The organism is Entomohabitans teleogrylli, from assembly GCF_001484765.1.
Lineage (GTDB): Bacteria > Pseudomonadota > Gammaproteobacteria > Enterobacterales > Enterobacteriaceae > Entomohabitans > Entomohabitans teleogrylli.
Window position 1 is genome coordinate 55262 of the sequence record NZ_LLXO01000017.1, and the last position, 57671, is coordinate 112932.

At 54.2% G+C, this 57671-nt stretch carries 53 protein-coding genes, 1 pseudogene and 1 CRISPR repeat array (2 of these 55 running past the window's edge); of the genes and pseudogenes, 23 read left to right on the top strand and 31 right to left on the bottom strand.

Translation table 11 applies throughout. The features are described 5' to 3' along the window. Window positions 1-136, top strand: partial view of an asparaginase gene (locus AQ981_RS19215; protein WP_420809777.1) — the final stretch only. It extends 917 nt beyond the left edge of the window; 136 of the gene's 1053 nt are visible here — the last part of the coding sequence; the start codon falls outside the window, past its left edge; the stop codon is at window positions 134-136. Between the two features lie 107 nt (window positions 137-243). Here AQ981_RS19215 and cas3 read toward each other — a convergent pair whose 3' ends face one another. From cas3 to AQ981_RS27380, 3 genes and pseudogenes are all read right to left on the bottom strand, one after another. Next, window positions 244-2046 carry a CRISPR-associated helicase Cas3' gene (cas3, locus tag AQ981_RS26950; protein ID WP_082683228.1) on the bottom strand — a complete coding sequence of 601 codons (1803 nt, stop codon included), beginning with the start codon at window positions 2044-2046 and terminating at the stop codon, window positions 244-246. A gap of 26 nt (window positions 2047-2072) precedes the next feature. Next, window positions 2073-3200: direct repeats of the CRISPR family, unit length 29 nt; unit sequence GAGTTCCCCGCGCCAGCGGGGATAAACCG. A 416-nt stretch (window positions 3201-3616) separates the two neighbouring features. Beyond that, complete coding sequence (locus AQ981_RS27725) at window positions 3617-4087, bottom strand: hypothetical protein (protein ID WP_154675955.1); 471 nt, start codon at window positions 4085-4087, stop codon at window positions 3617-3619. Between the two features lie 235 nt (window positions 4088-4322). Continuing rightward, a pseudogene (locus tag AQ981_RS27380) lies at window positions 4323-4442 on the bottom strand (IS3 family transposase); the annotation flags it as partial. Window positions 4443-4868: 426 nt separating this feature from the next. On the opposite strand from AQ981_RS27380, the gene AQ981_RS19225 reads away from it, so the two are divergent. Then, window positions 4869-5435 carry a type IV secretion protein Rhs gene (locus AQ981_RS19225; protein ID WP_249226346.1) on the top strand — a complete coding sequence of 189 codons (567 nt, stop codon included), beginning with the start codon at window positions 4869-4871 and terminating at the stop codon, window positions 5433-5435. Window positions 5436-5440: 5 nt separating this feature from the next. Beyond that, the gene (locus tag AQ981_RS19230) at window positions 5441-5851 is read left to right on the top strand and encodes a putative T6SS immunity periplasmic lipoprotein (protein ID WP_058913373.1); all 411 of its coding nucleotides are present in this window, start codon (window positions 5441-5443) and stop codon (window positions 5849-5851) included. Window positions 5852-5995: 144 nt separating this feature from the next. On the opposite strand, the gene AQ981_RS28460 is transcribed toward AQ981_RS19230, so the two are convergent. The 10 genes from AQ981_RS28460 to AQ981_RS27735 form a co-directional block, all read right to left on the bottom strand. Then, window positions 5996-6661, bottom strand: a complete 666-nt coding sequence (locus AQ981_RS28460; RefSeq protein WP_082683223.1) for a molybdopterin dinucleotide binding domain-containing protein — start codon at window positions 6659-6661, stop codon at window positions 5996-5998. A 152-nt stretch (window positions 6662-6813) separates the two neighbouring features. After that, complete coding sequence (locus AQ981_RS19240) at window positions 6814-7971, bottom strand: fimbrial protein (RefSeq protein ID WP_058913375.1); 1158 nt, start codon at window positions 7969-7971, stop codon at window positions 6814-6816. Window positions 7972-8021: 50 nt separating this feature from the next. Further along, window positions 8022-8726, bottom strand: a complete 705-nt coding sequence (locus tag AQ981_RS19245; protein WP_058913376.1) for a fimbrial biogenesis chaperone — start codon at window positions 8724-8726, stop codon at window positions 8022-8024. A 46-nt stretch (window positions 8727-8772) separates the two neighbouring features. Next, window positions 8773-9051: a hypothetical protein gene (locus tag AQ981_RS27730; protein ID WP_154675956.1), complete on the bottom strand. Its 279-nt coding sequence runs from the start codon at window positions 9049-9051 to the stop codon at window positions 8773-8775. Between the two features lie 244 nt (window positions 9052-9295). Then, complete coding sequence (locus tag AQ981_RS19250; RefSeq protein ID WP_058913377.1) at window positions 9296-10051, bottom strand: phosphate ABC transporter ATP-binding protein; 756 nt, start codon at window positions 10049-10051, stop codon at window positions 9296-9298. Beyond that, window positions 10048-10938: a PstA family ABC transporter permease gene (locus AQ981_RS19255; protein ID WP_058913378.1), complete on the bottom strand. Its 891-nt coding sequence runs from the start codon at window positions 10936-10938 to the stop codon at window positions 10048-10050. The genes AQ981_RS19250 and AQ981_RS19255 overlap by 4 nt, the downstream gene beginning before the upstream one ends. Continuing rightward, complete coding sequence (locus tag AQ981_RS19260; protein ID WP_058913379.1) at window positions 10935-11813, bottom strand: PstC family ABC transporter permease; 879 nt, start codon at window positions 11811-11813, stop codon at window positions 10935-10937. Before AQ981_RS19260 ends, AQ981_RS19255 begins: the two co-directional genes overlap by 4 nt. Continuing rightward, window positions 11810-12637: a phosphate ABC transporter substrate-binding protein gene (locus AQ981_RS19265; protein ID WP_058913380.1), complete on the bottom strand. Its 828-nt coding sequence runs from the start codon at window positions 12635-12637 to the stop codon at window positions 11810-11812. Before AQ981_RS19265 ends, AQ981_RS19260 begins: the two co-directional genes overlap by 4 nt. Before the next feature lie 209 nt (window positions 12638-12846). After that, the gene (locus tag AQ981_RS19270) at window positions 12847-14076 is read right to left on the bottom strand and encodes an amino acid permease (RefSeq protein ID WP_058913381.1); all 1230 of its coding nucleotides are present in this window, start codon (window positions 14074-14076) and stop codon (window positions 12847-12849) included. A 163-nt stretch (window positions 14077-14239) separates the two neighbouring features. Next, complete coding sequence (locus AQ981_RS27735) at window positions 14240-14389, bottom strand: hypothetical protein (RefSeq protein WP_154675957.1); 150 nt, start codon at window positions 14387-14389, stop codon at window positions 14240-14242. A gap of 440 nt (window positions 14390-14829) precedes the next feature. Here AQ981_RS27735 and AQ981_RS19275 point away from each other — a divergent pair, with 440 nt between their 5' ends. The 4 genes from AQ981_RS19275 to AQ981_RS19290 are packed head-to-tail and all read left to right on the top strand — an operon-like array spanning window position 14830 to window position 19803. Continuing rightward, window positions 14830-15393, top strand: a complete 564-nt coding sequence (locus AQ981_RS19275; protein ID WP_249226347.1) for a fimbrial protein — start codon at window positions 14830-14832, stop codon at window positions 15391-15393. 53 nt (window positions 15394-15446) lie between these two features. Next, entirely contained in the window at window positions 15447-16172 is a 726-nt protein-coding gene (locus AQ981_RS19280) for a fimbrial biogenesis chaperone (RefSeq protein WP_249226348.1), read from the top strand. A 27-nt stretch (window positions 16173-16199) separates the two neighbouring features. After that, window positions 16200-18662, top strand: a complete 2463-nt coding sequence (locus tag AQ981_RS19285) for a fimbria/pilus outer membrane usher protein (RefSeq protein WP_058913383.1) — start codon at window positions 16200-16202, stop codon at window positions 18660-18662. After that, window positions 18655-19803 carry a fimbrial protein gene (locus AQ981_RS19290; RefSeq protein ID WP_058913384.1) on the top strand — a complete coding sequence of 383 codons (1149 nt, stop codon included), beginning with the start codon at window positions 18655-18657 and terminating at the stop codon, window positions 19801-19803. Before AQ981_RS19285 ends, AQ981_RS19290 begins: the two co-directional genes overlap by 8 nt. A 72-nt stretch (window positions 19804-19875) precedes the next feature. On the opposite strand, the gene AQ981_RS19295 is transcribed toward AQ981_RS19290, so the two are convergent. Further along, window positions 19876-20529 carry an EAL domain-containing protein gene (locus AQ981_RS19295; RefSeq protein WP_058913385.1) on the bottom strand — a complete coding sequence of 218 codons (654 nt, stop codon included), beginning with the start codon at window positions 20527-20529 and terminating at the stop codon, window positions 19876-19878. Between the two features lie 360 nt (window positions 20530-20889). Here AQ981_RS19295 and AQ981_RS19300 point away from each other — a divergent pair, with 360 nt between their 5' ends. The 6 genes from AQ981_RS19300 (at window position 20890) to AQ981_RS19325 (ending at window position 28661) form a co-directional block, all read left to right on the top strand. Then, on the top strand, window positions 20890-21561 hold the full coding sequence (locus tag AQ981_RS19300) for a winged helix-turn-helix domain-containing protein (RefSeq protein WP_161969181.1): 672 nt from the start codon (window positions 20890-20892) through the stop codon (window positions 21559-21561). Beyond that, a complete protein-coding gene (locus AQ981_RS19305) occupies window positions 21558-22040 on the top strand; it encodes a hypothetical protein (RefSeq protein ID WP_058913387.1) in 483 nt (160 codons plus the stop codon). Before AQ981_RS19300 ends, AQ981_RS19305 begins: the two co-directional genes overlap by 4 nt. A 612-nt stretch (window positions 22041-22652) precedes the next feature. Then, on the top strand, window positions 22653-23216 hold the full coding sequence (locus tag AQ981_RS19310) for a fimbrial protein (RefSeq protein WP_071608949.1): 564 nt from the start codon (window positions 22653-22655) through the stop codon (window positions 23214-23216). A gap of 67 nt (window positions 23217-23283) precedes the next feature. Beyond that, window positions 23284-23988 (top strand): fimbrial biogenesis chaperone, encoded by a 705-nt coding sequence (locus AQ981_RS19315; protein WP_071608950.1) that lies wholly within the window; start codon window positions 23284-23286, stop codon window positions 23986-23988. A 74-nt stretch (window positions 23989-24062) separates the two neighbouring features. Further along, complete coding sequence (locus AQ981_RS19320) at window positions 24063-26573, top strand: fimbria/pilus outer membrane usher protein (RefSeq protein WP_071608951.1); 2511 nt, start codon at window positions 24063-24065, stop codon at window positions 26571-26573. Between the two features lie 1443 nt (window positions 26574-28016). Then, window positions 28017-28661: a LuxR family transcriptional regulator gene (locus AQ981_RS19325; protein ID WP_082683225.1), complete on the top strand. Its 645-nt coding sequence runs from the start codon at window positions 28017-28019 to the stop codon at window positions 28659-28661. Between the two features lie 464 nt (window positions 28662-29125). Here the strand turns inward: AQ981_RS19325 and AQ981_RS19335 are convergent, their stop codons facing one another. Continuing rightward, complete coding sequence (locus AQ981_RS19335) at window positions 29126-29698, bottom strand: sugar O-acetyltransferase (protein ID WP_058913391.1); 573 nt, start codon at window positions 29696-29698, stop codon at window positions 29126-29128. Window positions 29699-29742: 44 nt separating this feature from the next. Continuing rightward, entirely contained in the window at window positions 29743-30366 is a 624-nt protein-coding gene (locus AQ981_RS19340) for a TetR/AcrR family transcriptional regulator (protein WP_249226349.1), read from the bottom strand. 227 nt (window positions 30367-30593) lie between these two features. Here AQ981_RS19340 and AQ981_RS19345 point away from each other — a divergent pair, with 227 nt between their 5' ends. The 3 genes from AQ981_RS19345 to AQ981_RS19355 all read left to right on the top strand — a co-directional run bounded on the left by AQ981_RS19345 (window position 30594) and on the right by AQ981_RS19355 (window position 33480). Then, window positions 30594-31808, top strand: coding sequence for a Tm-1-like ATP-binding domain-containing protein (locus AQ981_RS19345; RefSeq protein WP_058913393.1), 1215 nt, complete (start codon window positions 30594-30596; stop codon window positions 31806-31808). A gap of 15 nt (window positions 31809-31823) precedes the next feature. Beyond that, complete coding sequence (locus AQ981_RS19350; protein WP_058913394.1) at window positions 31824-32654, top strand: phosphoenolpyruvate hydrolase family protein; 831 nt, start codon at window positions 31824-31826, stop codon at window positions 32652-32654. A 385-nt stretch (window positions 32655-33039) separates the two neighbouring features. Then, complete coding sequence (locus AQ981_RS19355) at window positions 33040-33480, top strand: hypothetical protein (protein WP_154675958.1); 441 nt, start codon at window positions 33040-33042, stop codon at window positions 33478-33480. 91 nt (window positions 33481-33571) lie between these two features. Here AQ981_RS19355 and yjiA read toward each other — a convergent pair whose 3' ends face one another. The 3 genes from yjiA to AQ981_RS19370 all read right to left on the bottom strand — a co-directional run bounded on the left by yjiA (window position 33572) and on the right by AQ981_RS19370 (window position 37794). After that, window positions 33572-34543, bottom strand: coding sequence for a GTPase (gene yjiA / locus AQ981_RS19360; protein WP_058913396.1), 972 nt, complete (start codon window positions 34541-34543; stop codon window positions 33572-33574). Between the two features lie 312 nt (window positions 34544-34855). Next, complete coding sequence (locus AQ981_RS19365) at window positions 34856-37006, bottom strand: carbon starvation CstA family protein (protein WP_058913397.1); 2151 nt, start codon at window positions 37004-37006, stop codon at window positions 34856-34858. Between the two features lie 551 nt (window positions 37007-37557). Continuing rightward, on the bottom strand, window positions 37558-37794 hold the full coding sequence (locus AQ981_RS19370; RefSeq protein WP_058913398.1) for a biofilm development regulator YmgB/AriR family protein: 237 nt from the start codon (window positions 37792-37794) through the stop codon (window positions 37558-37560). Between the two features lie 511 nt (window positions 37795-38305). Here AQ981_RS19370 and AQ981_RS19375 point away from each other — a divergent pair. After that, window positions 38306-38800 (top strand): GNAT family N-acetyltransferase, encoded by a 495-nt coding sequence (locus tag AQ981_RS19375; protein ID WP_058913399.1) that lies wholly within the window; start codon window positions 38306-38308, stop codon window positions 38798-38800. A 175-nt stretch (window positions 38801-38975) separates the two neighbouring features. Here the strand turns inward: AQ981_RS19375 and AQ981_RS19380 are convergent, their stop codons facing one another. After that, window positions 38976-41420, bottom strand: a complete 2445-nt coding sequence (locus AQ981_RS19380; protein WP_058913400.1) for a trimethylamine-N-oxide reductase 2 — start codon at window positions 41418-41420, stop codon at window positions 38976-38978. 24 nt (window positions 41421-41444) lie between these two features. Then, window positions 41445-42539: a NapC/NirT family cytochrome c gene (locus AQ981_RS19385; RefSeq protein WP_058913435.1), complete on the bottom strand. Its 1095-nt coding sequence runs from the start codon at window positions 42537-42539 to the stop codon at window positions 41445-41447. Window positions 42540-43351: 812 nt separating this feature from the next. On the opposite strand from AQ981_RS19385, the gene sgrT reads away from it, so the two are divergent. From sgrT to AQ981_RS19405, 4 genes are all read left to right on the top strand, one after another. Next, window positions 43352-43570: a glucose uptake inhibitor SgrT gene (gene sgrT / locus AQ981_RS28190; protein WP_249226350.1), complete on the top strand. Its 219-nt coding sequence runs from the start codon at window positions 43352-43354 to the stop codon at window positions 43568-43570. A gap of 257 nt (window positions 43571-43827) precedes the next feature. Continuing rightward, window positions 43828-44727: a glycyl-radical enzyme activating protein gene (locus AQ981_RS19395; RefSeq protein ID WP_058913402.1), complete on the top strand. Its 900-nt coding sequence runs from the start codon at window positions 43828-43830 to the stop codon at window positions 44725-44727. A gap of 6 nt (window positions 44728-44733) precedes the next feature. Beyond that, window positions 44734-47166: a formate C-acetyltransferase/glycerol dehydratase family glycyl radical enzyme gene (locus AQ981_RS19400; RefSeq protein ID WP_058913403.1), complete on the top strand. Its 2433-nt coding sequence runs from the start codon at window positions 44734-44736 to the stop codon at window positions 47164-47166. A 235-nt stretch (window positions 47167-47401) separates the two neighbouring features. Further along, window positions 47402-47965 carry a DJ-1 family glyoxalase III gene (locus tag AQ981_RS19405; protein ID WP_058913404.1) on the top strand — a complete coding sequence of 188 codons (564 nt, stop codon included), beginning with the start codon at window positions 47402-47404 and terminating at the stop codon, window positions 47963-47965. A gap of 35 nt (window positions 47966-48000) precedes the next feature. Here the strand turns inward: AQ981_RS19405 and AQ981_RS19410 are convergent, their stop codons facing one another. The 6 genes from AQ981_RS19410 to phnR all read right to left on the bottom strand — a co-directional run bounded on the left by AQ981_RS19410 (window position 48001) and on the right by phnR (window position 52998). After that, window positions 48001-48252 carry a DUF1158 domain-containing protein gene (locus AQ981_RS19410; protein ID WP_058913405.1) on the bottom strand — a complete coding sequence of 84 codons (252 nt, stop codon included), beginning with the start codon at window positions 48250-48252 and terminating at the stop codon, window positions 48001-48003. A gap of 80 nt (window positions 48253-48332) precedes the next feature. Next, entirely contained in the window at window positions 48333-49139 is an 807-nt protein-coding gene (phnV, locus tag AQ981_RS19415) for a 2-aminoethylphosphonate ABC transport system, membrane component PhnV (RefSeq protein WP_058913406.1), read from the bottom strand. Between the two features lie 2 nt (window positions 49140-49141). After that, a complete protein-coding gene (gene phnU / locus AQ981_RS19420; protein WP_058913407.1) occupies window positions 49142-50005 on the bottom strand; it encodes a 2-aminoethylphosphonate ABC transporter permease subunit in 864 nt (287 codons plus the stop codon). Between the two features lies 1 nt (window position 50006). Beyond that, window positions 50007-51125, bottom strand: a complete 1119-nt coding sequence (phnT, locus tag AQ981_RS19425; RefSeq protein WP_058913436.1) for a 2-aminoethylphosphonate ABC transport system ATP-binding subunit PhnT — start codon at window positions 51123-51125, stop codon at window positions 50007-50009. 8 nt (window positions 51126-51133) lie between these two features. Continuing rightward, on the bottom strand, window positions 51134-52147 hold the full coding sequence (locus AQ981_RS19430; protein WP_058913408.1) for a 2-aminoethylphosphonate ABC transporter substrate-binding protein: 1014 nt from the start codon (window positions 52145-52147) through the stop codon (window positions 51134-51136). A gap of 131 nt (window positions 52148-52278) precedes the next feature. Beyond that, window positions 52279-52998: a phosphonate utilization transcriptional regulator PhnR gene (phnR, locus tag AQ981_RS19435; protein ID WP_058913409.1), complete on the bottom strand. Its 720-nt coding sequence runs from the start codon at window positions 52996-52998 to the stop codon at window positions 52279-52281. Between the two features lie 218 nt (window positions 52999-53216). Between phnR and phnW the strand changes: the two genes are divergently transcribed. Continuing rightward, complete coding sequence (gene phnW / locus AQ981_RS19440; RefSeq protein WP_058913410.1) at window positions 53217-54320, top strand: 2-aminoethylphosphonate--pyruvate transaminase; 1104 nt, start codon at window positions 53217-53219, stop codon at window positions 54318-54320. A gap of 9 nt (window positions 54321-54329) precedes the next feature. Next, the gene (phnX, locus tag AQ981_RS19445; RefSeq protein ID WP_058913411.1) at window positions 54330-55139 is read left to right on the top strand and encodes a phosphonoacetaldehyde hydrolase; all 810 of its coding nucleotides are present in this window, start codon (window positions 54330-54332) and stop codon (window positions 55137-55139) included. A 133-nt stretch (window positions 55140-55272) separates the two neighbouring features. Here phnX and AQ981_RS19450 read toward each other — a convergent pair whose 3' ends face one another. From AQ981_RS19450 to fdnG, 4 genes are all read right to left on the bottom strand, one after another. After that, window positions 55273-55485 (bottom strand): YdgH/BhsA/McbA family protein, encoded by a 213-nt coding sequence (locus AQ981_RS19450; protein WP_058913412.1) that lies wholly within the window; start codon window positions 55483-55485, stop codon window positions 55273-55275. A 344-nt stretch (window positions 55486-55829) separates the two neighbouring features. Beyond that, window positions 55830-56483, bottom strand: coding sequence for a formate dehydrogenase-N subunit gamma (fdnI, locus tag AQ981_RS19455; RefSeq protein WP_058913413.1), 654 nt, complete (start codon window positions 56481-56483; stop codon window positions 55830-55832). Next, window positions 56476-57363 carry a formate dehydrogenase subunit beta gene (gene fdxH, locus AQ981_RS19460; protein ID WP_058913414.1) on the bottom strand — a complete coding sequence of 296 codons (888 nt, stop codon included), beginning with the start codon at window positions 57361-57363 and terminating at the stop codon, window positions 56476-56478. The genes fdnI and fdxH overlap by 8 nt, the downstream gene beginning before the upstream one ends. Before the next feature lie 11 nt (window positions 57364-57374). Next, window positions 57375-57671: the 3' portion of a formate dehydrogenase-N subunit alpha gene (fdnG, locus tag AQ981_RS19465; protein ID WP_121500698.1), read on the bottom strand. The gene runs 2751 nt beyond the window's last position; 297 of the gene's 3048 nt are visible here — the last part of the coding sequence; its start codon lies beyond the right edge, outside the window — the gene reads right to left on this strand; it ends in the stop codon at window positions 57375-57377.

Sequence of the window (57671 nt, forward strand, 5' to 3'; positions counted from 1 at the left end):
CTATGTGAGCACTAAGTCGTTCGCCATTGGCGCGGGTTTCCTTAATCCGCAGAAATCGCGCATTCTGCTCCAGCTTGCTCTGGCCAGCGGTGCAGATCTGAAGCAAACCGCGCAATATTTTGACAGCCAACGCTAGGGGAGTTGTACTGATACCCGGGTAGCGCAGTGTGCCACCCGGGTTTCAGTGACGCGGACGGGTTTCTTTTTGTACGATTTCCATCAACGCTGTCCCGCCTTTGCTTATTAAACAATGGGCTCGCCGATGAGCCCGGTTCGCCTGCTGTAATAAGGTGCTTCTCCCGTTTCCGACACCAGCACAATTTGCCCGGCGGGGCGGTGATAGCGGTTGCGGAACTGCTCCAGCGCTTCTTCATCGGGACATAAAAACCCGGCGGACCTTTTTTGCCACCATGACCGTCGCACTGATAGCCGACTCATCTCCCAGCGGAAATCGCCTTCAGGCTCAACGGGATGTAATTCCCCCATGTCATCCTGCCAGGCGAGATAAACATCCACGCTCTCTTCGCCCAGTCGGGTCGAAAACTCCCGGTCGCTGTCCCACAAAAAATCGCTCGCCTCCCGGCTATAGCCTTTATCGTGGCGTAACAGATTTTGCGCGGCGACCGATCGTTGGCTCAGTACTTTACCGAAGGCCATATCCGAGAGCGTCTCCAGACCCGGTGGGGCGGCAATTTTGTGTTCATAGACGCCATCGACCAACTGGCGGGCATTCTCCGGCATGCGAATTTCGCCGTACTGGCGTAGTAGCGCCTGGGTGCGCCATAAGCAGGCGTGATCAGGATAAACAAAACCGGTTCCCTGCAGCGACGGCCCCAGCCAGCCGGGTTCAGCCTCAGGCTGCCAGTCCGGCGCTAAAATATGTAAAACCGGCGGCTGGCGTTCGTCGGGGAGTGCCGCTTTGCTCTGGCCGCTGGCATCGCGGATATGGCGCTGTAGCCGCCCGGCGCGCTGGATTAACAGGTCGATGGGCGCCAGATCGGAGATCATCCAGTCAAAATCGAGATCGAGACTTTGCTCCACCACCTGGGTGGCGATCAGAACTTTACCCCGGCGTTCTGACACAGGAGCACGGTTGCCGAACCAGCTCAGGGTTTTATCCTCAATCGCGATCCTGTCGGTGAAAGCGAAACGGCTATGGAACAGCAGTAAATTCTGCTCTGGAATAATGCCTTCCTGTAACAGTTGCTGAAAAATCTCCAGGGCATCATCGACGGTATTACGAATCCAGCAAATACACTGACCGGCTGCGACAACGCGGTAAATAATATCCAGCGCTTCACTGCGCTGGTGGAGCCAGTTAATTGCGACAGTGCGCTGGACCTCCGGACGAGTGGCCAGCGGCTGTTCCTCCAGCCCGTTGGCAGAGAGATGACTCAGCCAGGGATATCCCGCATTATCACTGGCTTCGGCTGCGGGGAATCTGGCTCCCTCGCTAAAGGCGCTGAGTAGCTTTTCCCGTAGCGCGGCGGGAAGCGTGGCGCTGAGAATAATCGCGCTGCCACCTTGTGCGGCATGGAAATGCAGTAATCCTTCCAGTAGCTTTACCATATAGCCATCGTAGGCGTGGACTTCGTCCAGCAACAGAATCTTGTCACGCATCCCCAGCAGTCTCATTGACTGATGGCGAAACGGCATCACTGCCATTAGCAATTGATCGAGGGTACCAACACCGACCTCCGCCAGTAGCGCTTTCTTTCGCGAATCGGCAAACCAGGCGTGGCATTCCCCCATCGCATTGACATCATCGTGCGCGTAATTTTCCGCTGTCTGCTCCGATGGTTGCCAGACGGATTGCCGGAAGGCGTCTGACATTTCCCGGCCGCCGTGCGCCAGGATGAGCGATGGTCGTGTGTTATCGGCAAACAGCGCATGGTAAGCCGCTGCCAGGCGCTGATACATGGCATTTGCCGTGGCCATCGTCGGCAAACCAACATACAGTCCCTGGCCTTTGCTGGCGGACATCAGACGGTGGGTGAGGATGAGTGCGGCTTCGGTCTTTCCGGCGCCGGTGACATCTTCGAGGATGACAAGCTGTGGGCCGGGGGCGGAAAGAGTTCCCCGCGCCAGCGGGGATAAACCGGTATCCCATCAGAACGCCGCCGCCAATTTTAGGAGTTCCCCGCGCCAGCGGGGATAAACCGTGATCGATATAGCCAGGAACGGCATAGGTCGGGAGTTCCCCGCGCCAGCGGGGATAAACCGATCTGGCGGTGGTGGGACTGGGGGCTGCAGTCGAGTTCCCCGCGCCAGCGGGGATAAACCGATTATTCCGCATTCAGCACGAGCTAATGCCGCCGAGTTCCCCGCGCCAGCGGGGATAAACCGACAGGACACGATCCTTTATCCGGCGAACAACCGAGTTCCCCGCGCCAGCGGGGATAAACCGACGCTCTGGCTGTAATGCGTGCACATGACGCAGAGTTCCCCGCGCCAGCGGGGATAAACCGCAGTCCCTGTTCCGCGTGGGTGAGGGTAACACGAGTTCCCCGCGCCAGCGGGGATAAACCGTCATAACATAATCAGGGCACCCGCCAGTTTGGGAGTTCCCCGCGCCAGCGGGGATAAACCGTACAACTCTGACGTGATAACACTGATCCTGAGGAGTTCCCCGCGCCAGCGGGGATAAACCGAAAAATTTCCTGGATTGAGTGAAGATGAGATCGAGTTCCCCGCGCCAGCGGGGATAAACCGCATATCACCTCATGGCGTCGGCTGGCGAAACAGAGTTCCCCGCGCCAGCGGGGATAAACCGGTGGCGACGGGAATTATTGCATTGCACGCCGCGAGTTCCCCGCGCCAGCGGGGATAAACCGGTTCACGACTTCCGGCCAGTGACTGGCCAGCAGAGTTCCCCGCGCCAGCGGGGATAAACCGGCCTGACGCTTAACAACGCCAGCGCTTTTTTGGAGTTCCCCGCGCCAGCGGGGATAAACCGCGGGCCGGACCTTTTCTTTTAGGTAGACGATAGAGTTTCCCGCGCCAGCGGGGATAAACCGGTCATCACTGGCACCGTATAATTTCAGTTCTTGAGTTCCCCGCGCCAGCGGGGATAAACCGTCATATCTTCTAAATCCACATCACATAAATATGTGTTCCCCGCGCCAGCGGGGATAAACCGCAATCTGATCTGGCGCTTATCCTCAAAATTGCGAGCTCCCCGCGCCAGCGGGAAAAAACCAGTCAATGTGCTTATTTAATTAAATATTTTAAGAATATATAGAGTAAAATAATTATAGATACTACTGCAATACCCCATGTATATTCAGGTATAAATATATTTGCTATATATACTATAATAGAAGTTAATATTATAATGATATATACTGATAACTGTGACCAGATATCTAACAGGAGTCTTTTTATCATAAGTCTCTCAATATATTTTGTATGATATTTCGTACTTCTTTCTCATTATTAATGCCTGCGTATCCTAAATAAGGTTTTAATATGGGCTCAACAAATATGTAACTCGTTTCTGGTCGTTTGTTATATAGCATCCAATAAAATTCAGGATCTACAGTTTTCAATCGCTCTTGTAACATGCCATAATGTTGTATGATACTTAAACCCATGGCTCTCTTGGTTGCTCTTTTTACTAAGTCAACTTTCCTGGCGATGATACTATTATATGTGCTAATCCGTGCGCTAAAGATCTATTTGTTACACTGGCTGGCGCAAATAAACCCGCTAAATAGATAGATCCACGTAGTGACTCGTTTCTCAGGTTCTCTTTCAGGATTTGTCTTTCTTTTTCACTTAAGTTTTCGTTTTCAGCTAATCTTTCAAAATATAATGTGAATATCTTTATGTGCTTATCTCTATTCATTATCATATTTGATAAATTACCCAGAGTCCTTATATCTTCATGTTTAAGTCTGGTACAAATATCCTTGTAATCATCGAAAGCACAAGAGCCATACCAACTTAGTCTTTCAATGCCTGAATATAAATATTTTAAAGTGTTTTTTGTATTTATTCCTGCTAATCTATGACCTTCAATTAAAGTTTTTGCTAATTTCCCGTCAGCTTCTTCTCTGGTACGTAAAGCTACCACTATATGATCCATAATTTACTCCCTTTAAAATATAAATATACTTAAAAAGTGTACATTTTTTTTAAAGTGAGATCAACTTTAATTATATTAAAATAACTTTAATCAGGAAGAATTTATACACTGTGAGTCAATTAAATAGCTGCGCGGAATAGTAGATCACTTAAAGGGAACTCAGCCCGGATTGTGCGATCTGATTCTACCCGCCTAATATGGACATGCTTCTAAGCGAGGTTCTGGTTTTCAAATTGTCCCGGGCTGCGGCAGCCACACCAATGCGCTCAGCAAGCTTCAAAGCTTCGTTGCGAAATTCAGGTGTGTGTTGCTTACGTGGCTTCTTATTGATTGATGATGGTTTGTCATGAGTCACCTCTGGTTGAGAGTTTACTCACTTAGTCGTGTGTCCACTAATGCTGGGTAAGATCATCCTTGCTATGAAAGAGATTTTTGCTTTAGTGCTCCCCGGCTCGTGGGGATAAATCATCAAGGAATTGATTGGCGGATTTGAGCTCTTCCGGTATTTACGAACTGTTTAATTATTAAATATATTAATTATTTCACTTTTTATATATGTGTTGATGATAGAAGTGAGAGTGATAAGTTTATGATGTCGGTTGATACTGGTAATTTCGGAAATTTCTGTTCAGATATATCCAGGGGAGTGTCGATCGTTAGTCATCTCAACAGTGGAAGGCATCAATCTGAGTGAGTTTTTTCTGTATAAGAAAAAGACAGTTGGCACTCTGAAGTCATAGTGTTATTTTAGTTGAAGCGGGCATGGGGGCCTGGAGAGCAAATGTTGTATAAGGATATTTTATTCATGACAGATGACATGGAAATAAAAGAGGGAACATTGCGGCTTCTGACAACGGGTGAGATACGTCTGTCCAGGTCCGTATTTGGTAATTCTATTAAATATAACCAGGTGTGGGTGCACTGTGACAGCTATTTCCCGTTCGGTTTACAAAATCCAAAATATGCTATGGCGCCGAATGGAGAACTATGGTTCAGAGAAGAGTTGTACCGATCGGATTTTTCATTAGCCAGCATTAACGAACAGCATACATTTATTCATGAGATGGCGCATGTCTGGCAGCGCTATAATGGGATGTGGGTCAGAGTAAGAGGTCTTTTTAGTTGGGCGGCTGACTATAAATATCGACTGGATGGGAAAAAATTATTAAAAGATTATTCAATGGAGCAACAGGCATCGATTATTGCGGATTACTGGCTTCTGCGTCAATATGGACACAGAAAGTGGCTGGACTTTACTAATCGAGGCGTTAATTTTCAGGGCGTCAGTGATGAAAATATTATCACCATGTATGAGCAGGTACTTTCTCAATTTCTTGAAAAAAGGTAACCGCAATGAAAATGATTTTATATGCCGGCGTGCTAATTTTACTTCTGACGGGGTGCATGCATGCGAATGATCCTCGCCCTGCGCAGCTTCGCGCAAAGGTTGTCGCCATAGCTGATCACGTTTGCGTCATGGTTCAACCCGAAGGAGATGAAAAGATTGTGACCGTAAGCATTGCTGAGGTGGGTAATGATAATAATAAACTGGATAAATATGATCTTGCCATTCCGCCAGCAGGCAGTAAATGTGTTCCGGACTTTGGTTTTGTTTTTGATGTCGGCAAGTCTTATAACTTTAGCGTGATTCTTGAGTCGCCAGAGAAGAAAGGGAAAGGCAGATTTCCTGCGGCGCGTATATATAATGCAGGATTCACGCTCTGGAGTAATGATGGGAAATTAGCAGTCAATCCGCTTTATTAATCAGGTCACCGATTTTGTTTACTACATTCTGGATAAGATTCCTCCGTCAGCGGGGATAAACCGGCCGCCGCAGTTATCGGCGCCGGTGTTATTGCGAGTTCCCCGCATCAGCGAGGGAACTCCCGCAACCGTCCGCGCTATTATTCAATACACATCCCTGCGGTAGCGCTTCTCCTGTTTCATTTGGGTGACATATTGCGCGGCGCAGGGCGCGTCAACGCCTCCATGGATTTCCACAATCTGATGCAGCGCGGCATCGATATCTTTATCCATGCTGGCCGCATCCCCGCACACATAAAACCATGCTTCTTCACTGTAGCCAGGACCATATCTGCGCGCCCTGTTCCAGCATCCGGTGCTGGACATAGCTTTTCGGCGCCTGATCCCGCGAAAACGCGGTATCCAGCCGCTCCAGGTAGCCATCCCGCTGTAGCGCCGCCAGCTCGTCACGGCATTCACCGCCAGGCAGCGGCCAAACAGATCGTTCAAGTGGAACGGCGCAAAACAGTAACCGGGCAGGACGCGTGGGCTAATCACCGCCGGTAGCGTCGCTGAGACGCGGCGCGAGCGGATCTCAACCGCCATCTGCTCGTGAATGCTCAGGCGCGCGGCATAGTCGGGGTGGGTTTCGACAAACGGATCCGGGTTGAGTTTATTGAGGGCGGTGATTTTGCCGGTTCTGGTCAGGGTGTGCCGCTGGTGCTGCAGGCGCCCGGTATTGAGCGCCAGCGGGTAATCGTCGTCCGGGGACTCCGCCGGCGGCACTGCTGTAGCTGGCGCTGCTGCTGTTCTCCGGCATAGCGCAGCCATATCAGGGCCTCTGGCTGTGGGTTATTCACGGCTTTCATGCGCATGGGTTCCTTAACCGCTATCACAAAAGCCAGGTACGGCAAAAAAGGCGCCAGGGGGCCCGGGAAAGATTGATGCCGGCCAGCGCTGGGCTGGCCGGTGAAGAGCGATAGTCAGAGGTAATTGATGGTATAGACAATAGCGCCGTTGGCTTTGCCGGCTTTGAGGGTACTCTCGGTCTGGATATAGCGCGCCCGTAGCGGGATTTGCATGGTGGTGGTGCCGGCGGCTGGCGGCGCGATTTCTGCGCCGCTGGTTAACGGCATGGGGGTGACCGTCCCACTCTTTTCGATCCCCAACTGGATGCCTAACCCTTCGGCGCTCTCTGAGTCGGCGGATAAGCCGATAATACCCTCAACGTCAGAGATAATGGTCTCCGTGGAAGCCACCTTAATCGTCACTTTGTTGGCATTTGGCGTGCCTGACGGCAGCGTTCCCAGGCCGGTCAGCTTGACAGTGTAGTTTTTGTCATTGTAGTAACCGGGGCTAAAACTGGAGCAGCCGTGCAGGTTGATCGAGGCGTCCTTCCACGGCGTACTGCTACCAATACCGTCAAAGTCGGCGGTTTTATAACTGCCTAAAAAAACGGTATCGCTCGGATTCGTTATCTGGCAGGTACTTTTAATAAACTGCACCTGGCCGCCGAAGCTCAGGTTGTTGGTCACGAACGGAAAGCCGATAAAGGTATGCTGCGGCAAATTTGTGGGTTCGCTAAAGGTGTTAGAAAGCGTCGGGAATGAAGAACCATCGACCACGGCATTGGAATCGAAATCACCGGTTTTAATGAGCTGTAACCGGATAATAAAGTTGAAGCCCGAACCACTGCTGTTTTCTACACCGCCGATGGTAGGCAGTCTCTGGACATAAGAGGAATAAGGCAGTGGCCTGGTCGGATTAAAATACAGAGTGACGCCGATGCCGGGCACGTTGGTTTCATAAATTTCGCCGCCGTTTGGGCCCACCAGCCCGGATACCAGCGGTAATGGCCGGGTGACATAATTAATGGTATAGGGAAAATTAATGTAGCCGCTGCTCCATTCGTCCGGCGTATCGCAGGTCATGCCGCTGGCGACACTGGAGGTGTAGATAGCCTGATAAATCACCGACCCTGGCGGCATATGTTCACCGGCGGTAACCAGTCCGGAAATATTCAGCACCCCGTCATCACCCGGATAACGGCTATCGACCGAGCAGGTCAGCGTGTTGGCGTAGCTGGAGGCGATACCTGACATCGCCAGGAAAAACAGTCCTGTTATTTGTTTTACATCCATTTTATGTTCCTGCAATAGCGCTGGTTATCCGCACTGATTATTTTTGTCGCTTACTTCGCCGTCGGGTTAATCACCCGCAGGGCGCCAAAATCGTTAATGATGACCGGGTAGTAACGGGATACTGATTTGCTGAGGGTGAGTGTCATCGACTCGCTGGGATTGATCATGCCGCCATCGGAAAGGGGCTTTTCCCCTTTATCATCTTCCGCCAGATAGGCCACGGTGATGTGGAATGGCGTAGTGTTGCGGGCGGTAATGCGATTACCGTCGCGGCTCCAGAGCAGTTTTTCCGGCGCTTGCGCAGCCGCTTTGCCGGTCAGGCTGGCGGGGCGGAAAAACAGCTTCAGGCGTGAACGGAAGGCCATTTGCAGTACATTCTGGTCCTTGCTGTCTTTGGCTTTCGGCGGGACTTCCAGCACATTGAGGTAAAAAAGCGATTCTTTATCCTGCGGCAGCGCATCGCCGGTATAGCGGATACGCAGCGTCTGGCCGCGGCCGGCGTTCACCCGGTTAACCGGGGGAGTGAGGTAAAATGGCGCTTTAGCGGTTTCCGGGGTGGATTTCTCGTCTCCGTCATCAATCCATGCCTGGATCAGCACCGGGCCTGTGCCGTTGTTATTCATTTTTACCGACACCTCTTTTTCTGCAGCCGGGTAAATCACGCGGGTGCCGGTGATAACCACTGCACTGTTTACCGGCAGAGAGAAACAGGCGATCAGCAACAGGGCCAGACGGGGCAGCAGTGTCATTTTCATCGCAATCTTCCATTACAGCGGGTGGCAACATCATCAGGGAATAAGATTATTTTCTTAATTCTTGCCGCTGCAGATAATATTCAGCCATATTCTGCGCTGAAAAAACGCCAGCCCGGCTATCAGATAATGTTACTGAAAATAAATAAAAGTCGTATTGCCAGTCAGAGGATGCATCCACGACGCGGCTGACAATATAACGTTCTGTAAATGTTTCGCGGAGCGAATTTACCGGGGGAGTGTAATCGTTAAAACCAAAGGATTCAACAGGGTTACGGGATTTTTGCGGGAATACTCCTGGTCGCCTTTCTGTGATTTTTGTACTCATTTCATGGTGTTAAATGCGCTGTTGATGTTTGGTTTACCACGGGCGCAGGTGATATTCAGATAAATTCTGGTGCTGTTATATAATTGCCTTCAGGGTGAATTTATCCTAAAAATTATTAAGCCGCAGCACAGGAATCAAGTAATTAGATATAAAAGCCAGGAAAATGGATTAATTATTATGGGTAAACGGCCAGATAATATCAGGCTGTTTATCGTACATTCACCTGCCGGTCATCACGCGTGTTTCAGATTATCCCCATCAGGGTGATTAACTGTGGCTCTGTCAACTGACGTGGGTTTTCCAGCGCTTGCCGCAGGCGGCCATCCTCAAAAATAAACAGCCGATCGGCAAGACGTAGCGCCTGGCCGGGGCTGTGGGAAACCATGATCAGGGTGTGTTTGTCGGCCAGTCGCAGCAGCAATTGTTCGATGTGCTGCGTTGCGGCGGGGTCCAGTGAGGCTGTGGGCTCATCCAGCAACAGAATATCCGGCGCCATCGCCAGGGTTCGCGCCAGGCATAAGCGCTGTTGCTGGCCGCCGGAGAGTTGCGCCGCCGGGCGGTGCAGGCGATCGGCGACTTCCTGCCAGAGTCCGACATCTTCCAGGCTGGCCTGAACCCGGGAAGCGATCTCGCGGCGCGGACAGGCGGTTAACTTTTCAAGCGGCAGGGCAATATTGCGCCAGATACTCACCGGCAGAACATTTGGCGTTTGAAAGACCATCCCGACCCGGGCGCGCAGGGCGCTCAGCGAACCGCCGTACACGGCGGCTTGCTTTTCCAGCCCCTGGCCGCCATCAAGGTATATCTCGCCCCGGGCGCGGTAGCCCTTAAACTCTTCATTAAGCCGATTAAATGCCCGCAGTAGGGTGGTTTTCCCCGAGCCGGAGCGCCCGACCAGCACGCTGATTCCCCGGGCCGGGATCTCCAGACTGACGTCATGAATGATGGTGTGTTGATGAAATGCGAGGGTCAACTGCCGGACCCGGGCGGCGATAGTCATGGTGCGGTTCCTGATTGCCAACGGGCGCGCCAGCTACGTTCAATGCCCCACGCCAGCAGCAAGAGCCCGGCGGAGAGTAGCAACAGTACCAGCGCGGCGCCAAACCCACGCTCCAGCTCTTGCGGAGTCTGGTACTGGGCGGCGGTGTAGTAAATGGTAAACGGCAGCGCCTGAAATTTATCAAACAGTCCCTGCGCCAGACCGGCGCTGGCGACCACGCCGGTCAGCAGGATCACGGCGGTGTCTTCCGCGGCGCGCCCGCAGGCCAACAGGATCCCGCCGAGTATTCCCCGGCTGGCGGCGGGCAGCAGAATAAAGCGTAGCTGCTGGCGCTGGCTGAACCCCAGCGCCGCGCCAGTCAGGCGTAAATCGTCCGGCAGCGCGCTCAGGGCTTCGCGGGTGGTCAGTACGATACCGGGCAACACCAGCAGCGCCAGACAGGCGGCGGCCAGAATTAAGGAGGTATTCGCGCCGGGCAGCACGGTGTCGCGCAGCAGTAAAATCAGCGTAAAACCGAAGAGCCCCATGACAATCGACGGCATCCCGGCAAGGATATCGATGGCGCTGCCCAGCCAGCGTTTCTGGCGCGCGCTGGCGTATTCCGCCAGCCAGATGCCGCAGCCGATACCGGGAAACAACGCCAGGGCCACGGTGAGTAGTACCAGCAGGAGCGTGCCGACACAGGCCGGCCAGATCCCGTCCCATACCGGGTGCAGACCGCGTATAGCGTCTAGCGGCGCGGTATCGCCGAAAAACAGCGCGAGGTTAAGGGACGAAAACCCGCGCAGCAGCAGGAAACCCAGCAGACTGCCCATCGCCACAAGTAATATGCCGATTGCCAGCCAGCCGGCGCCGATCAGCAGGTTGCTGCGCCAGTCGCTTCTCACTGTTCCGCTCTCCGGTTCAGCATGCGCAGTCCCAGGCTGACGCAGACATTGATCAGCAGCAGAATCGCCCCGGCGGCAAACAGCGAGTTATAGGCCGCGCCACCGACTTCATTGGCGGTCACCAGCGCCATATGCGCCGTCAGGGTGCGCAGGCTGTCTGCGGCATGATAAGGAATCTGCGGCCAGTTGCCGGATAACATCAGAGCAATCAGGGTATCGCCGATCCCGCGGCCAAAACCGAGCGCCAGCGCTGTCAGCAGGCAGCGCTTTCCCTGCGGCAGGACAAAATAAGTGACGCTCTGCGCGCGGCTGAAACCCAGCGCGCTGGCGCTCAGTGAGATCTGCTCCATCCGTGGACGCAGGCCCGCCTCCATCACCAGCACCATAGTAGGCACCAGCAGCAGGCTCAGGGTCAGGCTGGCGGAAAGCCAGTTCAGGCCGGATCCGCCGGCGGCTTCCCGGACGATCGGCACCAGCAGGAATATCGCCACGAAGCCATATACTACGGTGGGGACGGAGGTCATAAAACGGATCAGCCCGGCGATAAGCCACTGTAGCCAACGCCTGGTGCGCGACGTGGCGCCGCCAGCGGCGCTGAGCAGCCAGACGCTGATCCCCAGCGACAGCAGCCACGCGATACTGACGGCGGAAATCGCCAGCAGTACAGAGCCGACGATCATCGGCAAAATGCCAAACAGCCCGGCCGCCGGTCGCCATTGCCAGGAAAACAGGCCGATATCGGCGCCCGCCGCCGACGGAAAAAAAACCGGCCAGGCAAAGGCCAGCACCATCAGGAAAATCAGGCCGATTGCTCCGGCCGTTAGCCCGGTCGCCAGTTGTAACAGGATACCCGGGCCGCTGCGGGATTGACTCACTGTTTGCCTGTTGGTAAATACCCGGATTTTTCAATAATGGTGGTGCCGTCCGGGCTATAGATGTAATCAATAAACGTTTTCGTTAACCCGACCGGTTGACCTTTGGTGTTCATATATAAAAGACGGGTAATTTTGTAGCTGCCGTCGGCGGCGCTCTGTTGGGAAGGCGTCATGCCATCGATGGACACGCCGTTCAGCGCTTGATCGAGGTGGCCGATGCCGACATAGCCAATGGCGTTTTTATCCTGAGTGATGGCCGTCTTCATGGCGCCGTTAGAGTTAACGACGTTGGCGCCAGCCAGCGTAGTGCCAGGGGTGAGGGCTTTTTCTTCAAACACTTCCCGGGTGCCGCTACCGTCTTCCCGCACATACAGTGAAATCGCCGCGTCGGGGCCGCCAACTTGCTGCCAGTTGGTGATGTTGCCGGCAAAGATGTCACTTAACTGAGCGCGGCTCAGGGCTTTTACGCTGTTGGTCTGATTGACCACCACCGCCACGCCGTCAATGGCGAACGGGAAGGTCACCAGACCATATTTATCTATCTCGCTTTGTTTCAGCGCCCGCCCGGTGTTACCGATATCGACCAGCCCTTCGCCGACTTTTTGTACCCCCACGCCGGAACCGCCGCCGGTGACAGTGATATTCACCCCGGGGTTAGCGTTCATGATATTTTTCGCCGCGCCGACCATCACCGGAATGTGGGCGGTGCCGCCGGCGATATTGATAGTGCCGCTCTGGCCGCGGAAATCGTCGAGTGTTGACGATAGGGCGGAAGTGGAAAAGCACAGCAGTGCGCTGGCGATATACAGTAAAGAACGATTCATGGCAGATGCTCCCTCATTGTCTGAATATGTTCAGGCGGGGGATATATAGCATATTTCTTTGCGGAAAATCTAAAGCGTTACGCGGTGCGGGGTGGTGCTGGTTATTCAGTGTGACGACGATCGGGTTAATCAGGCTACGCTATATTCGCTTTCATTTGTCCGTGTATTACATGAGGCTGGGTACTTCCGTTGTACCCGGGGTGAAACGGTTAGTGAATAAACATGACCGACACGCACAGAATGCCGACGATTAGCGTCAACAGATTCGCCAGCGAACGCCAGGGCCTGAGCGCCGGCACCAGGTAGGTGGAAAGGGTCGGCATAATAAACAGAATCATGGCGATCAGCGGCCCGCTAATGGCAGAAATCATTGCCAGCGCGTTGGGATTGATACAGCACACCGCAAAGGTTAGCGCCGAGATCAGGCCAATCGACAGCGCCCGGCAGAAAGCGCGGCTCTTATTACAACCTGAGGCATGCAGCGTCGATTTCACAATGGCGGTAGCGCCTTCAATGACTCCAAAGTAGGTGCCGAGAAAAGATTTAGACATTGCGATAATCGCCACCAGAAACCCCGAAATACCCAGCCACGCCGGCGTCCCGGGAATCATGGCCAGCGCCGAGAGGATCGTGACGCCCTGTGCTTTTGCCGAGGCAATCAATTCCGCGGGAATCGACAGGAAGCAACTGAATACAAAGAACAGCACGCTACAGCAAATAATGAAATAGGCGACGCGCATGATCTTTTTGCAGTTGTCCAGCGCCCCGGCGCCGTGGCTTTCGCGCTGGGCGACCGCAAAGGTGGAGATGATCGGCGTGTGGCTGAAAGCGAATACCATCACCGGAATTGACATCCAGATCTCCCCCAGCGCGTGGCTGTCGAAGGTTAATCCTTCGGTCAACAGGCTGGTTTGCCAGCGGCTGATTAAATAGCAGGAGAGAAACAGAAAATAGCCGATCAGTGGGAAGACCAGAAAACCCATCACTTTAATGGTGGTCTGGCGACCCATCAGAAAGATCAGATTCAGCGCGGCCACTACGCCCAGGCTGACCAGCGCCCGGATACCGGTAGTGACCGGAATGTATTTCGCCAGTTGCCCGGTCAGGGAGTTAGTGATTGCCAGCGCGTAAATCAGGATTACTACAAAAAACGCCAGGAAATAGAGCCCGGTAATCAGATAACCGATGGTTCTGCCATAGTAGTGGGAGACGGCGCTGGTGATGCCTTCTCCCCCGCGGGTTCTGGCGGCAAGAATGAACTGGCACAGCGCCCGATGCGGCCAGTAAGTAAACGGAAAAGCGATCAGCGCGGTGAGCAGTAGTACAATGGCGCCCGCCGAGCCGAGCTGAATGGGTAGAAACAGGGTACCGGCGCCTACCGCAGTACCATATAAGGCGAAACTCCACAAAGTTTCTTCTTTTGTCCAGAATTTACGCATTATTCAAATATTTCATCTGACTATGTTTCAAAAAGCGGGCTAATCTACCACAAAATATACCCGTCTGGCAGGTAACTGTTATTCAACAGATTTATTGGCCGCTGACGCCAGTAAGCCATGCGCCAGCTTCCCGGTATGGCGGATCGCCTGAACGTAGTGCTGATTAAACGGATAGCGGCAGGAGAGACGCAGGGCGCCGGAATAGCCTCTGCCGGGAGGATACGTACATATAGCCCGGCGTCAGGGCCAGCGCGGCGTAAAACAGCGCCATGCTATCAACGCCCTCCGGCTTCGACCCACCAGACAAATCCATCGTTGGTCCGGGCGGCGGGGGTACCCGCAGGAGAGTAACGCGCCACCAGCGCTCTGGTTTCCGGGTCGGGGATAAACGTCCCACGGAGCGCATAGCCCCAGGAATATCATTCAGTCATTCTTGCCAGAGGTGCCCGGAGCAGGGGGAATAATCGATACCGCGCCCGCCCATTTTGCGCTAACGGGATGAAAATTGACTGGCGCTTTATGATTTCTGTGCCTTGTCATGGCTAACTTTTGGTTGTTAAGTCTAATTAATAAATTTTAATCAGATTAATAATCTATGTTTTTATTAATTATCAGAGTTAACTGTTGGCTTCATGTTCTGCGTGTGATGATGATCACGTTCTGTTGCGAAGGAGAAAGGAACTCTACAAGCGCTACCGGGAGAGCGCGCCGGAGCAGGCAGAGCAAGATAATTGTTCAGAAATTATTCAGGATATGATGATGTTCAAAAAAAGCATAATCGCAGCTTCTCTGCTGCTGACCGCTGGTCAGGCGCTGGCCGTAACTGATGAAGGCGTTGCCGGTGGTACTATTACTTTTAGTGGGATGGTTACCGATACAACCTGTAACATCACGACCGACAAAGGCGCTGACTTTACTGTCGATCTGGCGCCGGTCACCACGACAGAAGTGGGTACTCAGGCGGGTGTCGTCACCGAAAAAGCTAAACAGTTCTCAATGCGTGTTTCCGGTTGTAAAAGCACTAAAGAGAATGCCAAGGCGCTGAAAATCACCTTTACCAGCCCGTACGTTTCTGACGATGAAAAATATCTGAAGAATACCGGTTCCGCTAAAGGGGTAGGGATTACCCTGACGAAAGATGGTTCAACGTCTATCGATTTTGATACTGCAGTGGATACTGGCGTGAAATCAGACGCGGCTGGCAGTGAAGCCGGCGCAGAAGTTAGCTTCTTCGCTAACTACTACAACTATGGCGGTAGCGACATCTCCAACGGTAGCGTGATGTCAACTGCGACTTATACCTTTACTTACGAGTAATGACCCACGGGGAGGCAACTCCCCGTTTCTTTACCTGAAAAATAGTGATTAAGATGATGTTGCGTTATTTCACGCTGCTGGCCACTTTATGCTATTCGTGGTCCACAGCCGCCAGTGTGGTAGTCAATACTACCCGAGTTATTTATTCGCAGAATGCCAAAGTCGTCAATGTGCAACTGGTTAATAAAAGCACCACGCCGCATCTGGTTCAGACATGGATAGATGACGGTAATACAGAAACCACCCCGGAAAAAATTGTCGTGCCGTTTTCTGTTGCGCCAGCAGTGGTGAAAATTGACAGCGGCGAAGGACAGGCATTAAAAATTTCCGCCCGGAACGCTTCTGAATTGCCGGCGGATCGGGAATCGGTATTCTGGCTAAATGTTCTGGATGTTCCGCCGGTGCCGGAAGTCAGCGAAGATCGCGCTAATTACCTGCAGGTTGCGCTGCGCAGCCGGATCAAACTGTTTTATCGCCCGCAAGGTCTGGCGGTTAATGTCCAGGACATTGATCAGCACCTCGCGCTACGCCGCCAGAAAGGGGCGACCTGTCTGGACAATCAATCGCCTTATTATGTCACCCTGACACAGTTAACCCCGTGGCGTGGCGGTGATGTGAAAAAGACGGTAAATACCAATCTGCTTTCTGAAACGGCCTTTATCGCCCCATTTAGCTGTCATGTGTTGCCAGTACAACTGACCAAAAGTTCACAGTACCGAATTGCGCGGATGGACGATTTCGGAAGTAAACAGTATGCCGTAATCTCCTACACGCTTTAATACGTAATAATAAAACGGGAAATGAAAATGAATATTGCCTGCAAAATCAGGCAAGGGATATTGCTGAACGCAATAACCCTTGCCTTGTGGCCATATTACGGTGAGGCGGAAACATTTAATAGCAGTTTACTGGTCGGCGACTCTTCTCAAAAAGAATGGGGGAAGGGGGCGCCGATTATTTCGCCGGGACAGTACGAACTTGATATTTATGTCGACGGAGAGTGGAAGGGTAAATATCAGGTCAGTATTGCCGGGAATAACAGCCAGGACTTCACCATGAAAAAGCGTGATGCCCTGTTATTAGGTATCAGTCATCTGGATCATTTGCAGCATAAAAACGATACCGATGATATTGCGCTGAACGATATTCTGCACGGTGGAAAAAGTACTCTGCACACCGGAGAGTTGCGTCTCGATCTGGAAGTTCCCCAGGCTTATGTCGCTCCCCATGACAAAAACTGGGTGGCGCCCGCCCTGTGGAACCAGGGGATTAACGGGCTGTACACCAACTACAACCTTAATGCCTATGCCGGGAAGGATAAAGCCTATGATAGCGGTACTTCCCGTTCCGCCTTCTTGTCATTACACAGCGGCCTGAATCTGTTTGGCTGGTATTTGCGAGACAACTCTACCTGGCAACACGATAGCCAGGGGGGCTCGAACTGGTTTACCAGCAGCCGTTATCTGGAAAAGCCCATCGCGCCGCTGACCATGCTGATGCGCGCCGGCGAGATGTATACCTCCTCCGATTATTTCGACAGTATCGCCTTCCGCGGTATTACGCTGAATAAAGATCAGCAGATGTTACCGGATAAGGACCAGGTTTATATGCCGGTGATTACCGGTAATGCCACATCCAACGCTGTGGTGCTGGTTTCCCAGAATCACAAAGTTATCTATCAAATCTCGGTTCCCCCCGGTCCGTTTGCCATTCGCGATCTGATGCCGACCGGTTCGCGGGACGATCTGGAAGTGGAAGTGCGGAACAGCGGCGGTCTGACCGAACGCTTTACGGTACCTTTTGCCACCATGTCGACGATGCTGCGTCCCGGGAGCTCTGACTTTCGCGTTAATGTGGGCAAAGTATATGCATCAGGTTACGGAGAGCGTCCGTGGTTTGGCCAGGCGGATTATTCGCGGGGAATAAATAACTACTGGACATGGTTTAACGGCCTGACCGTAAGCCAGAATTATTATGCATTGCTGATGGGCAGCGCGGTATCTTTTCCGTGGATGGGGTCGATGACCGCCAGCGTAGAGCAGACCCGCTGGCGCGATGAATCATCCCGGCGCGGCGAAAAATATTCCCTGTCCTGGAGTAAATATTTACCCACCAAAACAAACGTCACGCTGGCGACCTGGTACTACCGTACCCGGGACTACATGACGTTACCGGAATTTGTCAGTCGCGATAGCCAGCGGCAGTATGTCTCCACCTTCGGCAGTAAACAGGCGTTCAGCGTGGCGTTGAGCCAGCCGCTGGGAGATGACATGGGGCGTCTGGCGCTGGATGCATGGTTCCGAAACTACCGCGGCGATCGCAGCAGTACCCGGCAATATAACCTGACCTACAGTAATCGTTTTCAGCAGATCAACTATATGCTGTCGCTGGGGCGCCGTGAGTATAGCCGTTCCTCTTCAGCCAGTGTGGATAGCGCGCCGCGGCGCAGTGAAACCAGCGCCACCTTTTCGCTGACCATCCCGTTTTCGCTGTTTGATTCGCCGGCCAGTATTAACGCCCGTAGCCGAATGAATAACGGTCATTACGCCTCCTCCAGCCTGGGGATGAGCGGCGTGGCCCGCGATATCGATTACAGCGTTGATTTTTCACACGACAGGGCAGGTAGCGGTGTTTCTACCGATCTGTATGCCGGCTGGAAATCGCCCTGGGCGCGCTTGAATGCCGGGGTGTCCGATTCCGCCGACTACCGGCAGGCATCGGTGGGCGCCAGCGGCAGTTTGCTGGCGTGGAGCGGCGGCGTGCTGGCCGGGCCGGACTCAGGCAGTAACTTTGTCATTGTGGAAGCCCCAGGGATTGAAGGCGCTGAGATCAATAATGACCATGCGCAGCGCACCAATCGCCGTGGACAGGCGTTAGTTTCCGGCGCTGTAGCCTACCGGATGAATCAATTCTGGCTGGATACCAGCAACAGTGAAAATCCGGATATTGACGTACAAAGCAATGTTGCTCATGTCGCGCCATATGAGGGCAGTATTTCGTGGGTTAAATATAAAACCGATCCCCGTAAGCTGTTTATCCTGCGTCTGCAAAATGAGGACGGTTCTCCCGTGGCGTTTGGCGCGTCGATTTACGATAGCGCCGGGCAGGAAGTGGGCTATGTCGCTCAGGGCAGCCAGGCCTACATAAAAGCCAACACATTACCTTCATCACTGCGGATTGGCCTGAAAGCGCGGGCATGTGTGATAGCCCACCCGGCAGAGAACCAAATCAATATTTGTACGGCGAGAAAGGATCGAACCCATGTATAAACGATTGTTGTTAGTGATATTCCTGCTGGCGGGATATGTCACCGCCGTTAAAGCTGAGGACGAAAGAGGGGTAATCGCCAATACCTGCGATCCCTACGGCTTTGTACTGAAGAAGAAGCGCGTTCAGGAATCGCTGAGGTCAATCAACCTGTCGAAGGCGTTTCTCAACGGGAATAAAGTCTCCTATACCTGGACCACCTCGTGGTCGGGGAAAATGAACTGTCTGGGGACCGCGGATTATGCCTATTTCTTCAGCGCAATTGACGATCGGCCTTTTTATGTCTTATTTGCCAGCGCTTACCGGGATAGTTACTACTGGATTAAATTCAACCTCAAAGTGGAAGGGCCGCCCCGAGTAAAAGTTCGCGGTTTACCGGGGGTTTACAGTATTGCCCGCTACCGTACTGATTACACCCTGACCGCTGAATTGTTGACCGAAAAACCGCAGGATGCGGAAGGCCGTTCAAAGATGGTCACCACGGGTCTGGCCAACCTGCCGGCGATTGTCATGAGTGGCCATGGGGATGGCAGTAATAGTTACGGCGGTATCACCGGTAACAAGTACACCTATGCCAGTGAGGTATGGGACTATGTGATGCAGGGAACGCCGGCTTCAGGATGGAATACCGACCACTATCTGGCTTTCGAGCAACTGGCTATCCAGTTTGAACCAACCCAGACCACCTGCGATTTGCCTCATGATATGACCGTAATGCTTAACCCGGTGACCATCGACAGTCTGAACGAGAAAGGCGGTACCGCGGGTGAAAAAGCCTTCACTCTGCCGGTGTCGTGCGACAGCCTTCAGGGCGGGAATCGGGCAACGCGTAACGTTACCGCCTGGCTGGCCAGTAATGATCTGATTGAAGACGGCGACACGGGCTATGTGATGGTCAACGATGACAGCGATGCGCTGGGCGTCGGGATTGCGCTGCGCCAGCCCGGGGGCAACAGGGTGGTGATTGCCAATGGCATTGGTTCAGCGCCCGGCACGACGGAACTGCTGCATATCTCAAAAGATCAGGATACCGGCAGCCGCTTTTTCATCCGCCTGGTGGCCTATTATCAGGTCTATGATAAGAAGGTGCTGTCGACCGGTAGTGTGCTGGGCACCGCCCAATTGATGTTTAATTATGACTGAAGCGTGACGCTGGCGATTGCCGGCACTGAAGATGTCATTTTCCGGCCAGCGTTGATTGCTGGCCGGCTGTTTTTAAGCGGCCGCCGGAATGCGTATTTCCGGCCAGAAAAAGCCCTGCGCCATGTCGGCGGGGGATTGCAGTACTGCAAACAGATCGCCTGCTGTTTCCACACCTTCAACGAGGATTTTACCGCCATACTTACGGGTATCGCCGATCAGTCGGATCAGCGCTTCCTGAGAATGCCGGCGCTGCTGGAAAACGTGCTTGTCGATTTTTATGCCGTCAAATCGCCAGTCAAGCTGGTTCAGCACCGCGTTATAACAGGGGCGGTAATCGTCAAGCCACACCGCAAAACCCGCCAGACTGAGCGCTGACAGTCCCTGGCGCAGCCGGGAAAGTTGACGTTCGCTCAGGGTTAACAGCATTTCCGGATCCTGAAGTTCGATAACCGTCTGCCGGTTCTCGCCGGCCAGTTGTTGTTCCAGGCCGGGAAGCTGGAGCGCGGCCAGCGGTAGATTGAGGAATAATGTGCCGTTGAGCGGCAATGTTTCAAGCTGCTGTAATTGCCATTGATGAAGCGCCAGAAGGCGGTCCGGTGATTGCTGGTGAAACCAGATTTCATTATCGACATCAGGAGATAATTCGGACAAAACTTCATAGCCGAATGTTTTTTCACTATGCAGATCTATAATGGGTTGCAGGCGAATTCCTTTTATTTCCTTCATTTCTGAGGCTCTTTTGACTTGCGTTGGTGTTATATACTAATTTATTGATTATTATTTGGTGTTATTAATTGAATTTAAGCGAAAAACATAGTTTTTTATTCTGATTTGTTGTGGTTTTTGGGTTTATAAGGCTATATAATACTTTTGTTGCCTGAGTTATCTTCGCTAAAATAGTTTATAAAAGCAGGAAAGAAAAAATGAGATATGAATCTTCTGTGGACGATCTATTTCAAAAATATTTCCACGAGCCACAGATATAAATTATCAATGATGAAAAATCTATACCTAATTGAAAAATGTATTTTTTTTGATGAAGACGCTCAAGAAATATCCATCAAAGGAGAACAGGAAAATACCCTCGTGTTGCCGGCGCCTTCAGCACGATTGCTTAGCGAGCTTATTAAAACCAACGGTACTATGGTGACCCGTGAGGAGCTATTAACCCGGGTCTGGGAGGATCACGGCTATCGGGCGTCAAACAGCAATCTGAATAATTATTTGAGTATCCTGCGTCGAAATCTGACGGCCTTATTGCCTGAATCGGTGTTAATTACCACGTTACCGAAACAGGGGATTATTTTTCAGGCCAGCGTGGAGGAGATCAGTACTGATGAAACGGCAGACTCCGCCGGTGAAGAAACCCGGGTTCCGCCTGCGCCCGCTGCCAGGAGAAAAATCGCCAGGCTGGCGGCGCTTTGCGCCACAGGGGGAGCCCTGTTGGTCGGGGCGCTGTGGCTGGTATTGTCGCCCGCGCCACAGGAACTGCCGGCCAGACAGACATTTACCCAGGCGCAATGCCGTTTTTATCTGATGCAGGATACGCCGCTGAGTCGGGAGGATGTCATCGCCACGCTGGAGAAATTTAATATCACTCTGAACTGCGATACCCATGCGCGGGATGTCTTTTTTACCACTTATGATGAGCCATGGAAGCGGCGACATATGGCTTTTCTGGCCTGGTGTCAGCGTGGTGAACAAGGGAAATATACCCGTTGTGAAAATATTAAAAAGATTAGCTGGGGGATGGCATGAAATTTTTCGCGGTGGTGACGGCAGTGGTGGCGGTGCTCCTGGCCTGCGTGATTCTGGTGCAGCGATCATCTTCAGCGCTGGAGGTGCGCTGTGAGGCGGAAGTATTGCATACCGTCGATGGGCCGGAGAATAGCGTCACGCTGGACGCCACGGCGACGTTATTTATGCTTGCCAATGGTAAAGGATTCGTCAATCTGTATGGCACATTAACCGATCGCGAAGTACTGTGGCTGGTGAACCGCAAAATCTGGTTCGACTGGCATTATGAGCGTAATGATAACCTTTATGATATTACCATTCGTCAGGTAGACATTAAAAAAGATACCGATAAAGCACCGCAAGAGATGATGGCGAAGATTTATAGCCAGCGTTTTAATATGGAAATATATGGCGCGGGGCAAAACGCGCTATATTTTCGTGGTGTATCAACGCCATTTTTCTTCTGTGTGAAGCAGAATAAAAATGGTAAAGCAGCCTAACCTTCTCTGTCCACCGACCCTGCGTCAGAAATCATCTGGCGCAGCGAAAACCAGTCATCAGCACTGGCATATACGAATTTTTCCTACCTCTATTTGATTGTGAGTCTTATCTTTGGTCATAAAAAACAATGGGTTGTTGCTATTTTTGGTATTGACTCCGGGTCTTCTGCGACATTTTGTTCCAGGATCTTTCTACTCTCCTGTTAAGAAAATAATCCTGGGTAATTTGATAACATGATGATATTTAATTATTTTAAGATTTGTTTTTGATACTCGAGTCTCATTTTTTGCCAGGAATATTTTCTTGCATCGCTATTTACCACTTTCTTATGGTTAGGAAAAATCTCTGAAAATAGGAAAATGCCGACTGATCATGACCTTTTATTATTTACAGGGGGAAGGGGGATAAGTACTATTCGTCTGCAGGCCGACACTGAGATTGTTATTGGTTGTCACATCATATGTAGCAATATTAGTACTCACTGGACAGTAATATGCTCAGGCATTAATTACTGGTGTTGCCTGACGTCATTGCATAATAACGACAGGTTGTTGTTATTGCATATAAGTACTGCCTCACTGGGCATATAACGAAATAAATGGAGTTATTGTATGAAACTGAATAAAGCACTGGTATCTGTTGCTGTTGCCTCTGCATTCATGGCGTCTTCTGCATTCGCTGCTGACGGCACTATCTATTTCGAAGGGGAACTGGTTGCTGCTACCTGTGATATCAGCGTAAACGGCCAGACTTCTCCGGCGACTGTGGTTCTGCCTACGGTATCCATCAACCTGCTGACTGCCGCTGGTCAGACGACCGGGACCACAGGTTTTAATATCGAGCTGGCTAACTGCGATAGCCTGGGCACTATCTCTACTGCCGCCGCATTCTTTGAAGCGGGTTCAACGGTGGATCCCGTTAACTATCGCCTGAACAATACCGATGTTTCTGCTAACGCCGCAACCAACGTTCAGCTGCAGCTGCTGGATCATCACACCCAGAACGCTATCAAGATCGGTGACACCTCTCAGACTTCTGGCGCTGGTGCGACCACGCGTATCGATGTTTCTTCTGGTTCCGCTACTCTGCCGTACGCTGTTGAGTACTATGCAATGGGGCCCACCACTCCTGGCGTTGTAACCAGCATGGTTAACTTCAGCATCGATTACCAGTAATCGTTCCGCTGTGTTGTGTTAAGGAACCGGCGGCATCCCCTGCCGCCGGCTGTAATGGAATATTGCTATGAAAATGACACTTCTGCCCCGCCTGGCTTTACTGCTGATGGCCTGCTTCTCTCTGCCGGTAAACAGTGCTGTGATCATCACCGGCACCCGCGTGATTTACCCGGCGGCGGAGAAAGAGGTGTCAGTCAAAATGAGTAACAATGGTTCAGGACCGGTGCTGATTCAGTCCTGGATTGATAATGGCGATCCGAAATCTTCTCCGGAAACCGCCAAAGCGCCATTTTACCTCACTCCTCCGGTTAACCGGGTGAACGCCGGCCGCGGCCAGACGCTGCGTATCCGCTACACCGGCGATGCGCTGCCGCAGGATAAAGAGTCGATTTTTTACCTCAACGTACTGGAAGTGCCGCCGAAGGTGAAAAACGACGATAAGAAAAACATGTTGCATATGGCCTTCCGGTCACGCCTGAAGCTGTTTTTCCGCCCGGCAGGCCTGACAGCCAAAGCTGCTATGGCGGCGCCGTCACAGCTGGTCTGGAGCCAGAGCGGCAACCGCGTTACCGCCCGTAACCCCACGCCGTTTCACGTCACGGTGGCGTATTTGACCGAAGATGATAAAGGGGAAAACCAGGTAGCGGACGGCGGCATGATTAAACCGGGCGAGTCCCTCACCTTTACCCTCAAAAAATCTGTTTCCCGGTACTACCCGGTCATCATCAATGATTATGGCGCGCGGCGGGTAGTGAACCAGACAGGGAAATAAACAAACGGATTTGCGCCTGACGGCCGGCTCCTGCATTCAGGCCGTCAGGAATCTACCGGGAAACGGAGTTGATTATGAAGTTGCCTGTCAGAATGACACTCAGGCCGCTGGCAGTGGCTATTGCATTGCTTTCCGGACCGCTTTACGCCCAGGATGCCGATGAAGTGGAATTCAACACTTCTTTTATGAGCCCGGGAAGCCAGAAAAAAATCGATATTACCCGCTATGAGCGCAATCAGGCTGTACCGGGCGTTTATCGGGCTGAAGTGCGTATTAATGGCGCCACCCACGGCGTTCAGGACGTGACGGTTCAGGAAGCAATACCTCCTCAGCGCGTCGGCGCTATCTGCCTGACGGCGCGCACCATGACGCAACTGGATCTCGACATGGACAAGCTGTCGGACTCTGCGCGTGAAATATTGCGCGGCAGCGATGCCGATAACTGTCTGGCGATTGCCGATATTATTCCTCAGGCAAAAGTGACGCTGGATACCGGCGAGCAGCAACTGGATTTGGAAATTCCTTCGGTTTACCTGGTGCGCAACCCGCGTGGCTATGTTAACCCGGCGGTCTGGGATAAAGGCATTACCGCAGGGTTGTTCAGCTATACCACTAACTACTATCGCACCGAAAGCCGTGGCCGCAGTACCGACAATATCTATGCCGGTCTGTCCGGCGGGTTTAACATTGGCGGCTGGTTTTTCCGTCATAACGGTAGCTGGAGTTGGCAGGATGCCATCGGCAGCGATTACCAGAACCTCAACACCTATATACAGCGTGATATCCCACAGATTCAGGGACGTCTGACGCTGGGCGACGCCAGTACCAACGGCGAGATGTTCGATACCGTCTCTTTCCGCGGCGCACAACTGGCGAATGAAGAACAGATGTTGCCGAACTCGCAGCGCGGCTATGCGCCGCTGATTCGCGGCAACGCCAGCACCAACGCCCGGGTTCAGGTCCGCCAGCAGGGCCGGTTATTGTATGAAACCACGGTACCGCCGGGGCCATTTGAGATTAACGATCTGTATCCCACCGGTTATGGCGGCGATCTGGAAGTGATTGTCACGGAAGCGGATGGTTCGGTTCAGCGTCAGACGGTTCCTTATGCTTCCACCAGTAACCTGCTGCGTCCGGGAACTAACCACTACAGCGCGACGTTAGGGAAATTGCGCAAAGGCTGGGTGAATAACGAACCCTGGCTGGGCGAGTTCACGTTCCGCCGCGGTTTGAGCAATATGTTCACCAGCTATGCCGGGTTACAGGGGAACGAGGATTACCAGGCCGGACAGGTGGGTGTTGCTGTCGGTACGCCGATAGGGGCATTCTCCCTGGATATCACCCATGCTAAAGCGTCGCTGGAAAAAGCGGTGAAAGGGCATGGGCGGGATATGAGCGGCCAAAGCTATCAGTTGAAATACAGCCAGTATATTCAGCAAACCGGCAGTAACATCAGTGTGGCGGCCTATCGCTTCTCCACTGACGGTTACCTGGACTATATGACCGCGATGCAACTGCGTGAAGCCCAGAACGAGGGCGGTAACGACATCAGCATCCGGCGTGCTAAAAGCCGGCTCGGCGTCACCGCTAACCAGAGTCTGCCGCAAGGGTGGGGGAACTTTTATATTAGCGCCTACCAGCAGAATTACTGGAACAGCGATGAGAGCGACCGTCAGTACCAGGTGGGCTATACCAACCGCCTGGGTCGGGTGAGCTATAGCCTGAGCGCCAGTCGTACCCGTAACGGTATCGGAGATTTCGAGAATCGTTACATGCTGAACCTGAGTATCCCGTTAGGCGACGTGACCCCGTTCAGCCAAATGTCAGTGAACCTGAATCACGATCCGGGCGGCGTATTGCGCGAGCAGGTCAGTGTCAGCGGCTCGGCGCTGGAAGGTAAACCGCTGAGCTATAACCTCAGTGCATCAAATTCGAATAAAGGCGGTTCAACCAGCGGTACGGCTAACGTCACCATGCGTACCCCTTATACCACGCTGCAGGCATTCGGCGGCGCGGGTAAGAACTACCATAGCTATTCGGTTGGCATGAGCGGCGCCGCGGTAGTTCACAGCGGCGGGGTAACCTTGTCGCCGTACAGCGGGGATACTCTGGCGCTGCTGGAAGCGAAAGGCGCCGAAGGCGCAGCGGTGAGCGGATACCCGGGTATTCGGGTGGACAGCCGCGGCTATGCGTTGGTGCCGTATCTGAACGCCTATCAGATGAACGAAATCAGCATCGATCCGAAAGGCATTTCCGACAACGTCGAGCTGGATCACACCAGCCAGAAGGTGGCGCCATACAACGGTGCGGTGGTGAAGCTGAAGTTTGGTACTACCCAGGGCCGTCCGGTGATGATTCATCTGCAGGGTAATGACTCCGTACCGTTTGGCGCCGATGTGCTGGACGGCCAGAACAACGTGGTAGGCGTGGTGGGCCAGGGCAAGCGTATTTTTGCTCGCCTCGGCGACTCTGCGGGAGAACTGATGTTGCGCTGGGGCGCGGCTGCGGACGAGAACTGTACGCTGAGTTATAAGCTGCCGCCGGAGAACGGCAACATAACAACCATTACGGCGACCTGCCGTTAATTCGCCGGACCGGGGAGAGCTCGCCGGTTCCGGCAGTGATTTAAAGCACAAAACATCCGGTGGATGCTGACCTGATGTTTTGTCATCAGGAGGGCCGACGTTATGAGGAAGATAAGCTACCGGGCCAGGAAGTCCCCGATTTGCCTGGGGTTCAATCTTCTGGTGCCCGGTTTACTGACCCTCTGCTACCTGCGATCTCCTGTTTCTGCGTGCTGTCCGTGTCCAGACTGACTGCGCCAATTTACGCCTGGCGGGATAGGCTCTTAAGCTCTATTTCTTTGTCGCCCGGCGCGTTTGGTTGCGGATCCTGACTGGCCGCCGGGTAATTGATTAAGGTGTTATAGCTGAATACCTTCCGACTATGCTTAAATAAGCAAAATTCTTATACCATGCTGGTATTAATGACATGTGCTATGGTTATTTGCCTATAATTAGCCGTTTTTTTGTGAAGGTGATCGATTGCGACAGCTATATTGTTGCAGGAATTTCAGAGGGGCAATATTTTACGCTATTTGTTATCTGATTGTCCGGCGTTATGGATGTCCGAATATCTGAATATTTGATTTCATGATGTGACTATTCTATTTTGGGTTTTTCGCTGGAGGATATGAGTCTGATTTCTTTTATTATCAGAATTATTCACCGCTTCCTTAACATGGTTTTTGTTGCTGGCTCGATTATAATGAACCTGAGTGCATGTTATAGGCCGGCCTGAGACGTTGAAACAAACCCCTGGCGTATTCTTTGGTAGATTGTTCTGATAGCACTGCCTGGTCTCATTTTTAGCCGCCTGTAATGCGGAAAAGAATTCTTTTCACTGTTTATTATTTCTTGCAGAAGATACTGGTCAGCCAAAAATATAAAAATCAACAATCAGGCCGGGCATACCATGCGTATTTGTTATTTTTTATTTTTGCGTATGTTACATTTTTGTTTCATTGGTTGTTTTTTGGGGGATTTTTTGACCCTGAGTGCTGTTAATTATGTTTTACTGTGATCTTTGTCGGGTTTTTGTATTTCAGTGAGTGATGAGTTCCCTGCTGTCTGGTGGATTAATGGGGTGAAATTAGGATTATTCTCGGTTTTTGATTAGTGGGGGTTTGGTGACTGTTAAGATTTTTTAATGATTTTCATGGGTTAACTTGTCATGCAAGTGGATGGAGAACTTGCCGCGTATCCATAATATAACCAGTAGATGGCATATAAACATACGTTATACGAAGCGGGTAAATTTTTTATATCAAGCCAGTAAAAAACGCATTTTTGTCCTGAATGCGAATTTAAGTAAATCTTATGAATCTGGCTTTCCGGGGTGTTAAGATTGTTCTCAGTTAAAGCGGGAAGGAGGGGAATAAGCGCAATCTATATTTTTCTCTGTTTTTCTGGGACGATGATGCTTATCAAGGGAAGAGAAATTATTATTTATCTGGAGAAGGTTGCATCATGACTCATGTAGTATTAAGGAAAGAACCTGCCTGCAGGGAATCAACTATTGCTATAATAACTTCTGATAACTACTTTTATAACGCAGTAGAACATCTTCTGGATACATTAATGCCGGAGATTATCAGCCATAATTCTACTTTTTATAGTGTAATCCGTTATAAAGATATTTTTGAGATGGATCTGCAGGATGCAGTTCGTCGCCAGGATATGTTGCTTATTGCCGATTATGATGTGCGTATGATCGGTAATTCACATATTCTGGAATTGCTGCAAAGAATGGCGGTATTTCGTTCAATTATGCTGGTAACCAATAAAGGTAACGTTCCCGGAAATGCTAACTGTTTTTTGTCCAAAGATATTGCGGTGAATAAAGTAAAAGATAAACTGCTGGATTTTATTATTAAATCGAGTCATCCGGATAATTTGAGCGAGAAACTGCCGTTTTCCGAATTTACGGAACGCGAGCGCGAGATCATTCGCCTGATCCTCAAAGGGCGGCGTATTGATTCGATTGCTCAGAAACTGCAACTGAGTCCAAAAACCATCTATGCGCACCGTTCACGTATCTACCGCAAGCTTGGGGTCCATAGCCTGCAGGGGTTTCTGATGTCTGGCTCTGTACAAAAGATTGCCCGTATCTGACGACTGGCGCCTGATCCCTGAGCTTTCGGGTTTGCTGAGCCAGTCAATAAAAAGAATCAACCGGCGGTGTCAGTCAGGGGCGTATTAAAATTATAATTTATTGATATTTTTAGTGATTTATAAACCAGGGTATTCCGGAATCGTAAACCTGAAAAGGTATTTGTTTTTCTACCGGCGGCTATAAAAACAGGTAGTCGGTGAAGATAAATACCTGTACTTTTCGCTCAATGATTGTTCCATCGGCGCTGCGTCGCCAGCATCTTCTTTTTTTCCTTCATCTTCATCCTGCGGTTCTGGCAATGTTTTATCCGGTAGCGCGCTTATTTTCGCTATATCAGATTTGCTGAAAAATACCATGGCGAGCAGCGCCGGTTGAAATACCATGAGAGGAGACGTATCGCAGGCGCAATCCGGCGCCGGGAGTGATGGATTATTCCCGACCCATTTCAATGACTGGCGGCGGATTATGATTTTTCGCTGTCATCAATAGCGCGCAGAACCCGGCAGGGATTGCCGGCGGCGACTACCCAGGCGGGGAGGCTTTTCGTTACCACGCTGCCGGCGCCGATCACCGTATTACTGCCGATGGTGACGCCGGGCAGGATATTGACGCCAGCGCCGATCCACACGTTATCGCCAATGGTAATCGGTTTTGCATATTCCAGACCCTGATTACGCTGATGCGGATCGAGAGGATGGCCGGCGGTATGAATACCGACATTGGGAGCGATAAACACATTATTACCTATCGTGACCCGGTTACCGTCGAGAATCACCAGATTATGGTTGGCGTAGAAGTTGTCGCCCACTTCGATATTGTTGCCATAGTCGCAGTAAAACGGCTGTTCGATCAGCAGACCGCTACCAGCTTTGCCCAGTATGACTCGTAACTGGCTGTCCCGACTCTCACTGTCGCGCGGATCGGTATGATTGTAGAGATGCAGCAGATATTTAGCTTTGTTACGCGCGGCGATCAGCGCCGGGTCGCCGTTAGCGTCATACAGTAACCCGAGCAGGGCTTTTTCGGCTTCAGTCATTGAGGAAACAGGCATGAACAGGTCTCTTACTTACGGAAAGGTGATTAACGGTGATTTGCCATGTCGGCTTGCGCCTGGCTGAGGATGGCTTTGGCCATCCAGCGAGTGGTGGACATCACCTGCTCATTGTCCAGCCCCCAGATATCCTTGAGTACTAACAGTATTTCCGAGCCATAGATGACCGACAGCGCATGATTGACCCTTTCCCAGAGCGCATCATCAATATCCTTTTTCAGCGGCGCGGTCACCAGCGCCAGAATTTTTTGGCGGTGCGACTGGCGGGTTTTGGCATGGTTTCCGCTGTCCGTCGCCCGCTCGCTGGCCCACTGTTGCAGGGAGATCAGCAGTGCGGCGCGCAACGCTCCTTCGTGGGCCAGCATGGTCGGGAAGGCGTGATTAAGTAACTCTTCGACCCGCTGACCGGTTTCTTCCGCCGCAGGCTCCCAGTCAATGACCGGGCGTAAAACTTCATCGACCACCGCGGCGATCAGCGATGATTGGGTAGGAAAATAGCGATAGGCCGTGGCGCGCGAAACGCCAGAAACTTCCGCCAGTTCGCTGACTGAGGGAAGTTTACCCTGCTCGAATAACGCCATAGCATGGGTAATCAGCAGATTATATTTAATTCTTTTACTGGTGCTTAACCCATTTAATTCTTTGTTATTCAATATGATAACCTCATTTAAAGTCTGTCATTTTCATCATAGCAGAAACTGACAGGCGGCTCACTACGCAATCCGTATCGTCTGTGGAACAGTGATAACATCAAAATGAGACTATAGTCTCAAAAATGAATTAAAGCGTCATACGGGCATGGCAGAAGGCCGGCAATCGGGTCTAATATGAGCGTAATGATACTGCAATCTCATTTTTTGTTTAGCCAGTGAGGCACATCATGGATAAGGGTAATGGCTGGATTTATGTCGTAACCACGCTGGACACCAAAGGGGTGGAAGCGTTGTTCGTTCGCGATCTGATCGCCCGGCAGGGGTTGAACGTCAGGGTCGTGGATCTCTCAACCCGGGATGCTCAGGCGGAGCATGGCGCCGATATTTCCGCCGGATGTGTGGCGGATTACCACCCGCAAGGCCGTCAGGCGGTGTTTTGCGGCGACCGTGGGAAAGCGATTACCGCGATGGCCAGCGCGTTCAGCCACTTTATGGCGGCTCGCGGCGACGCCTGCGCGCTGCTGGGGCTTGGCGGATCCGGCGGGACGGCACTGATCACCCCGGCCATGCAGCAACTGCCGCTGGGAGTCCCAAAACTGATGGTCTCTACCATGGCCTGCGGGGATGTTTCCGGCTACATCGGCGCCAGCGATATCGCCATCATGTATTCGGTGACCGACGTGGCAGGGCTGAACCGGATCTCGCGTAAGATCCTTGCCAATGCCGCCAACCAGATTGCCGGCGCGGTGAAGTTCCACTCTGTTGATGACGATGCCGCCGACGCGCCCGCCGTGGCGCTGACCATGTTTGGCGTTACTACCCCCTGTATCCAGTCAGCCTCCGAACTCCTGAATTCGCGCTTTGACTGCCTGGTCTTCCACGCCACCGGCAGCGGCGGCAAAGCCATGGAAAAGCTGATTTCCCAGCGGCTGGTGGCGGGCTGCCTGGACATTACCACCACGGAAGTGTGTGATTATCTGTTCGGCGGGGTGCTGGCCTGCGACGAGCGGCGTTTTGACGCCATTATCGACACCGGTACGCCGTGCGTGATGTCCTGCGGCGCGCTGGACATGATCAATTTCGGCGCGCCGGCCACCGTTCCGGCCCGCTACCAGGACCGGCTCTTTTACCACCATAACCCTCAGGTCACTCTGATGCGTACCACGCCCGCGGAAAACCGCGCGCTGGCGGAATGGATCGCCGCAAAGCTCAACCAGTGCGAGGGCGAGGTGCGATTCGTGATCCCGCAAAAAGGCTTTTCGGCGCTGGATTGCGAAGGTGGTCCTTTCCGGGATCCCGAGGCGACGCGCGCCTTTATCGACACCCTTGAGGCCCGGGTCGTGCAGACCGACAAGCGGCGGATCGTGAAAACCGATGACCATATTAACGACGGCGCCTTTGCCCGGCGTCTCGTCGATGAGTTTCTGAATATTATCGATTAAGACGGGAGAGATACCATGAGTCATTTTATACGCCAGCAGGTGCTGGAAAAATTCCGGGACATGATAAAACGCGGCGAGCCGATCATTGGCGGCGGCGCCGGAACCGGGCTGTCAGCCAAGTGCGAAGAGCAGGGCGGCATCGATCTGATCGTGATTTACAACTCCGGTCGTTACCGGATGGCCGGGCGCGGTTCGCTGGCGGGTCTGCTGGCCTACGGCAACGCCAATGAGATCGTGGTGGATATGGCCAAAGAGGTACTGCCGGTGGTGAAACATACGCCGGTACTGGCCGGCGTTAACGGTACCGATCCCTTCTGCCAGTTCGATAAATTTCTCGACGATTTGATTGCCCTGGGGTTTGCCGGGGTACAAAACTTCCCGACCGTCGGGCTGATTGATGGCAATTTCCGCGCCAACCTGGAAGAGACCGGTATGGGTTACGGCCTGGAAGTCGATATGATTCGCCTGGCTCACAGTAAGGGCTTACTAACGACGCCATATGTCTTTAGCGAGCAGGATGCGGTGGCGATGACTGAAGCCGGCGCGGATATTATTGTTCCGCATATGGGGCTGACCACCGGCGGTAGCATCGGCGCGGAAACGGCGCTGACCCTGAAGGACTGCGTACCGCTGATTAACGACTGGGCGCAGGCGGCCAAAGCGGTACGCGATGACGTGATCGTACTGTGTCACGGCGGGCCCATCGCCACGCCGCAGGATGCGGCATATATTCTGCAACACTGCCCGGACTGTAATGGATTCTACGGCGCCAGCTCCATGGAGCGTTTGCCGACCGAAGTGGCGCTGACCCAGACCACCCGCCAGTTCAAGGACATTACACGTTAATAATAAAAATATCGCCAACACCAGGAAATCAATAGACAGGCCCCGCCAGCAATGGCGGGGTTTTTTAATTGCCGGCCGTGACTAAAAGCTGCGTGGTTATAGGGGATGGGATTAGCACCGTCAGGCTGTTTTATGTTTGCTGATGGCATGCGGCTTTGTTACGCATTAGCTGTTGCTTTTTTGGTCGCCATTATGGCGTTTTTTAAGACTTATTGCTGTTATTACCAGGAAAAATAAACCTCTGCGATATTTTTGAATAATAATAGTGTCGTTTTATTGTGTATTTTCTTATGATTTCCCTTCTGCAGACCCCCTGTGTCGGGATGCCCGACTTTCCTCTCTCCAGCGGGGGCGGATTACCTGAACTCAATAATAAGGTTTGATTATGAAGAGATACTGGATGTGTTTACTGGTACTGGGCCTGACGGGATGCCAGACCATGCAGGCAGAAAAAAAATCAACGGTCACGCCGCGTATGCATGTTCCGGTGGTTTCCGAAAGCACTGCGCCAGCTACCGTAGCATCTGACGCCCTCGTACAGCAGCAGTTAAAAACCTGCCTGTTTGAAGCCCAACAGTTGTCGAAACTGGGGCAGGGGAAATATATTAATCAGGTTAATGAGCTGTATGTCAGTATCCAGAACGCCAAATTCTATGCCTCGGTGGCTAATAATTTGAGCGGTTCAATCACCGATACCATCACCCCTTATTATCAGTTCAAGGTGAATTACGCCTGTAACACGATTTCTCATCTGTTAATGGAAGAACTGCAGAAAGGATTTCAACTGCAGGCCGGCTCCGGATTAGAAAGTGAGCTGACGCAGTAACTGGAAGGATCGATACATCGCGGGCGTCTGGCGCGATAATGCGTAAGCCCCGCGCTAATAGGCTGGCGCGTCAGGCGCCAGCCGTGATGTATCAGGCGTCCTGGCGTGGCGCCAGGTCAGCAAACGCCGCGCGAATCTCCTGTTCCGGCAACTGAATGCCGATAAACACCATGGTGCTGCCCGGCGTTTCCTCTGCTGCCCATTCGCGATCCCAGTCGGCGCTGTACAGACGCTGGACACCCTGGAACAGCAGGCGCTTCGGCTGATCGGCAATCCACAGCATCCCTTTATAGCGCAGCAGATTATCGGCAAAACCGAGCAGCAGATTCTCCATGGCCCGCGAAACGGCGCTTAATTCCAGCGGGTAATCCAGCTGGACCACGATGGACGAGATATCGTTCTGGCGGTCAGGAATAAAGTGGAAGCGCGGTTGCGGCGCGACCACGTTCTCCTCCAGCATAAAGCCGTTGACGTTAAACAGCAGCCCGAGATCGATAGCGCCATGCACCACCGGATAGAGCGGCGCCCGGGCGTTGATACGCTGCAGACGCTCGCGTAGCGGCTGACTGTCGCCGGCGATGTCGGTTTTGGTCAGCAGAATCCGATCGGCATAGCCAACCTGGGACTGGGCGATGGTGAATTGATCCATCTGTTTATCGGCGTGAACGGCGTCCACCAGGGTGATAACGCCGTCGAGCAGGTAGCGCTGGCACAGCACCTCATGAGAGAAGAAGGTCTGAATAATCGGCCCGGGATCGGCCATGCCGGTGCATTCAATGATTAGCCGGTCGAAGGCGATACGGCCATTGTCCAGGCCGTCGAGCAAATCGAGCAGCGCATCTTCCAGTTCGTTCGCGCGGCTACAGCAGATACAGCCATTGGTCAGCGTCTTGATCTGCGTGGCGCGATCGCCAATTAACTGGTCATCAACCGGTACTTCGCCAAACTCGTTTTCGATCACCGCTATCTTATAGCCGTGCTGTTCATGAAGAATATGGCGCAGCAGCGTGGTTTTTCCGGCGCCGAGAAAGCCGGTTAACAGCGTAACGGCAATCGGTGTCATGGGGTATCTCCTGTCACTGACGCGGCAGGGCGGCGCTCTGTCGCGAAATGGGTACTTATAATCGGTTCTGCGGCTTACGTTACCAGACATCGCCGGCGCTGATAAGATCGGGCCTCAACGGAGTGGGACCTCAGGTTATTCACAAAGGGCGAAAAAGCGTGGTTTTTCCTCCCTGGTGGTTATCAGCCGACAATCAATATATTGATTTTGCTTGTTGGCTATCGGGTGATATCGGCAAGTTCGGCGGTGAGAGTGGTTTGTCATCTATCTCAGGCCCCACCGGAGTGGGGCCTGTTTGACTCACGTAGCGGCTTAGTGCCCGGAAGAGGTTTTAATCCCTTCTTTTGGCACCGGCACATACGGCGTTTCTTTATCGGTGCGTTCTTTCGTGTTACGCGCCTTCATCCAGGTGCGGAAACCGTAGAAGATGATGCTGTATACCACTACCAGGAACAGAATGCTCAGGCCGGCGTTGGTATAGTTGTTGACCACGATATGATTCATGTTGGCAATCTGCTGCGCGGTCAGTTCACCGCCGGCGGCAATGCGCGCCTTGTACTCGCTGGCCATATAGAAGAAGCCTTCGAGCTGCGGGTTGGTGCTGAACAGTTTCATGCCCAGCGCCCAGGTGGTGCAGATCAGCAGCCAGACGGCCGGTACCACGGTGACCCAGATATATTGGGTACGCTTCATCTTCACGAGGATAACGGTACACAGTACCAGCGCCACGGCGGCCAGCATCTGGTTAGAGATACCGAACAGCGGCCACAGGCTCTTCACGCCGCCCAGCGGGTCGACCACGCCCTGATACAGCAGGTAGCCCCACAGACCGACGCAGCCGGCGGTGCCGATAATACCGGCGACCAGCGAGTCGGTTTTCTTCAGGAACGGCACGAAGTTACCCAGCAGATCCTGAAGCATAAAGCGACCCGAGCGGGTGCCGGCATCCAGCGCGGTGAGGATAAATAGCGCTTCAAACAGGATACCGAAGTGGTACCAGAAGCCCATATCCGCCATCGGCATGATTTTATGGAACACGTGCGCAATACCTACCGCCAGGGTTGGCGCGCCGCCGGCGCGGTTGAGCACTGAAGGCTCACCGATGTCTTTGGCGGTTTGCAGGATCTGGTCCGGGGAGATAACAAAACCCCAGGAGCTGACGGTGGCCGCCGCATGGGTAGTCGCGTCTTTCAGTTGCGCCATGATCAGCGCCGAGTTTTCGCCGCCCAGCTCATGCAGGTTCGGCATGGTGATACCCAGCGCCGCCGGCGGGGTGTTCATGGCAAAGTACAGCCCCGGCTCAATAATAGAAGCCGCCACCAGCGCCATAATCGCTACGAAAGACTCCATCAGCATCGCGCCGTAACCAATAAAGCGGGCGTCGGTTTCACAGGCCAGCAGTTTCGGCGTGGTGCCGGAGGAGATCAGCGCGTGGAAGCCGGAAACGGCGCCGCAGGCGATGGTGATAAACAGGAACGGGAACAGCGCGCCTTTCCACAGCGGACCGGTGCCGTCGATGTACTGAGTCACCGCCGGCATTTTCAGATCCGGGTTGAGGATCACGATGCCCAGCGCCAGACCAACGATAACGCCGATTTTCAGGAAGGTAGCCAGATAGTCGCGCGGCGCCAGAATCAGCCATACCGGCAGCAGAGCGGATACGAAAGCGTAACCGATCAGGGTAAAGGTGATGGTGGTGTCCTTAAAGGTCAGCGCCGGACCCCAGTACGGGTCATGGGCGATAACGCCGCCGAAGTAAATGGAGGCAACCAGCAGCACAATACCAATGACGGAAACTTCACCCACCCGGCCCGGGCGAATAAAGCGCATATAGATACCCATAAACAGGGCAATCGGCACCGTTGAGCAGACCGTAAAGACCCCCCACGGGCTTTCCGCCAGCGCTTTCACCACGATCAACGCCAGGACGGCGAGGATAATTATCATGATCAGGAAGCAGCCGAACAGCGCAATGGAGCCAGGAATCCGGCCCATCTCTTCTTTAACCATCTCACCCAGAGAGGCGCCGTTACGGCGTGAAGAGATAAACAGCACCATAAAATCCTGGACCGCGCCGGCCAGTACCACCCCGGCCAGCAGCCACAGCGTACCGGGCAGATACCCCATTTGCGCCGCCAGTACCGGGCCGACCAGCGGGCCCGCGCCGGCGATGGCCGCGAAGTGGTGGCCAAACAGCACGTAGCGGTTGGTGGGGACGTAGTTCAGGCCGTCATTATTAATGACCGCCGGGGTGGAGCGAGTGGGATCGAGTTTCATCACCTTTTGGGCGATGTAGAGACTGTAGTAGCGATAAGCCACCAGATAAACGGAAACGGAAGCGACCACAATCCATAGCGCGCTTACGTGTTCACCCCGCCGTAAGGCGACGACCGCCAGACAGAAAGCACCGATGATTCCAAGAATCACCCAGGGTATGTGCTTGAATATCCTGTTGTTGTTCATAAAAGACCTACTTGTCAAACAGTAACGAACAGCCGTGGCTGCCCAGATGTGTAGCTGTTGGGTATCTTTTTTGAGGAAATAAATGACGACTACCATAGCCATGATCCCGCAATGGCCCTTCGGGCGGTCGGGAAAATGGCTAAGCGGTTATATGCACAGGTAAGCGGTCACGGATGTGGCTGAGCGGTTGGCAATCAGCGGCAATGCCCTGAAAAACGTGATGTTTGTCACGCTAAATGGCGTATTAAAGCCATGGTAGTTAAATATCAGCGCGATCAGGATGTGATGTAGATGGCAAAACAAGCGTTAACTTTACCGGCTGTTTGTTATCCCGGATGAGGTTATCTCCGGTGAGAACAGGAGGCAACGTGGAAGCATGCCGCCAGTACCGGGCGGATCATCAGGGGTAAACGGGCGCGGGGGTTACCGCTATGGGACCCACAAAGAAAAAACTCTTCGGCACGGGGAAATCCGCTGATGCCGAAGAGGAGACATATTCGTCTACAGAAGACAACATAAAGCAGTGGCGTGGGGGTAATACTGGCGCAGCATTAGCTGGCGATGCGATGCTCCTGGATCATGAATTCCAGGGTCTGGCGATAGATATCACACAGGATAACGTTCTGTTCTTGCTTAATCATCAGCATCAACTGATGAATGACTGCACTTTCAGTGACTTCGCCGTTGCGGGCGCGAATATCGTTCTCGATCATCTTCAGCAGCGCGGATTCAGGAATGAACTCCGCAGGGATGCGATGGGTACTTTTTTGAGTAAATGAGGTATTCATTGTTTTGACCCTTAGAGTTGATGTTTTTCAGGTTCATCAATACGCGATTATTGTGACTGTCAGTAAACTCCCGGGACAGCTCATCCATTTGCCGAAGCCGCAGCATCAGCAACATCATCCGCTAAACCGGAGACAGCAACAGGAATTTCGCGTATGGGTGACCGGTCGACAGCCGGCGTCAGGCAAAGACAAAGCACAACATTAAAAAATTAGTGTATCGTCCCTGGGCTGTAAAATTCATGCTTTATCAATTCGTGCTATTTGAGATCGCCGTCACGTCATATCAGACGCTAAAACCATGAACTCATTATTGTAAAAACATGACATTATGGTGAATGGCGGCGGAGTCTCGCGGCGTCAGTTTTTTTTATTTTTCGGCCAGGACAATACCAGCGACCCGGGACAGGGATTTATCTGCCCGGAGTGTAAAATAGCGGCCGGGGCATCGGTGATATTTTATTGATTCCAGCTAAAATCTGATCCCGATAGCGCATATCGCCAGGAGGGAAATATGTTATTAACGCCGCAATTTCGCGCGGCTCGCGGTGGGGATGTCGATCGCTGCTACGAGATTGAGTCAACCGCTTATGAAGGGGACGAGGCGGCGACCCGGGAAAAGATTGCCACCCGTATTGCCCGGTATCCGGAAGGATTTCTGGTTATGGAAGCCGGCGGGATACTGCTCGGCTTTATTAACAGCGGATGCGCCCGGGAAGTTGTCATGTCCGATGAGTCTTTCAAAGAGCTGGTGGGGCACGATCCGGCAGCGCCGCACGTGGTGATTATGTCGGTAGTTATCGACCCCGCCTGGCAGGGCAAAGGCTATTCAACCCTGCTGATGCAGCGGTTTATTGAGCAGATGCGCGCCGCCGGAAAGCAAACCATTCACCTGATGTGTAAAACCCGTCACATTGATTTATATAAGAAATTCGGTTTTGCCTATATTAAACCCTCTGATTCCGATCACGGCGGAATGTCGTGGCATGAGATGATGATGATTCTGTGAGGCAGCAGAGCGCTGGCAACAGGCGCGCCACCGCAGATTATTGTGCAAAATCCGGACAGTATTGGTCCGGCGTTTTCTGGCTGCGGGAAGGGCGTTGATAGCGCGAAGCGGCAATAAAAAACCCCTACTGGTTGGCTGGCAACGTTCGGGGTTGATCGAGCGGAAGCGTACTTATTTACGCGCTAACGATTTCCGGCTCGTCAAAGGCGGTGAGCTTCGGCGCTGCGCCCTGGTATTTTTCGGCATACACCAGCGCGGAGTTACCTGCGCAGCCGTTCGCCAGACGCGAGGTCGGGATATCCGAGGTCAGGACGTTGGCGGCCCCGTTTTTACAGATACCGTTCTCCAGGTCCGGCCAGGCGCCTTCATGGATACAGATAACCCCGGGTTTAATACCGTCGCTGATCTTCGCGCCGACCAGCACCTGCCCGCGATCGTTCCATACCCGCACCAGATCGCCATCGGCGATATTGCGCGCTTTAGCGTCATCCGGATGGATGGTAACCGGTTCGCGATCGGCAACGGCGTACTCTTTACGCAGCGAGGCATAGTTGAGCTGGCTGTGCAGGCGGTGCGCCGGGTGGGCGGTCAGTAACTGCAACTGATCTTTATCCGCAGACCCTTTCCACTCGTCCGGCTCAATCCATGAAGCGTGCGGCGGGCAGTCCTTGTAGTTATACCCTTCGATAGTTTTTGAGTAGATCTCAATCTTGCCGCTCGGGGTTCCCAGCGGGTTCATCACCGGATCGCTGCGGAAATCGGCATAGCGGACATACTTGTCGTTCTTCTCGTTCTGGCGCATTTCAATCAGCTTGTTCTGCTGCCAGAAGGCGTTGAACGCCGGCATGGCGACGCGCTGGGCGCGGGCCGCTTTCTGGGCGGCGTCATAGAACTGCTTCAGCCAGCCCATCTCGTCTTTACCTTCGGTATAGACTGCTTTCCCGCCCGGCTTAAGCATTTCCGCCAGATCGGCAAACACATCGAAATCATTGCGCGACTCAAACTGCGGCTCAATGACCTGCTTCATCGGCACCAGGTGCATATTGCTGTAGTCGCCGGTCATCGTCAGGTCATTGCGCTCAAACGATGTGGTAATCGGCAGCACGATATCGGCGTGTTTAGCGGCCGCGGTCCAGTAACACTCGGAAATCACCACCAGCTCCGGCTTCTGCCAGGCCTTGATCAGGCGGTTGGTGTCCTGGTGGTGGGTGAAGTTGGCGCCGCCGGCCCACCAGATCATTTTGATATCCGGGAAGGTTTGCTCTTTGCCGTTATGCTGGTATTTCACGCCGGGATTTTCCAGCGCTTCAACAATGCGCGCCACCGGTAAGCTAATCACCGCGTCGGATACCGCCCAGTCATTGCCTGCCGAAGAACCGCCTTCCACTTGCGCGGAGATGGCCGGCAACACACCGCCTACCCGCGTGGGAGCGCCGCCGTTCGAATAGTGGTAGGAGAAACCGAAACCGCCGCCCTCGGTACCAATCTGCCCGAGCATTGCCGCCAGGGTCACCAGCATCCAGTGGCGCTGTTCGCCATACTGCTGGCGCTGAATTCCCCATCCGCCCATGATCATGGTCTTATTGCCGGCAAAGATCTCCGCCAGTTTTTCTATCTGTTCCGCCGGAACGCCGCAGATATCCGCAGCCCAGGCCGCGGTTTTTTCGACGTTGTCGCTTTTGCCCAGCAGGTACTCTTCGAACTGTGGGTAGCCGGTGGTGTACTTATCGAGGAAGGCTTTGTCGTGCAGCTCTTTCTTCACCAGGGTATGGGCGATCCCCAGCATCATTGCGACGTCAGTGCCCATATGCGGGGCAATCCAGGTCGCATTGTCGCCAAAGAACTCAATGGTTTCCGAACGCATCGGGTCGATGGCGATAACGCTCTTGCCGGATTTCTTCAGCAGATTGAAATACTCCAGCCCCTGTTCGTCGGTACTGCTCCAGGCGATTTTCAGGGTGTTGAGCGGGTTCATCCCCCACAGCACTACCACCTGGCTGTGCTCCAGCACCATCGGCCAGGTGGTCTGCTGCTCATACACTTCTACTGAACCAACCACATACGGCATGATCACCTGAGCGGCGCCGGTGGAATAATCCCCGGTATGACCCGCATAGCCGCCCGCCATGCTCATGTAGCGCTGCAACAGGGTCTGCGCTTTATGCAGCACGCCGCTGGAGCGCCAGCCGTAAGAACCGGCAAAAATAGAGGAGGGACCGTAGCTGTCGCGGATCCGGCTATGCTGTTCGTGAATCAGCTTCAGTGCCTGTTCCCAACTGACGCGGACAAAGGGATCGCTGCCGCGCTTACCGTCCGCCTTGCCGGGGTTTTCGAGGTAGCTTTTGCGCACCATCGGGTATTTGATGCGCGCGTTTGTGTGTACCTGATCCGGCCCGGTCTGCTGCAGGGAGTTGGGAACCGTTTTGGGCAGCGCTCCGGTGGAAGAGACCACTTTGCCGTCTTTCACTTCCACGTACAGCGCTCCCCAACGGGCGGCGGTCAGGATCGCGCCCCCTTTGGCGGCGTCTGCCCATGCGGGTAGCGGGAGCGCGGACGAAATCGCCAGCGTGCCGGTTGCCGCCCCGGTCGTTTTGATAAAGTCTCGTCTTGTGAGATTCATGGATCCTCCTGGAAATAAAGTCGCTTATTTTTTCATGTCTTTAGCGTTGTACTGGAAGTAACGGCTCAGGATATCCAGTTCGCTGTCACTGATATTGGTGCGCGCCCCCATGCCTTTTGCCACCGAAGGCCAGGCATTGAGCGTAAAGTGACTGGCCGGGATAGGCGCATGGCAGCCGGCGCAGTACACGTTGTCGAGCTTACGGGCGTAGTCCCACATCGGTTCCCGGTCGGCGAGAGCCGGCGCGTTCCAGGTTCCCTGCAGAGCAACGTCGCGCCACTGGTTGCCGTAGTCGTCCGCTTGCCAGTCGGACAGCGGTTTCACCGCCTGCTGGCCTTTTTCACTCAGGGAAGCCAGTACCAGTCGCTGGCCGGCGGCGTAGTAGATAATCTGCTCGGTCCCCTGCATCTGGCTGCCGCGGATTTCGACTTCGCGGCTGGCGCCTGCGCTGCTGAGGACTTTCATTTGCGTGGCTGGGTAGATGGTCCCCAAATCGCCAAGGCTGGCGTTGCGTACCACATAAACTTCTTTGGCCGATGCCGGTACTGAAGCCGCCTGCGCTTCCAGCGCGGTCAGCGCGCTGTCGTCCATTTTGATTTCTGGCGGGAAGTGGGCCACGCCTTTATGGCAATCAATACAGGTTTGTTGCTCGTTAATACCCATTTCGTGCATTTTGCGCGCGTCGGCGCTTTGCGCCTCCAGATCCATCGCGTCCATACTGTGGCAACTGCGACAGGTGGCAGAATCATTGGCCTTCAGCTGTGCCCAGACGGTTTGCGCCATCTCCAGACGGTGCTCTTCGTATTTTTCCGGGGTATCAATTTTTTTACTAATAAACTGGTGGTAGATATCTTTTGAGGCGACCAGTTTGGTGACCAGATAGTCCATTCCGCTTTGCGGTATATGGCAGTCCGCGCACTCGGCGCGAATGCCTTTCTGGTTCTGAAAATGCACTGACCCGGTGTACTCTTCATAAGGCGCCTGCATGGTATGGCAGGAAAGGCAAAACTCGGTACTGGATGTTTTATGCATTGTCCACTGGGTGGCTAAAACGATCGCGACGCCGACAATGGCGCCCAGCGTCATCATCAATGCGAGAGTTTTATTTATTTTTCTCACTTTTTCTTCCCTGGAATTAAAAATACTCATTAATGGGTAGACAATAAATAAGCACCCTGCGTGGGGTATTGATATTCATCAAGTTAACGGATATTGATCATGAGCAGCATGAACAATTCAGAATTAGGTCGCACTTTTATTTTTAATTTTTAGAAAATCAATAAAAACAATTGGTTAAAAGATTAATGCTTGCGTGGGATTTATTTATATAGCTTCATTTATTGTCGGTTTTTATCTTTTCTGAGGAATTTTCGTTATGTATTTAAATGCATAACGATAGCGATTTGGGTATTTTTCTGAGAATTTTCTCGGGGTAGAGAAAATAGCCCATCGCAATAAAATAATTTATATAGCGTTGGCGGAAGGCAGATATTCTGCCGCCTGGCAGAGCGTACCGGAGAATATGATCGAGGCGATGTCGCAATAAAACCCTGAAAAGAGGAGGTCGTGCGGTAATTTTTTCCTGATATCAATCCTCTTTTCGCCGACAGATAACGTGCAATGTCCACTGGCTCTGCCAGCGCGATGGCATCTCAGGGGGAGGCTGAGGTGGCGGTACCGCTATTCTGGCGGTGGGCAAAGTGCGCAATGAATCGCTCTTTACCGTCGGCAGGGCCTGCGGGACGAGTCTGGCGCGTAATAAAAGGGGATGATTAAAGGACAAATTCATCTATTTATCTGTTCCTTATTTATTGCCATAGTGTCGTTGTGGATGGGACAGGCAGGCGTGCAGCGCTAATGGCTGACTTCTTCATTCGGGATGACGCGCAAAGCGTGCGTCTGGCCGGCAAAATCCTATTTTCAGGAGCGATATGATGAATAACGTCACTATGCAGTCGTTCTTTAAACGCTATTTTTCCGCTACCGAACGTCTGCCCGGGTGGGTGGGCGCGCTGCTCAGCGCTGAACAGCGTTACTGCCTGTTGAATGACATTATGCAGTGGCAACCGGCGCACTGTGTAGGGGAAAATTCATTACCGGGCGCCGATAACCGTTCAGCCTCCGACCGCGTACAGGCTGGCGATCTCTGACCTGTCCGGCCCTCCCTGTCAGGGCCGGCACTCGCTTTACTGCGCAAGAACTCTCCTTTCCCGGCCTTTTTGTATCGGTCATTCCTCTTCAGCACTGACATCAGCGAGGCGTTTTTCGCGCCAATTCCGGAAAAGTGTGACCTTCAGCAGAGTTTATCCCATGTCCCGGATATGGGGATTCATATATTGACTGAAATCAAAGTTACTTTCTTTCGAAAGTTATTAAATCTTCATACGCAATAAAGGAGGTCGGCCCGATGATTTTCAATATCCAGCGCTACTCCACGCACGATGGCCCCGGAATTCGTACCGTGGTGTTCATGAAAGGGTGCTCTCTGGGATGCCGCTGGTGCCAGAACCCGGAAAGCCGCTCCCGACATCAGGAGTTACTGTTTGACGCGCGTCTGTGCCTGGAAGGCTGCAATCTTTGCCAGCAGGCCGCGCCGCAAGTGGTGGAGCGCACTCTGAACGGGCTGGTTATCTACCGGGAGCGGGTGACGCCGGACCATCTTGCCGCGCTGGAAAACTGCTGCCCGAGTCAGGCGCTAACAGTATGCGGGGAAGAGAAGGATCCAGAACAAATTATGGCTGCGGTACGCCGCGACAAACCCTTTTACGAACGCAGCGCGGGCGGCATTACCCTGTCCGGCGGCGAACCCTTTATGAACCCGCAACTGGCGCAACGGCTTCTTCGCCAGAGCCATGAAGAGGGGATTCATACCGCCGTGGAAACCTGTCTCCATGTCCCCTGGCGCTATATCGAACCGTCGCTACCCTATATCGATCTGTTCCTCGCCGATCTCAAACACGTTGATGAACAGCGGTTTAACGCCTGGACCGATGGCTTTGCGAAACGCGTACTCGACAATCTACGCCGGCTGGTTGCGGCGGGAAAATCGCTGGTGATTCGGGTCCCGCTGATCCCGGGATTCAATGCCGATGAAACCTCAATTAAAGCTATTACTGATTTCGCCGCCGATGAATTGCGGGTCGGCGAGATCCATTTTTTGCCGTACCACACGCTGGGAATGAATAAATATCAGTTGCTTAACCAGCCTTATCGGGCGCCGGATAAGCCGCTGGATAACCCGGAACTCCTTGCCTTTGCTCAGTCATACGCCCACCAAAAAGGCCTGATCGCGACTTTAAGAGGATAAAAGAGAATGACGACCCTGAAACTCGACACCCTGAGCGACCGTATTCAGGCGCATAAAAATGCCCTGGTACACATTGTTAAGCCACCGGTATGTACTGAGCGGGCGCAGCACTACACCAGGATCTATCAGCAAAATATGGATAAACCGCTGCCGGTGCGCCGCGCGCTGGCGCTGGCCTATCATCTGGCGCAGCGTACTATCTGGATTAAGCACGACGAACTGATCGTCGGCAACCAGGCCAGCGAAGTCCGCGCCGCGCCGATCTTCCCGGAATACACGGTCTCGTGGATTGAAAAAGAGATTGACGCTCTGGCCGATCGCCCGGGGGCCGGTTTTTCGGTGAGCGAAGAGAATAAGCGGGTGTTGCACGAGGTATGTCCGTGGTGGCGCGGCCAGACGGTACAGGATCGCTGCTACGGGATGTTTACTGACGAGCAGAAGGCTATTCTCGAAACCGGCATTATTAAAGCCGAAGGGAATATGACTTCCGGCGACGCGCATCTGGCGGTGAACTTCCCGCTGCTGCTGGAAAAAGGGCTCGACGGTCTGCGTGCAAAAGTTGCCGAACGCCGCTCGCGCATCAACCTGACGGTTCTGGAGGATCTACACGGTGATCAGTTCCTGAAGGCCATTGATATTACCCTGGCGGCGGTCAGCGATCATATTAAGCGCTTTGCCGACCTGGCGCGCCAGATGGCGCAGACCGAAACGCGCGCCGCGCGTCAGGCGGAGCTGTTGACGATCGCCGCTAACTGCGATGTTATCGCCCATCAACCGCCGCAAACCTTCTGGCAGGCGCTGCAACTGTGCTATTTCATCCAGCTACTGTTGCAGATTGAATCCAACGGTCATTCGGTCTCTTTTGGCCGTATGGACCAGTATCTGTATCCGTGGTACCGCCGGGATGTGGAGCTGGAGCAGCGTATCAGCCGCGAGCAGGCTATTGAAATGCTGCACAGCTGCTGGCTGAAACTGCTGGAAGTGAACAAAATCCGCTCCGGCTCTCACTCCAAAGCTTCGGCGGGCAGCCCGCTGTACCAGAATGTCACGATCGGCGGCCAGAAACTGGTGAACGGCAGAGGCGTCGATGCGGTCAACCCGCTGTCGTATGCCATTCTCGAATCCTGCGGCCGCCTGCGTTCAACCCAGCCAAACCTCAGCGTGCGCTACCATGCCGGGATCGGCGATGACTTCCTCGATGCCTGCGTGCAGGTGATTCGCTGTGGTTTCGGCATGCCGGCCTTTAATAACGATGAAATTGTCATCCCCGAGTTTATTAAACTGGGCGTGGAGCCGGAAGACGCTTACGAATACGCGGCGATCGGCTGTATTGAAACCGCGGTAGGCGGCAAATGGGGTTATCGCTGTACCGGGATGAGCTTTATTAACTTTGCCCGGGTGATGCTGGCGACTCTGGAAGAGGGGCGTGACGCTACCAGCGGTAAGGTTTTCCTGCCCCAGGCGCAGGCGCTGTCAAAGGGCAATTTCAGCGGCTTTGATGAGGTACTGGCATCCTGGGATCGGCAGATTCGTTACTACACCCGCAAATCGATTGAGATCGAATATGTAGTCGATACCATGCTCGAGGAGAATGCCCATGACATTCTGTGCTCGGCGCTGGTGGACGACTGCATTGAGCGCGCGAAGAGCATCAAGCAGGGCGGCGCGAAATATGACTGGGTTTCCGGCCTGCAGGTCGGGATCGCCAACCTGGGCAACAGCCTCGCGGCGGTGAAAAAACTGGTCTTTGAACAGGGAGCTATCGGCCAGCAGGAGCTGGCGGCGGCGCTGGCGGCAGACTTTGACGGACTGAGTAACGAACAGTTGCGCCAGCGTCTGGTCAATGGCGCGCCCAAATACGGTAATGACGACGACACGGTGGATGCGCTGTTGGCCCGCGCCTACCAGACCTATATTGATGAGCTGAAAAATTACCACAACCCGCGCTATGGCCGCGGCCCGGTCGGCGGTAATTATTACGCCGGCACCTCATCGATTTCCGCTAACGTACCGTTCGGCGCCCAGACCATGGCGACGCCGGATGGCCGTAAAGCGAAAACGCCGCTGGCGGAAGGGGCCAGCCCGGCCTCCGGGACCGACCATCTTGGGCCGACGGCGGTGATAAGCTCAGTCGGGAAGTTGCCGACCGGCTCAATTCTTGGCGGAGTATTGCTGAATCAGAAACTCAGCCCCAGTACCCTGGACAACACCAGCGATCGCCAGAAACTGATGATTATGCTACGTACCTTCTTTGAGGTTCATAAAGGCTGGCATATTCAGTACAACATCGTTTCCCGCGAGACACTACTGGAGGCGAAGAAACATCCCGATCAGTATCGCGATCTGGTGGTGCGCGTGGCGGGCTATTCCGCCTTCTTTACCGCGCTCTCGCCGGATACTCAGGATGATATTATCGCCCGTACCGAGCATACCCTGTAATCTGCCGACAGCAGCAGGAAAAAGATCTGCTTCCCCGGTAGCCAAAGGCCAGAAACCCGTTTTCTGGCCTTTGCCATTAATAAAGCTATACGCCTTCACCTCCGCGCATCCGGTTTTGACTTAAAACCTGATATCTTTAAAAATAAAACAATAGTTCATTTTGTGAATGGGCTAACGGCTAGCCTTCCCGCGGCGCGTTAAGCTGGTGGTCATCATCAAAACACGGGAGGACAACATGAAAAAGGTCGCGGTACTGTTAGCGCCTGGCTTTGAGGAAGGGGAAGCCATCATCATTATTGATATTTTGCGGCGTCTGAATATACAGGTGGACATGTTGTCCTGTAACGACGCCCTGGCGGTGACCAGTTATCACGCCATTATGGTGACTGCCGACGCGCTGTTGCGCGATGTGGCCAGCCAGACCTGGGATGCGGTGGTTCTGCCGGGCGGCCCGCAGGGGAGTCAGTTTTTGTCCCGGGATGAACAGGTGCTGGATTTTGTGCGGCGTCATGACGAACAGGGAAAGCTGATCTGCCCGATTTGTTCGGCGGCGGCGCGGGTGCTGGGCGGCAATGCCCTGCTGAAAGGACGGCGCTATGCCTGTTCCGGCGATCTGTGGCAAAACGTCGGCGACGGTACCTGGGTGGATGCCCCGGTCGTGGAGGACGGCAATTTGATTAGCGGTAAGGGGTTTGGCCTGGTGTTTGACTTTGCCTTTACCGTCGCCGCCCGGCTGCTGGGCGATGAGGCGCCGGCGCGTGAACACGCGGAACATATCTATTACCCGTGGCCGCGCTAAAGCCGCTGAGCCTCAGGCGCTGTCCGGCGCCTGAATTACCCGCGTTCGACAGAAAACCAGCGCCGCCAGATAAAGCGGATCACAAAATATTCCACCGCTCCCAGCCCCAGGAACCACAGGCAAAACAGAATGGTATATAGCTGATTAAGATCCAACAGATGGAAAATGCTCATCAGACGGTCGGCCAGCGCCAGGTTCAGCGTCGGCACCGGCAGCAGCAGGCAGGAAAGAAACGCCATCAGTAGTATACCGCCGGCGGTGATCAGAGATTCAAGAGGGTGCTTCATAACTGTTTCATGGCAGAGTGGAAAGCCGCTATTGTCCGGTATGACGCCGGGATGTGCAATCCTCCCGGCGCCACGGGGCGTCAGCGGCTGCTTTGCGGCGCCAGCCGGCGGGCTACCCGTTCCAGTTTAATCATCAACACCAGGGTGACCGCCACCAGCACCATGGTCAGGGCGGCGCCGTCGGCAATGCTGCCCCGGTCGGTAAGGCTAAAAATCGCTACCGGCAGGGTGGTCCAGCCAGGCGGGTAGATCATCACGGTGGCGCCCAGTTCGCCCATCGACAGAGAAAGACTGAGCGCCAGCGCCGACACCATCCACGGGCTCAGTAGCGGCAGGGTGATATGTCGCAGGCGATACCACGGCGAGGCGCCGAGGCTGGCGGCGACATTTTCGATATCCGCGGATAGCCGCGCCAGACCGGCGGTGACGTTGCTGAAGGTGAAGGCGGAAATCAGTACAAAATGGGCCGCCGGGACAATCCAGAAGGTACCGTTCATTTGCAGCGGTCCCTGGCTGAAGGCGACCAGAATACCCAGTCCCACCGAGACAGAAGGCACCGCGTTGGGCAGATAAAACAGCAGGCTTAGCCGCTGCTGCCAGCCGCGACTGTATTGACGCAGCGCCAGCGCCGCCCAGACCCCGCACAGCAGGGCAAACAGACTGGCGGCAAAACCCACCGCCAGACTGGCGTACAGAGCATCCCGGGAGGCGCCCTGTAAAGCGCGAACAAAGTGGCTCAGGGTAAAGCCGGAAGGCAGAATGCCATTCCACTGCTGGCTGAGGCTGGACATCAGGATCACCGCCAGCGGCAGCAGGAAAAACAGCGCAAACAGGGCAACCGCGATGCCCCCGGCCAGCAGACGGCCGGAACGCGACCAGACCAGCATGATTAACTCCTCAGCCCGGCGCGCGCCGCGGCGAAACGGTAGATAAAGAACAGCCCCAGTGACAGCGCGATATTGACCACCGCGATCATACAGGCGGCGCTATAGTCGGATTCGAGAATCGCCTTGCTGTAGACCATCATCGGTAGGGTATTAACCCCTTTGGCGCCAATGAACAGCACAATGCCGAATTCGTTGGTAGTCAGCAGCAGACACAGGCTACCGCCGGCCAGCAGCGCCGGCAGGGCGGACGGGAAGATGACCTGGCGGATGATGCGCAGCGGGCTGGCGCCAAGGATACTGGCCGCCTCAAGCTGGCTCTTATCCAGTTGGCTGAGGGACGCCATCAGCGGACGCATCACCAGCGGAGTGAAAACGGTAATCTCCGCCAGCACGACTCCCCACATAGAATACAGAAAATCCAGCGGCGGCAGCTCAAAGCCGAATAGCGCCACCAGTATCCCGTTCGCGATGCCCGCGGAGCCATAAATAAAAGTAAAGGCGAGGGTTACCAGAAAGGTCGGCAGGGCGATAAAGGTATCGATAACCCGGGCGATAAGCCGGCTGCCGGGAAAAGGAATAAACACCAGAATCAGCGCCAGTAGCGATCCCAGAACCAGGCAGCCGAGAGTCGCCAGTACGGCGATTTGCAGGGTGTTGAACAGGGCGCTGATAAACCGTCGCGAAGCGAATATCTGCTCCAGCGCCGCAACGCTTAGCCGCCCGTCCGTATCGCTGAACGCCTGGGCGATAATCAGCGTTAGCGGCCAGAAAAACAGCACTACGAGGACCAGCAGCGGCAGCGCCAGCGCGCTGCGGGGGGAGAGCCGCGCGACGCGCGGGGTGGAAACGGTCAGGGCGGACTGCATATTATTCCTCGATGAGTACGGCATCGTCGGGCTCAAACCACAGCGCCAGGCTGTCGCCGGGACGCGGAACGGCATGCAGGCGGGTCGCGACCATGCGCAGCGGGGCGCCGCCGACGTCAAACGTCAAATGGGTCAACTCGCCTTGCCAGTGTACCTGCTGCAGGGTGCCGTACAGGCGGTTACTGCGTTCCGAGGCCGGGGCCAGACTGAGATGCTGGGGGCGAATACACAACAGTTTGTGGTAGCCGCGCTCCACGCCGTGGGTCCAGGCGGTAACCACATTGCCGGCGCAACTGACGGTAGTATATCCCTGCGGACTGTTTTCCAGCGCGGTGGCGGGCAGCAGATTGGCGCGCCCGAGAAACTCTGCGGCAAAGCGATTCGGCGGATGGCGATACAGGCTGCGGGTTTCGCCATGGGCGATCAATTGCCCATCTTTCATAATGCCGATTTTATCCGCCAGGGTCAGGGCTTCGGTCTGATCGTGGGTGACGTACAGAATGGTCAGCTCCGGCAGCGAAGCGTGCAGGCGGGCAATCTCCTCCACCATATTATGGCGAATCTGGGCGTCCAGCGCCGACAGCGGTTCATCGAGCAGCAGTACCCGCGGTTGTACCGCGATGGCGCGGGCAATCGCCACCCGCTGCTGCTGGCCCCCGGAAAGCTGGTGTGGGTAGCGGGCGGCATAATCGCTCATCCCGACGCTGGCCAGCGCCTGATCGACCCGCGAGCGGATCAGCGCGGCGGGCTGTTTTTGCGCCCGCAGGCCGAAAGCGACATTATCCTCAACCCGCATATGGGGGAACAGCGCGTAGTTTTGCACCACCATCCCCAGCCCGCGCCGGTAAGGCGGCAACTGGGTCATATCGCTGCCGCCAATCAGAATGCGCCCGCTGGCGGGCGTCACGAAGCCGGCTACCGAGCGCAGCACCGTGGTTTTTCCGGAGCCGGACGGGCCGATCAGCGCCAGCACCTCCCCGGGCTCAATGCGCAGGTTAAGCGGTTTCAGCACCGTAGTGCCGTGGTACGCCACGCTCAGGGATTCCAGGATAATCCCGGAACCATTCTGGAGGGCCGGCGTCCCGGTCGACGCCCGGGCGGCGCTGTTTTTCACTAACATCATGCTACTCATTGGTTATCCGTCACGCTGTGCCAGCGGGCGATATCGGCGGAAAGGCTGCCGACCACGTCATTCCAGTTCGGTTCCCAGGTGGTGACGCCGTCCATTGCCGCTTTGGCCGCCCGGTAATTCGCGTCGTCCGGTGTGATATCGCTGCGTACCGGCATCCCCCAGGAGAGGGCGCTGACGCTATTCTGGGCTGGTTTATCAAGCAGGAATTCGATCAGCTTTTTGCCGTTTTCACTCTGCGGCGCCCCGGCCACCAGACCGATGACATAAGGCAGCGCCAGCGCGCTACGCTTACCGTCGGCATCGGCGGGCCAGAAGATTTTGACGTTCGGGTTACGCTGCATCTGCGCGAGGTTCATCTGCAAATCGCCGTTGGCGACGTACAACTCCCCTTTGTTGACCAGTGCGGTCAATTTACCGGTGGAGGCAGAAGGACCGACATTATTCGCCTGTAACTTGCCCAGGTAGTCGAAACCGGCCTCTTTACCGCCAAAACTGTGGAAGGTTTGCAGCATCACGGCAGTACCGTCGCCGGCCTGACCGGGCGTGGAGTACTGGAGTTTATTGCGGAATTTTTTATCCAGCAGCGCCTGCCAGTCAGCCGGCGGGGTTTTCAGCAGACTGGCGTTATAGATAAAGCTCAGGTAGTTGTTGACCAGCGGCAGGTACCGGGGATGCGCGCCGGGAATCAGCGCGGCGGCCTGGGGGGCGAACGCCTCAAGTAATTTCTCGCTGGCGGCGCGCTGAATAAACGGCGGTACGGTCACCAGCACATCAGCCTGCGGGTTGCTGCGCTCCTTCGCCAGCCGCTCGACAATGGCGCCGGAACCGCCTTCCACGTACTGCACTTTGATACCGGTGGCTTTGCTGAATGCCTCAAACTGCTGCTGATACCAACTGTTATCGCCATCGTGCAGGCCATCGGCGGAGTAGACGGTGACGACGCCGCTGTCGGCCCAGGCGCAGGAAGTCGCCATAGCGGCGGCAAGAACAACCAGACGGGGAAGTTTCATCATGTTAGCCTCATAGTGAATTATTGGTCTATACCAAATTATCCGCAGGCTAACCGGCAAATATGACAGGAAAATGATCGGGCGGGATTTTGTGAATTACAGCGCAACGCCGGGCGCCGCCGGCGCGGAGCTTACAGGGTGTCCACCTCAATGCGCAGGCTATCGTGGCGCCAGTATTCGACATCAAAGTCGAGGATGCGTCCGTACTGATCGTAGTTCAGGCGGCGCAGTAACAGCGCCGGCCGCCCCGGGATGCTGCCCAGTGCCGCCGCAGCAGCAGGGGGCAGCGAGGTCGGGTAAAACGACAGATGCATGCTGGTATAAGTCAGACCGTAATGCTGCTGATATGTTTCGGTCAGACTACCGTTAAGATCGTGTTCCAGCAGGCCGGGCACCCGCTCCGGCAGACAGTGATTCTCGCAATAGCAGATAGCCCTGTCGTCGGCATAGCGCAGGCGGGTCAGCAAAATAATACGGGCAAAGGGATCGAGGCCGAGCGGTTCCCGCACTTCCAGCGGTACGGTGGTCTGGCGCCCGTCCAGTAGCCGGGTACGCGGCGTACGGCCCTGCTCCTGACACAGTTTATGAAAATTGGTATTCCGGGTCGGATCCAGCCACAGTCGCGGCGGAGTCACGAACCAGCCGCGGCGATCGGCGCGCCAGATCACGCCGCTGGCCTCCAGCAAGGCGAGGCTTTCGCGAACCGTGATGCGGGTGGTGTTAAAAATGTCGCACAGCTCGCGCTCAGAGGGCAGCTTATCGCCGCTGTTCAGGGCGCCGCTCTGGATGCGCGCCAGTAACTGATCGCGTATCAACAAATAATGGGGAGTCTCTCCCGCCGCTGCTTTCATAGAACCTCGCGTAATGTTGCCGGCGGATTATAGCGACTTCATCCCGCCTGGGGCAGGGGAATCTGCCGCTAAGCGCCGGAATTTCTACGTTATCTGCGCCGAACCGCCGCTGCGCGCCAGATGAATTTTTTGTTGCAGCGCCGATTTCCCTTTGACCGCAGCCTCGGGATCTCTTCATGATATTGGCATATCTGGTATAGACCAAATGGTGAGGAACAATGACGCAACGAGACTATCTACTGTTAACCCCGGGACCGCTGACCACTTCCCGGACGGTGAAAGAGGCGATGCTGACTGACAGCTGTACCTGGGATGAGGATTACAACATCGCCGTAGTGCAGGCGATTCGCAGTCAACTGGTCGCACTGGCGAGCGCCGCAGCGGATTATTCGGCGGTACTGCTACAGGGCAGCGGCAGCTACGGCGTGGAGGCCGTGCTGGGCAGCGCCATCGGCAGCAGTGATAAACTGCTGATCGTTAATAACGGCGCCTATGGCGCGCGTATGGCGGAGATGGCGGCGCTGCTGGGGATCGCGCATCTGGTGTATGACTGTGGTGAAGTGGCGATGCCGGATATCGCTCACCTGGAAAATCTGTTGCGGCAACACGGGGATATCACCCACGTGGCGATGGTGCACAGTGAAACCACCACCGGGATGCTGAATCCGCTGGAAGCGGTGTGTCATCTGGTCAAGCGCTACGGCAAAACTCTGGTGATCGATGCCATGAGCAGCTTTGGCGGCGTTCCGCTGGATGTCGGCGCGCTGGGTATTGATTTTTTGATTAGCTCCGCCAACAAATGTATTCAGGGTGTGCCGGGGTTCGCGTTTATTATCGCCCGTCGTGAAGCGCTGCAGCGCTGCGCTGGTCGTTCGCGTTCTCTGTCGCTCGACCTGTACGCCCAGTGGCGCTGTATGGAGGATAACGCCGGAAAATGGCGCTTCACGTCGCCGACCCACACGGTGCTGGCGTTTGCTCAGGCGCTGCGCGAACTGGAACAGGAAGGCGGGATCGCTGCCCGCCACCGGCGCTACTGCGCCAACCAGCGCCAACTGGTGGCAGGGATGCGCGCGCTCGGATTCACGACATTGCTGGACGATGCGCTGCAGTCGCCGATCATTACGGCATTTTATTCGCCGCAGGTAGCGCAGTGGCGTTTCAGCGAGTTTTATCAGCGCCTGAAAGCGCAGGGCTTTGTTATTTACCCCGGAAAAGTCTCCCACAGCGATTGCTTTCGTATTGGCAATATCGGTGAGGTCTACCCGCAGGACATCAGCGCGCTGCTGGTGGCGGTGGAACGCGCCATGTACTGGAAACAATAAGGAACCATGATGAACAAGGTAACAGCAGTCATTCTGGACTGGGCGGGCACTACCGTTGATTTCGGCTCCTTTGCCCCGACGCAGATCTTTGTGGAAGCATTTCGCCAGGCATTCGGTGTAGCCATTACGCTGGAAGAGGCGCGGGTGCCGATGGGACTGGGGAAATGGCAACACATTGAAGCGCTGGGTAAATTGCCTTCAGTGGCGGCGCGCTGGCGTGAGGCGCTGGGCCGCGATATGACCTCCGCTGATATTGATGCTATCTATGCGGCGTTTATGCCGCTGCAGATTGCCAAAGTGGTGGATTTCGCCGCGTCGATCGACGGCGTTAACGATGTGGTGGCGGCGCTACGCCTGCAGGGGATTAAAATCGGCTCCTGCTCCGGCTACCCGCGGGCGGTGATGGAGGCGCTGGCGCCGGCCGCCGCGCATCACGGCTATACGCCTGATTACTGGGTCGCCACCGACGATCTGGCCGCCGGCGGCCGTCCCGGTCCATGGATGGCGCTACAGAATGTGATAGCGCTGGGCGTGGATAGCGTGACGCATTGCGTGAAGGTGGATGATGCGCTGCCGGGAATTGCCGAAGGGCGCAATGCCGGTATGTGGACGGTCGGTCTGGCGGTATCCGGCAACGAGTTTGGCGCCACCCCGCAAGAGTACCAGAGAATGTCGGCGCAGGAGGTGGCGACTCGTCGCCAGCGGGCAGCGGATAAACTGTTATCGGCCGGCGCTCATTACGTGGTGGATACCCTGACGGATTTACCTGCGGTTATCGACCAGATCAATCAGCGTCTGGCGCGTGGCGAGCGGCCATAAGCGGGCAAAAAAAACGACCACCTCCGGTGGTCGTAAGACGAATACAGGGTATCGGACTTTTTCTGGCTGGCGCTGCCGCGAATTTGTTACGGGCGGCGCCGGGGATGCGGGTAAATGGTCTTTCTGCTGGCGCTTATTTAGTCAGTTCTGCGGTCATATGCACGCGGTTACCGGTATAAGCTTCAGTGATCTGGTAGCTGTCTGCGCCAGCGGCCTGAGCCTGAACGGCGATTTTCGCTTCGGCTTCATCCAGCGTATCGGCAGTTGCGGTTACGCTCTCGGCGAATGCGCCAAAAGACAGTGCGGAAAGGGTGGCGGCTAAAGCAAAAGTTTTGATGGTGTTCATAATCGTATTCCTCGTCATCGGGTGTTTGTATAAGGCATGTTGCCTTGATGTGATAAATGTTAGACCCGTGGCGTGGAAATGAAAATCGAAAAACATTGCGCTTCTTTGTCAAAAATATTGATGTTTTTCTGGAGCAAAAAAAACCACTGCGTAGCAGTGGTTGAGACTGATGATAATCCTCATCTTATTTGCGAACTTACAGATATCGCCAGATAAAAAATAAGGAAAATCAATTTATTGATTTTCGGCTGATAACCGCAAAAGAGGAAAAATCACGCTTTTTCCTCTTTTGTTCACCGTTGAGCCACTGCGTAGCAGTGGCTGAATGGGGCAAGACGTAGTGATTATGCCTGCGTCTTCTCTTGCCGGGCTTCCTGCGCTTCGACCTTGCGGTACCAGCGTGGGTGGTGCTTGCGCGCCCAGCGGCGGCTGACCTTACCTTCGATCATGCCTTTAATCGAACCTTTCACCCAGAACGCCATATAGATATGAATGAGGATGGCGTGGATCAAAATAATCGCTGAGGTGGCGTGGATCAGCAGGCTCCAGCGAATCAGGCTCGGCGAGAACAGGTGAGCGAAGTACGGGCGCCAGATAATCACGCCGGTCACCAGCAGCACAAAAATCATGCTCATGATGGACCAGAACATCATCTTCTGGCCGGCATTATATTTACCGACATCCGCCACTTTGTGCTCATTGCCTTTCAGGACCTCGACAATGCCCTTCACCCAGGGAATATCCTCTTTATCCGGGATGTTGTGGCGCACGAAGCGCACAAACATGAACATCAGCGCCACGAAAATCAGCACCCCGAAGAATGGGTGCAGAATGCGCCCCATCTGCGGGGTACCGAAAGTTTCCGTCAGCCACTGCAGGGTCGGGAAAAACAGGGCGATCCCGGACAGAGAAACCAGGAAAAAGCAGATCACGACCGTCCAGTGACAGGCCCGGTCGATGAACTTTGTCCGGACGATCATTTTGCTTTGTTTACTCATGGTGTTCCTCCTCCTCGTCGTCATCCACTTCCTTGTTCGGACCGATCCCCACATAGTGGAAAATCAGCCCGGCGAAGGTGGCGATAAAGCCGGCGGCGGAAAGGGGCTTGAGAATACCTTTCCACAGGTTGACCGGGGTATCGATCTGCGGATCTTTCGGCAGACCGTGATACAGCTCCGGCTGGTCGGCGTGGTGCAGCACGTAGATAACGTGTGTACCGCCAACGCCCTGCGGATCGTACAGCCCGGCGTTCTGATAGCCGCGCCTTTTCAGCTTCGCGACCCGCTCTTCGGCCACATCCAGCATCGCCTTTTTGGTGCCAAAATGGATGGCGCCGGTCGGGCAAGTCTTAACGCAGGCCGGCTCCTGGCCGACGCTGACCCGGTCAACGCACAGGGTGCATTTGTACACCCGGTTGTCTTTCGGGTTGAGACGCGGAATATTGAACGGGCAGCCGGCGATGCAGTAGCCGCAGCCGATACAGTGCTCGGACTGGAAATCGACGATGCCGTTGGCGTACTGAATAATCGCCCCCGCGGAAGGACAGGCCTTCAGACAGCCGGGATCGGTGCAGTGCATACAGCCGTCTTTGCGGATCAGCCACTCCAGCTTGCCGTGCTCGTGGGTTTCGCTAAAGCGCATCACCGTCCAGGACTTGGCGCTCAGGTCTGCCGGGTTATCGTATACCCCCACACAGTGGCCCACTTCATCGCGGATATCGTTCCACTCCGAACAGGCCACCTGACAGGCTTTACAGCCTATACAGGTGGAAACGTCGATAAGCTTGGCGACTTCTTCTTTGTCGTCACGCACCTGCGGCGGCGGCGTAATGCCGTTGGTGGCGGAACGTTTGATAATGTCTTGAGATTGCATGGACATGATTCGCTCCTTTACGCCTTCTCGATGTTAACCAGGAACGCCTTGTACTCCGGCGTCTGCGAGTTGGCGTCACCTACCGGCGGCGTCAGCGTGTTAGCCAGGTAACCCTTGCGCGCCGTCCCCTCAAAGCCCCAGTGAATCGGGATACCGACGGTTTCCACCGCGGTGCCGTCCACCATCAGGGTCTGCAGGCGCGATGTCACCACCGCTACCGCGCGAATAAATCCGCGCTTGCTGCTGACGGTGACTTTGTCGCCGTTGGCTATCCCTTTGGCCTTCGCCAGCGTTTCGCTGATTTCCACGAACTG

Bases quoted from the DNA above. Each gene is read 5' to 3' on its own strand.
- AQ981_RS27725 (WP_154675955.1), bottom strand. From the start codon at position 4,087: ATGGATCATATAGTGGTAGCTTTACGTACCAGAGAAGAAGCTGACGGG.
- AQ981_RS19225 (WP_249226346.1), top strand. From the start codon at position 4,869: ATGTTGTATAAGGATATTTTATTCATGACAGATGACATGGAAATAAAA.
- AQ981_RS19230 (WP_058913373.1), top strand. From the start codon at position 5,441: ATGAAAATGATTTTATATGCCGGCGTGCTAATTTTACTTCTGACGGGG.
- AQ981_RS28460 (WP_082683223.1), bottom strand. From the start codon at position 6,661: ATGGCTGCGCTATGCCGGAGAACAGCAGCAGCGCCAGCTACAGCAGTG.
- AQ981_RS19240 (WP_058913375.1), bottom strand. From the start codon at position 7,971: ATGGATGTAAAACAAATAACAGGACTGTTTTTCCTGGCGATGTCAGGT.
- AQ981_RS19245 (WP_058913376.1), bottom strand. From the start codon at position 8,726: ATGAAAATGACACTGCTGCCCCGTCTGGCCCTGTTGCTGATCGCCTGT.
- AQ981_RS27730 (WP_154675956.1), bottom strand. From the start codon at position 9,051: ATGAGTACAAAAATCACAGAAAGGCGACCAGGAGTATTCCCGCAAAAA.
- AQ981_RS19250 (WP_058913377.1), bottom strand. From the start codon at position 10,051: ATGACTATCGCCGCCCGGGTCCGGCAGTTGACCCTCGCATTTCATCAA.
- AQ981_RS19265 (WP_058913380.1), bottom strand. From the start codon at position 12,637: ATGAATCGTTCTTTACTGTATATCGCCAGCGCACTGCTGTGCTTTTCC.
- AQ981_RS19270 (WP_058913381.1), bottom strand. From the start codon at position 14,076: ATGCGTAAATTCTGGACAAAAGAAGAAACTTTGTGGAGTTTCGCCTTA.
- AQ981_RS27735 (WP_154675957.1), bottom strand. From the start codon at position 14,389: ATGGATTTGTCTGGTGGGTCGAAGCCGGAGGGCGTTGATAGCATGGCG.
- AQ981_RS19275 (WP_249226347.1), top strand. From the start codon at position 14,830: ATGATGATGTTCAAAAAAAGCATAATCGCAGCTTCTCTGCTGCTGACC.
- AQ981_RS19280 (WP_249226348.1), top strand. From the start codon at position 15,447: ATGATGTTGCGTTATTTCACGCTGCTGGCCACTTTATGCTATTCGTGG.
- AQ981_RS19285 (WP_058913383.1), top strand. From the start codon at position 16,200: ATGAATATTGCCTGCAAAATCAGGCAAGGGATATTGCTGAACGCAATA.
- AQ981_RS19290 (WP_058913384.1), top strand. From the start codon at position 18,655: ATGTATAAACGATTGTTGTTAGTGATATTCCTGCTGGCGGGATATGTC.
- AQ981_RS19295 (WP_058913385.1), bottom strand. From the start codon at position 20,529: ATGAAGGAAATAAAAGGAATTCGCCTGCAACCCATTATAGATCTGCAT.
- AQ981_RS19305 (WP_058913387.1), top strand. From the start codon at position 21,558: ATGAAATTTTTCGCGGTGGTGACGGCAGTGGTGGCGGTGCTCCTGGCC.
- AQ981_RS19310 (WP_071608949.1), top strand. From the start codon at position 22,653: ATGAAACTGAATAAAGCACTGGTATCTGTTGCTGTTGCCTCTGCATTC.
- AQ981_RS19315 (WP_071608950.1), top strand. From the start codon at position 23,284: ATGAAAATGACACTTCTGCCCCGCCTGGCTTTACTGCTGATGGCCTGC.
- AQ981_RS19320 (WP_071608951.1), top strand. From the start codon at position 24,063: ATGAAGTTGCCTGTCAGAATGACACTCAGGCCGCTGGCAGTGGCTATT.
- AQ981_RS19325 (WP_082683225.1), top strand. From the start codon at position 28,017: ATGACTCATGTAGTATTAAGGAAAGAACCTGCCTGCAGGGAATCAACT.
- AQ981_RS19335 (WP_058913391.1), bottom strand. From the start codon at position 29,698: ATGACTGAAGCCGAAAAAGCCCTGCTCGGGTTACTGTATGACGCTAAC.
- AQ981_RS19345 (WP_058913393.1), top strand. From the start codon at position 30,594: ATGGATAAGGGTAATGGCTGGATTTATGTCGTAACCACGCTGGACACC.
- AQ981_RS19350 (WP_058913394.1), top strand. From the start codon at position 31,824: ATGAGTCATTTTATACGCCAGCAGGTGCTGGAAAAATTCCGGGACATG.
- AQ981_RS19355 (WP_154675958.1), top strand. From the start codon at position 33,040: ATGAAGAGATACTGGATGTGTTTACTGGTACTGGGCCTGACGGGATGC.
- yjiA (WP_058913396.1), bottom strand. From the start codon at position 34,543: ATGACACCGATTGCCGTTACGCTGTTAACCGGCTTTCTCGGCGCCGGA.
- AQ981_RS19365 (WP_058913397.1), bottom strand. From the start codon at position 37,006: ATGAACAACAACAGGATATTCAAGCACATACCCTGGGTGATTCTTGGA.
- AQ981_RS19370 (WP_058913398.1), bottom strand. From the start codon at position 37,794: ATGAATACCTCATTTACTCAAAAAAGTACCCATCGCATCCCTGCGGAG.
- AQ981_RS19375 (WP_058913399.1), top strand. From the start codon at position 38,306: ATGTTATTAACGCCGCAATTTCGCGCGGCTCGCGGTGGGGATGTCGAT.
- AQ981_RS19380 (WP_058913400.1), bottom strand. From the start codon at position 41,420: ATGAATCTCACAAGACGAGACTTTATCAAAACGACCGGGGCGGCAACC.
- sgrT (WP_249226350.1), top strand. From the start codon at position 43,352: ATGATGAATAACGTCACTATGCAGTCGTTCTTTAAACGCTATTTTTCC.
- AQ981_RS19395 (WP_058913402.1), top strand. From the start codon at position 43,828: ATGATTTTCAATATCCAGCGCTACTCCACGCACGATGGCCCCGGAATT.
- AQ981_RS19400 (WP_058913403.1), top strand. From the start codon at position 44,734: ATGACGACCCTGAAACTCGACACCCTGAGCGACCGTATTCAGGCGCAT.
- AQ981_RS19405 (WP_058913404.1), top strand. From the start codon at position 47,402: ATGAAAAAGGTCGCGGTACTGTTAGCGCCTGGCTTTGAGGAAGGGGAA.
- AQ981_RS19410 (WP_058913405.1), bottom strand. From the start codon at position 48,252: ATGAAGCACCCTCTTGAATCTCTGATCACCGCCGGCGGTATACTACTG.
- phnV (WP_058913406.1), bottom strand. From the start codon at position 49,139: ATGCTGGTCTGGTCGCGTTCCGGCCGTCTGCTGGCCGGGGGCATCGCG.
- phnU (WP_058913407.1), bottom strand. From the start codon at position 50,005: ATGCAGTCCGCCCTGACCGTTTCCACCCCGCGCGTCGCGCGGCTCTCC.
- phnT (WP_058913436.1), bottom strand. From the start codon at position 51,125: ATGTTAGTGAAAAACAGCGCCGCCCGGGCGTCGACCGGGACGCCGGCC.
- AQ981_RS19430 (WP_058913408.1), bottom strand. From the start codon at position 52,147: ATGAAACTTCCCCGTCTGGTTGTTCTTGCCGCCGCTATGGCGACTTCC.
- phnR (WP_058913409.1), bottom strand. From the start codon at position 52,998: ATGAAAGCAGCGGCGGGAGAGACTCCCCATTATTTGTTGATACGCGAT.
- phnW (WP_058913410.1), top strand. From the start codon at position 53,217: ATGACGCAACGAGACTATCTACTGTTAACCCCGGGACCGCTGACCACT.
- phnX (WP_058913411.1), top strand. From the start codon at position 54,330: ATGAACAAGGTAACAGCAGTCATTCTGGACTGGGCGGGCACTACCGTT.
- AQ981_RS19450 (WP_058913412.1), bottom strand. From the start codon at position 55,485: ATGAACACCATCAAAACTTTTGCTTTAGCCGCCACCCTTTCCGCACTG.
- fdnI (WP_058913413.1), bottom strand. From the start codon at position 56,483: ATGAGTAAACAAAGCAAAATGATCGTCCGGACAAAGTTCATCGACCGG.
- fdxH (WP_058913414.1), bottom strand. From the start codon at position 57,363: ATGTCCATGCAATCTCAAGACATTATCAAACGTTCCGCCACCAACGGC.